The organism is Pseudoalteromonas sp. MMG013, assembly GCF_018100885.1.
Lineage (GTDB): Bacteria > Pseudomonadota > Gammaproteobacteria > Enterobacterales > Alteromonadaceae > Pseudoalteromonas > Pseudoalteromonas aurantia.
In genome coordinates, this window is the sequence record NZ_JAGJEE010000002.1 from 285,485 (window position 1) to 343,155 (window position 57,671).

Consider the following 57,671-nt stretch of genomic DNA (forward strand, 5'->3'; position numbering starts at 1 on the left):
AAGTCAAGATTTGGTATTCAAATACCGGTTAGCAGCTTGGTTGAGTGGGAGCTTAAGCGTGTTAGCGTTGTTACTTGCATGCGCAGGTATTTATGGGGTGGTATCTTATGGAACACAAATGCGTCGTTACGAACTGGGTGTCAGAATGGCTGTTGGTGCTAAACCAAAACGTATTACCATGTTGGTTGTCAAAGATGCGTTCACGCCGTTATTAATCGGTATACTTTTGAGTATTATATTAGGGTTAGGTTTGTATACATTGACGAGTCAATATAGTGATGCGGTGCCGGTACCAGATGCTTTACAAGTTGGGGCGTCATTGATACTGTTGCTTGGATTTTCCTATATGGCTTGTATTATTCCAGTAAAACAAATACTTAAATCTGATCTTATATCAGCATTAAGAAATCAATAAGGATTGACTGCCGCACTAAATACGGTGCGGCATGGACAGAACATGCAGCGGACAATATTAATAATTGATGACAAAGCGGATGTCAGGTTATCAGCAAGGTTTTTGTTGAGTAATTATGGCTATGAGATTCTAGAAGCTGACTCACCCGTGGTGGGTTTGTCAGTATTACAAGCGCAAACCGTAGACTTAGTTCTCTTGGATATGAACTTTGCATTTGATACCACGTCAGGTGAAGAAGGCTTATATTTTTTGCGTAAGCTCGATGAGTTAGTGCAGGCGCCAGCCGTAGTGGCTATGACGGCTTGGGCTAATACAGAGTTGGTTGTAAAAGCATTACATAGTGGAGCATGTGATTTCATTGAAAAGCCATGGGATAATTCAAGACTGACTCAGATAATTGAAAATGCATTAAAACTATCCGCGTTAGGGCAAAAAAATGAAGCGCTTAAACAAACAATTGCAGACAATACGCCTGATATTCATTTAATTTGTCATTCACCAGCGATGCAGCACCTTAAAGCTCAAATCGACCGTGTTGCACAAAGCCAAGCAAATATTTTATTTACTGGGGAAAATGGCACGGGTAAATCAACGTTAGCAAATTATGTACACCAAGTTTCCAATCTTTCGGGAGAGTTTGTCGAGGTGAATATGGCAGCGGTGCCAGAATCATTGTTCGAAAGTGAAATGTTTGGACACACGAAAGGGGCATTCACAGGGGCTGATAAATCACGAATAGGGCGCTTTGAATTGGCCAAAGAAGGTACTTTGTTTTTGGATGAAATTGCGGAAATGCCCGTTTCTCAACAAGCAAAGTTATTAAGGGTATTAGAAAGTGGCCACTTTGAGCCGGTTGGAAGTAGTCAGACTCAATTTGCTAAGCCAAGAATACTCAGTGCGACAAACGCTGATATTGTCATGATGGTTGCACAAAATAGGTTTCGTCAAGATCTCCTTTATCGGGTTAACACAATAACGATAGAGGTACCTAGCCTTGCTCAACGTAAAGAAGATATTCCGGCACTCGCGGAACAATTTTTACTGCGGCATCAACAAGCTCATCATAGAGATGACTTGTGTTTTTCGCCATGTGCGCTCAGGGCGCTGCAGTCATACCAATACCCCGGTAATTTACGAGAATTAAGCCATGTGGTAGAGCGTTTGGTTTTATTGAGTGTGAATACACAAATAGTGAGGGAAGATATCGACACCTTATTGATGAATAATCCGCGAGAGAATATTAGTCAAACAGGGACATTGCCATTGATGACATTGGCTGACGCTGAGCAAGCCTTATTAACGCAAGCCTTAACAAGCACGCAAGGTCAAACGTTAGAAGCCGCAGCTTTATTGGGGATCAGTAAAAGTGCAATCTATCGGCGGCTTGAGAAGTATGATATTGCAGCAAAGGACTTTATACAGTGAAATTCAGCTCTCAAGAGCAGTTGTTTAAAGTTCTATCTGTTATTAATTATTTGATATTAATACTTTTAATCCTTAGTTTTGTTTGGGTTTATACACGTGATGGGTTGTATGTTGTGACCGCGTTTATGGTGTTTACTCCTATTTATGCTGCGTTGTTTTATTCGATTTATAACCAGTTCTTTGCACCTTATCGGGCGATGCAAACCGCTTTAGATGCCATTCGCTTTTCAGATACAAGTGTTAAAACCGTGCCAATTTATCAAAGTGGTGTGGCAGCACAGTTACACCATGAATTGGAACACATCACGACGATTTTTGGACAATGGCAAAGCGAACAAAATCAACATGCATTATTAGTAAATGAATTATTACAGGCACTTGATAGCCCTATTCTGATTGTGAACCAAGACTATCGCTTGATTATGGGGAATGTGGCGTTGACACATTGGTTAGATGCTGACTGGCGTTTGAAAAAGTTAGAAATTATCACAGAGATTGGTTTCAGACGTGTTGATGAAAAGTGGTGCTTTACTAACGGCGCCATCGCGGCTGCACACCAATTACGAGGCAGTGAAATTAGTTTAAATGGTGAAAAACACCACTTGTTGTTAATTAGTAATATCAAAAGTGAGTTAAAGCAGTCGCAAACAGATGCATGGCGACAGTTGGTTAAAGTGCTAAGTCACGAAATAAAAAACTCACTCACACCCATTAAATCAATAGCACAAACACTTGAACAGTTTTCTCATGATGACACTCAAAAGCAGATGCTGTCAGTGATTGTCGAACGGAGTGTGCATCTTCAGCAATTTGTCTCTAATTACAGTAGTCTTGAAAGGCAAGTAGAGCTTCGTAAGTGTAATGTTGCATTACACCCATTATTTTTAAGTGTGCGACAGCTTTATCCTCATTGTGAGATCTCGTTATTAGTGAATGTCGAACAGTGGAATTTGGATCCCATACTGATTGAACAAGTACTGATCAATTTGTTAAAAAACGCGATGGAATCTTGTGAGGCTGGAGATATCGTGCCCCATATTGCACTGCGTGCAGATCAAAATGAGTTTGGCTTGACGATTGATGTTATTGATAATGGTATCGGTTTAGGGTCTGCAGAGCATTTATTTGTACCACTGTACACCACAAAGCAACATGGGCAAGGTATCGGATTAGTGTGGTGCAGAAAAGTAATTGAACAACATGGTGGTACTTTGACATTGACCGCTCGAGAGGGCTCAGGAGCGGTCGCTACGTTGGTGCTACACGCGCATTAGCGAATTTGAAACTGTTGTTGTTCATTATTGGCATCATATTGCCACTCGTATGTCATTGGTGTGGTGTTGTTATCGTAAAACCACACCTCTGCGACGAGCTGAATGTCACTGCGGCTGATTGTGAGTACTGTATTTAGAGGTGCACTACCTAGTGCAGTTCTGAGAACACAGTTATGTCTGTCGGCTTTAACTTGCCCTGTGAGCTTTTGACATATGTTTAAATAAGCGCGTTGATCTTCAAGTTTTAAATCTACATCAATAAGCAAAGAAAATTTAGTTGATAAATCAAAGTCTGTATCAATGACTAAGTCTGCCATTGATGTCACGTCAGGCGTTGGCTCAGGTGTTGGTTCTGGAGCCGGTGTTGGTTCTGGATCTGGCGTTGTCCCCGTGTCTGGCGCTGGGTCTGGGTTTTGAACCACAGGACTTGAATTTTGATTCGGTGTAGACGCCCCATCCTCACCACCGCCACATGCACTTAAAAAACAAAGGCTAAATAGAGTTACAGTTAATTTGTTCATTATTGTGCTCCTGATGTAATTACTTTACTAAGTTGCGGTTCGCTATACCACGTAATGCTGTTTTTACCTGCGGAGGTCGCAAATGCGGCAAATTTAGAATACGCATTGGTTATATCAATATTTTCAATAGGGTGTTGCCACGCAGAGCCAATTTCCATCGCCCAAGGTAACCCTGAAGCAGTTTGAAAATAGGTATTTCCAGCTGGGTTAGACGCGTCGTCACTGCCTGACACATTGTACAGCGACTGGGCAAAAGCTTCCGTTGGTGCTCTGTTTTTTAAATGCACTTCCCAGCCTCTTTTATCTACATTATTCATGAATTCACCGTGAAAGTGATCGTTACTTGCGAAGATAAATGGGTCTAATACATTCGCTGGAGAATCAGCGAGTGCTTTAGGCGCCAGCAAGGGAATTGTGACTGAAAATGTCACTTTGCTGCCATTTTGGCAGTTTGCTTCCGTTCTAAAGTACTGACATCCACTATTTTTCTGAACATAATCCCAAACATCTTCCATTACAATAATGATGGCATCTGAGCGGTTCGCTTCTAGAGGAGAGTTTTCTTGCGCAACACCATCAATGGAGAAACTAATATTGGCCTCATCGACTTCGGAGCGGGCTACTCTGCGCTGTGTTGAGGCATTGATTTGATCATAAAGCCTGACAGCGAAGCCATTGTGGTAAGTCGCCCCAACGCCGACAATTTCACCTTCAATACGATACCCAACTATTGCCCCATTTTCTTTATAGCGTGTGCTTCTAAAGTGCGTCACTAAATCGTTAAAGTCATAGTCTCCAGCAAAAGGCCATTTATCTTCATACGACAGGGTTACCCAGTCACTTTCACTTGGATACGCATCGCTTGCATAGGTGGTAATTTCATAATCTTCAACTTCTCCTCCTGAAACGCCACCGGTTGCACTGATATTTGACGCTTCTGTGCCATCTGTGACGCGAAACCGTGCCCATGTATTGCCTTCTAATGTGGTTTCAGGAACAGCAATCAGCAAACTGTTATCGCCTGCATTGATGGCGACTTTATCTAGAGCAACTTCGTCAGACGAGAAAACCTGATCTTGGTTCCAGTCGACCCACGCGTACAAGTAACTATTTTGGGAGGCGGTTACAATGACTTGTGTCGTTTGCCCGCCAACAAAATCAGTAACAAAAGCAACGCCATCATCAGAGTTATCAATAGGTTCAGCCGCTAAATCAGCTGCAGTATTTATGTTTTCACCATCCACGCTGGCACCCAAGTAAACAAGGTTTTGGCCATCATCATTTGGGTCATATAAGTGACGGGGTCCACTGTCGGCAAGTGTGGTAGCATAGCCATTGGGGGCATCACCAAAGTCGATTGAGTTGTCTGTCACTTTGACTTCAGCAATGGCGCAGCGAGCACCGTCATTTTGTCCAGATTTGGGGCCGCTTGTGAAAACGACAGCGGTGGGTGTATAGCCCACCACAGGACTTACCGATAAGTCGATTTTATGTATTTTACCGCTTTTGTTGTTACTCGCATAAAACTGCCCGTTCACATCAAAGTATGCTGCGCCGAACGCACCACTGTCACCTGAGGTGTCTAACTGGGTTATAAGCGTGGTGGTTGCATTATCGACGTTTATTTCATGTAAGTTGCCGTTTGATTCCATCGCATACAGTAGATTACTATTTGGATGAAATGCAAAATCAAAGATATTAAGGTTCCAGTTTTCACTATCAGTGTAGTGTATAGAATTAATGGTCTGAGTTAAGTCGTCATTAAGTGGAATTTTATATAATCCAAACTTAGGAGTATAAACGAAATAAAAGGCTTCTTGGCTGGCACCTGTGCCCGTGACTTGAATATCACCGACGTAAAAATTGGTATCAGGTAGTCCAGTTACATCAAGTTCGGTCATATTATAATCATCACCAATTTGCACAACGCTTCCTGGTGATTGCTTACTATATCCATACATATATTGATCTTTATAATTGAATCCAACAGCGTTGACGCTTGAAGTATTGGCAGCGCCTTCACGTGTTAGGCTGGCTGCGATGGTGGTGGCTTTTGCTGAAACTAAGTCAATACCATAGAGTTTTGCGACAGAGTCTTGCATTAAAAACGCTTTACTCGGACAGTTTTCGAATGGGCCAGCAAACACACTCCCAGATGAGCATAATATACACAAGGACGCGATAGACGTTAATTTCATAATGAGGAACCAATTTAAAAGGTAGATATATTCTTGAAAGCATGAGCTGTTCCAATATTTAATTCATTGATATTTAAGATTTTAAATTGTTTTTTGGTACTGAACTTTTGCATCTTGCAATTATTTGTTTGCAATTTGCGAGTGAAATTCAATTTTCTGATTGGTCGCAATCCGTTATTATGTGACTTTTTAAGCTGTGATGAGGTATGAAGTGGAATTAACAACCTGGTTAAGTTTGGCGTTTATTTGTGTGGTTGGAGCAATGTCACCAGGGCCGAGTTTAGCCGTCGTTTTACGTCATTCTCTCTATAACAGTGCTGCACATGGTATTGTGGCAAGTGTGAGCCATGGTATAGGTGTTGGACTTTATGCTGGACTATCGTTAGCGGGATTAGCCAGCTTGATCAATCATTTCCCTATAGTATATCAAGCGCTTGTTTATGGTGGTGCAGGGTATTTGGCTTATATGGGGCTGCGTATATTGATGAATAAATCCTCCGGTATAAACGTATCTGAACAAGGGGGAATAAACACGTTCAAGCAAGCAGCACAAGATGGTTTTGCCATTGCGTTTTTAAATCCAAAGTTAGCGATATTTTTTGTCGCACTGTTTTCTCAGTTTATAGATCCACAAGCAATGACATTCCAAGTGGCCTTGATCATGTGTGCAACTGTGTTACTGATTGACACGGTCTGGTATTTTGTTGTTTCGGTGGGGGCAGCTAAAGCCAGAGGTAAATTTGACTTGACGAAAAAGCAGTCGTCCATTGATAAGATCTTAGGGATTGCTTTCTTATTGTTAGCATTGCGAGTGGTCATCGAGCAATTTGTATAGTTGCGAACTTATTCAGGATGCACTTGATTGTAATACTCGAAAATTTCTTGCTTTAAGTGCATTAGCCCATCATGTATGTTCATTATCTCAAGCGCGATAGCGGTGTCGTTAATGACCCGATTACTGGTAACATCAAATTTAGCTATATTTCCTTGAGATAAAATGAGCGTGACTTTGCTGTTATCCAAGTATTCGGCCAACTTAGTCGCGTTATATGGGAAGGTACGTATAACAAGACCAGATAAAGACAAAGAAAGGACTTTAAATGAGAATCCTAATTTTGTTGCCCGTAGTTGTACGCCAGTTAACTTTTCTGTTCGCCAATGCCTGTGATTTGAGTTTGTGTCAAAAATACTTGGTAGTCCGCAGCTAAAAGTGGGATTGTTTTTACCTTTCGTTTCTATATGGGCTGGAAAATACATAATTTGGGAGTTTATTTTTGCGAGTAATTGCAGATCGCTTGCATGGGTGAGTGTTGTCACCCACTGTTGTAGCTGAGCCGTCTCAATATCGGAGAGTTGAATATCTAGTTGCGCCGTACTGTCTTGTTGCAGTACCTGTGTTATAAAATTTGATTCTTCTGATGTAAGCTTCATGGCTAATATTTACCGCTAGATTGTGCACCAGAGTAAATTATGCACAATCTATACCGACAAATATTATAGCGTTAAGTCAGTATTTTTACCTTACTAAATAGCCGACGTTTGAGCGTGAGTTGTAAAAAAGTGAAGCTAATAAGTGCTTGAAAGAAAACAGTTGCAGCAGATAAAAGCCATATTGTTGTGGTTGTTATCGTTGTTTGAGAAGTAAAATATACCAGCAGTATACTGAAACTCCCCACTCTTAAAAAGGTGCTTAAGAGTGCAGGCCAAGTATTGCCAAACGCTTGAAACATCGCCGAACATGAAAACACTAAACCAGCGGGCACAAAATTAAAACCAATATAGCTTAGAAATGTCGCGGCCACAGCTATAACCTCAGGGTCATTGCTAAAAGGTGTAAAAAACATCTCAGGCATTAAAATACACGGAATGGCCAGCAAAAACATCAGTGATGTTGTGGCAAGTGTGGTTGTTTTGTAAGTGGTGTAAACACGCTTCATTTTACCTGCGGCATAATTTTGAGCAGCAATAGCAGGCGCCGCAAATGCAATGGCCATCACAGGTAAAAATAAAGATTGCATAATGCGGATCCCAAGACCAAACCCTGCTTGTTCATCAGTGCCTAATTGACTTAGTGCCCAATAAATAATCGCCATATAGAGGAATGTTAGCATGAACTCACTCCCTGCCGGACCTCCTATTTTAAGTAATGATTTTAATGTCTTAGTGTCATTCTTTATCAAATTAGGGGCCAGTTTGAGTAGCCCTGGAGTACGCTTAATATAAAAAATAGTCATGATAAGGCCACTAATCGTCGCAATAGAGCTTGCAAGGCCTGCCCCGGCTACGTGCATACCGCTAAACAGGCCAATGCCCGTAATGAGTACTGGTGACAGCACCATATTCAGTAGTAGGGCGACCATTTGAATGACCATAAAAGGTTTTACGAGCCCAGCACCACGCATAGAGGCAGAGATAACCGTTAATATAAACTGCAATGTTAACGCTGGAATAAACCAATATAGATAACTCAATCCGGTTACTGCAATATCATTGGTCGCAGCTAAAAGAGAAAAGTAATATGGGCCAAATAAGTAACCTATGGCACTTAGCAGTATGGTTGCGGCTATACCGTAAAAGAGGGCATGACTATATATGGCTGCTGCATTTTTTTGGTCTTTACGCCCAATGGCATGGGCAACCAAGGTTGCGCACCCCACATTGAATACTTGTGTTAAGGCCATGACAAAAAAGAACAGATTACCAGCGGTACTCACGCCAGCCAAGGCAACATCCCCTAAATTGCCGACAAAATATAAGTCAATGATGAAATATAACGTTTGAATAAATAGGCCAATGGCAATTGGCAAAGACATAGTAATAAGGTGTTTGTGAATGGGACCGCGGGTTAAGTCTTGCATTTTATATTCTTAATAATCCATTTTAAGTACCTATTTTATCAATCGAGTTTCTCATGTCTTGATTGTAATTGCTATGAGAGTTGTATTTTGATTTCATCAATGATTATTGTGAGTTGTGCTTTTACTTCGTCAGTGGGCACTAGGCCTATATTGAGTCTGAAACAGTGATCATACCTACTGGTGTTACAAAATAAGGTGCCCGGCTTTATATAGATATGTTGGTGGGCAAGTTTCATGGCGAGTTGCTCAGTATTGAGTGCTGGAATAGCCAGCCACAATACCATTCCGCCACTGGGCATGTATATACTACTATTATTTGGGAGCTGTTCCTGTAAATAATGAAGATATAAATTTTTATGGGCGCACAGATGTTGATTGATGTGTTTTAAATGCTGTTGGTAGTGGCCTTTGTTGATATAGTTAGCCATGGCTAATTGCAATGGTTTATTAACGCCAAGCGTACGAATTGAAAGCTGCTTTAAGAAGGCATCGAAAAACCGACCTGGTGCACACCAACCTAATCGAAGGCCGGCAGACAATGATTTTGAAAAGCTACCACACCAGATCACCCAACCGGTGCGATCATAATGTTTGATTGGCAGTGGTGTTACTTTAGTATGGCTTAGTTCGCGGAAAACATCATCTTCGATAATAGGTGTTTGGTAGGTGTGTGCCAATTCAGCGATTTTTTGTTTTTGTGTATTGGTTAAGCTATGTCCTGTTGGGTTTTGATGATTTGCGCTCAGTAAGCACGCTGACACGCGATATTGACGTAGCGCATTCTCCATTTGTTCGAGATCTAACCCATTATCATTGCTTGGTATTTCTATTACTTGTCGATTCAAAGAGCATAACAAATCAAGCAAACCGCTGTAACACGGAGAACTTACTAAAATAACATCATTGTGGTTCGTTGTGACCGAAATAGCGTGTTGAACTGCATCTAAGCAACCATGTGTGATCAATAGATCGCTCGCTGATAGTGCAAACCCTTGATGTGTAAAATGATTACTTAACGCATGGCGAAGCACGTATTCCCCTTCAGGGCTGGCATAGCCCCAGAGTTGATCATGATGTTTGCAGGCTTGTGTTAATGATAGACTGAGCCGTTTACTGTCAATCAGAGTGCTGTCTAACTCCGCTGTTGCAAGTGTTTGGCTTAAATTCTTCAACTGGCTTTTAGGTCTTACAAATGAAGCGGGCTCGGCTTTAAATTGTGGAAATTGATAGTGCTGTTGCGCAGTAGGAAGGCCCGTAACGAAATACCCTTTTTTAGGAAATGCCGTAATATAGCCCAGTGATTCAACATAGCGATAACATGCTAAGGCCGTTGTCATGCTTATTTGGTGTAAAGCACAAAACGTTCTCAGTGATGGCAGCGGCTCATCAATTGAATATGCATTGTTTTCAATATTATTAATTAGCTGTTGACCAAGCTGCTTATATTTTGCTGTTTTGCTCATCTGTTATCTAAAAAAAGCCATTGTCTGTATCTGTTATCTAATATTGGTGAGCATAAACTAATGGGTATGTTTAGTCATCAATCAGGTTAAAAAATGGCATATAGCTCAGCAACACAAAAGCGCCTTCTAGAGATGCTTGAAGCACAATTCAATCAATTTCATACTGAACTTGATTGTCGAGCGGTGATATCGAGTGATACAACTTTGGAACCCTTATCCCTGCCAACTCATGGCATGGAGATTGAACAACTTTGTATGCATTTCAATGATCAGGTCGCACCTAAATTGTCGGCGAGCAATGGAGGGCGGTATTGGGGGTTTGTAACAGGTGGCGCTAACCCTGCGGCGACATTAGCCGATTGGTTTGTCACGGTATTTAATCAGAATGTATCTAAAGGAGGCGACTCGGTTGCATCGCAATTAGAGCGGCAAACAATCGACTGGCTCCGAGCGTTATTTTATTTGCCTGATAGCTTTACTGGACTATTTACAACAGGGGCGACTGCGGCAAATTTACTGGGTGCGTTAACAGCTAGACAATTTATCGGTGCGCAACAAGGGGTTGATGTTGCACAGCAAGGGATGGCTGGCTTAGATGTGATGATTTATGCCGCATCACCACATGCCAGCATGATAAAAAGCTTAGGGATGGCTGGATTTGGTCAGCAAAACTGGCAGTGTGTAGATACGTTACAAGGCACGGAGGCGATGTGCATTGATTCGTTAGCAACACATTTATCACGTTGTGATAGCCGAGGAAAAATAGTGATTGCCAGCGCAGCGACAGTAACAGGAACTGATTACGACGATTTAATCGCCATCAGTCGACTGTGCGAAGCACATGGCGCTTGGTTACATGTTGATGCGGCATTTGGTATTTTCGAACGATTAATGAATGGCCCAGAGCATAAAACCAATGGCATTGAATTCGCAGACAGTATCACACTCGATTGTCACAAATGGTTAAATGTCCCTTACGATTGTGGGGTTTTTTTAACGCGCCAACCCAATCACTTGGTCGCAACATGTCATGTTGATGCACCTTATTTAGCGAGCTCAGCGCAAAACCAAGATTATATGTCTATGGGCATTGAGAACTCGCGTAGATTCCGAGCTTTACCTGTTTGGGCTACGTTATTGTCTTATGGTAGACAAGGTATAACAGCACATATTCAAAGTAATGTTGATTTGGCGCAGGCACTGGCGAGCTGGCTGGAAAATTCACAGTATTATGTATTACTTAAGCCGTGTGAGTTAAATGTCGTGTTGTTTAAACCAGCAGATATGCATGTACTGCAAGAAGTCGGGCTGTGTTTGGATGCAATTAATCAGTCCGGGAAAGTCTTCATGACACCCGGTGTTTGGCAAGAAGAGCATATTATTCGGGCGGCATTTAGTAACTGGGAAACCACAACAGAGGATTTATTATGTGTCATTGAGCTGTTAGACAGTTTGACAAAATAAATGAAGCGGCAAGTTATTGCCGCTTAAAATCAACATACGGTTTGAATATGTCTCTGTTTAGACATCATACGTACTAGAATAAAGAGAAACCTATTGGAACGGCTTTTGCTTTCAATGGCTTAATATTGAATTAAGCGGATAAAGCGTGCCATGTCATTTATACAAAACATCAATAGTAACAGTCGGCCTTATACACAGTTTTCTGCTGTCAATGAGAAGAGCCTTAATAAGCAGACACAGTTCCATGCTCAATATGAAGATGTGCAAAAGCCAAAGCAGGCTGACTCTGATTTTGCAGTGAATATATCGAGAAGTCATGGGGATGCATCTAAATTTGCAACTTTCTATTATGAAAAGATAAAAGGGCACGCTAACTCTGTCGTTGATGATTCACTTCCCGCTGATAAGTATAGTAAAGGGCTGCACCATGAAACACTTAGTCAGATTATGAAAATGCCCATTGATGTAGAAATAGAGCGCCATGAAATGCAACAGGCACTATTGTTTAATTCTTTAGGTATTGATTTTTTGGCGTATAAAGAATTGGGTGTACGTCGTGAAATGTTGGCGTTGGCCGAAGATGATATCATGGGGGATGATCGATTGTCTGATTATGAAAAAGCATGGTTTGTTGACGCAATAAGAGGCTTTGATGCTCGCTTAGAAGAGGCGCAAAATGCATTACTTGGTGGCGTACCATCAGATGCTTTAGACGCAGATATGAACGACCCGAGTAACCCTTGGTCAATTTTGGCAAAGGCTGCTGCGTAGTCAACAGGACTTTAATCGCGCTTTAAGCTGCTGATGGTGTTTAGATCAAAAATAGTTGTCACCGTGCCGTGTACGCAAGGTAATGACGGACAGATTTAAAATTGATTAAATAACCTCAGCTCTGGATAAGCGAATTTGCCCAATAAAGCTATTTTTCTCACTCTCGGCGTTGCTTTCATTTGTAATAGGGCGCTATTACTGCATAAAAGCGCCTTGATATTGAACGAAATATCATCATTGGATTGTACGCAAGTTTGTTTACAAAATATTTTCTATTCCAAAACCCTTATCCAAACCTGAGGTTAAATAAGATTTACAGCGTTTACTATTGATTATTGGTTGAAATTCATTACTGTATCGATTCATCCGCAGTAAAAGTAGATTGTTTTGAAACTACAGTATAAAACACAGGGCTTTACCATTGATGAGAAAGCATTAAGTGTGATATCAGAAGATGGTACTACGCGTGCGCTCCGCCCTAAAACATGCCAATTACTCATTATTTTACTTAAAAATTCAGGTCAAGTTGTCACTAAGCAGCAGCTTCTTGATGCCGTCTGGGCGAGTAGCGTCGTGGATGAACAGGTTATCTTTCAGTCGATTAAAGAAATTCGTCAATTGTTTCAAGACCATGACGTGATTAAAACATTGCCTAAGCAAGGGTATATTTGGCTACCGAATGTAAAAACCAGTCATGTAATAAGCTCCGTTATCGGCCCTCCCTACATGAGATTTGTGGTGGTACTGCTTATCGTCACGGCATTTAGCTTGAATTACTTTTGGTTCTCGTCAGCACCTAATACGTCATTTAATTCGGATATTGCAGGCTCTGTGGTGATATTACCGACTGTGAACAATATTGAAGGTAATGATCACAGTTGGGTGCGATTAGGTATGATGGACCAAGTGATCCAAAGATTGCCTAACCATGATAAATTTGGGATCTTGCAGACGGATTATGTCTTGGAAGTATTAGCGCGAGCAAACGTGCCGTTACAAAATATAAAGCCTCATCACGTCGGTGATATATTTCAGGTCTCAGGGGCTGAGTTGTTGGTGAGTACTAAATTATCGGGCACACCTCACGATTATCAATTGAGTTATACTTTTTACTATCGAAAAGCGCAAACTAAAGGCGTACTTTTTTCGACTGACCCGCAATTGTTAATTGACAAATTAGTGAAAGAACTAAATTTGGCGTTGGGGGTCAGTGATGATAGTAATCACGGATATTATCATAGTGACTTTAGTGATGAGATGCTGGGTGTGGCAATTGATTTACGGTTGGAAAATAATCACCTTGCGGCAAAAGAGTTGTTAGAAGTCATCGTCCTAAAAGATCCCAATAATTTGACTGCGCAGCGTCTATTCATTGAAACGCTTTTAAATTTACAGCAATTAGCTGAGGCAACTCAGCAACTGGCTATAGCACTGCCATTGGCACAACAACAGCAAGATCATTCAGAACTGACTCGATTATTATATTTTCAAGCGATAAACTTAATTCAAAACAATAGTCCCACTGAAGCATATGGAGTGATCGCACGCGCGTTCAAATTAGCTGAAAGTTATCACGACTGGCTATTTATGGCTTACTTAACTGATTTAAAAGCTTATTTAGCTACACAAGCACAACAGTTTTCAAAAGCAGAGGCATATTACCACCGGGCAATGCACTATCATCGCGTATTAAAATGCCCTGTAGGGGAGTCTTCAACATGGGTTCGTTTAGGTTTACTTGCAAAGCAGCAAAATAACGTAGAGAAGCAGACGTTTGCATTTGAGCAAGCAAAATCCATTGCAACGCAACGAGAATTACATCAGCAGGTCGAATTAATAGAACAAATTGGATTTAAATAAAAGTATAAATATCAGATGTTTCAGTAAATTTTAGAAAGCTTTATTAGAGAAAAGCATAACTTGATGAGATAACAGAGCCCTTATTTAACAGGAGCTAGTTATGTCGTTTTTACATTCTCGAGTGCTGATTGGGGCACTCTTATTTTTTGCTTTTTTGGTGATGCTTGTCACATCTATTTTGTTATTCACTCAGCGCCATGATGCAGCAATTTCGGTTATGCACACAATGATAGGTGTGGTGATGAGCGGTACTATTGTTTGGCACACAATTAAGAATCGACGGATACTTCTTAGTTATTTAAACCCTCTCAAAAAGCATAATGGCGCTTACTCATTGTCATTTTTCTTAGCGATAAGCTTAGTGACATATTTAAGTATGGCACCTTATTTTAGTTTGAGTCCTGCAGCGATGGTGTATCGATTTGGACAATCATTAAAAGCGGCAGACAAAGCTGAGCATGGCAAAGAGGTTATATTTGAAGAGTACAACGCTGCCATCCCAAAAGCACAGGGACAGACGGTCACTGTTGAATTCAAAAAAGGTCCGTATTTTATGTGGCCACAATACGCGCTTTGGATTGAAACACTGGAGGGGGAATTTGTTCAACCTTTATATGTCACGCGTTCAATTGCAACCAATAACTTTACAAACAAAGTGACGAAAGTGGATGCTGAGCAGGTATTTGATAGCCATTTAATGATTGGTGAAAATCCACTCGCATTAACGGCTTTAGAGGGAGGGGAAGATCCACAAACAAAGAACACACGTATGAGGCCCGAGTCTTTACCTGTTTTTTTGCATAAGTTAGGCAAACAGACAAGTAATGGTTATTTTTTGCCAACAGATAATGCATTACAAGTAGATGGATATAGTGGCGCTACGATGATGAATAACTTCATTTACCATACTCAAATGAGGGATAGATTAGCTGGCCAATATCGGGTTAGGCTAGAAATAAATCACTCCTTTGATTACAACAGTTATTATCGTAGTGATAGATTCCCAGATGACAAAGTCTACTCGGGAGATGGTTATTCTGCGCAACCGTCAGTGGTGTATGAAACGGTGATTGATTTTTCACAACCACAGCAGCTACAAAAAATGACCATTGTTGGACGAGGTCATCACTCAGGAAAAGATGGTATTTTATATCGAGACTTAGAGAACTTGACCACGGCACTGGAGCTGGTTGATCGAGTGCTTGTTAGCCATTCCTTGTAAACGTATATTAACATGCTTACTCATTGCAATTGTGTAAGGTACCAGCGACAAATAATGCCTTAACTGCAATGGCATTGAGAACGACTGATGTGAAATAACAACAGACTGAAATTTGTTCCTAGTGGTAAATCATTTATCAGTTGCCTGTATGACCATACATTTAATGTAATTTGCAGGCTCAATTGTTTTTACATGCTAACTGACTAAAGTCGCTGCTTGATGAAGTGTGTAATGTACTGATTAGTAGAGATTGTAAGCACGCAAGTTAATGACACGGGGGAGTTGCACAAAGCTATTTTGCGTGATTCCCATAACTTCTAATGATTTGCTTTTCAGCTTTGAGAATGAGGGCATCTAACTTCCCTGATTGCTTCATTTCTATGATTTTTTGGTCTACTTCAGGTACTAGGTGTGCAAGAGATTGATGAACATAGTGATATAGACTCTGCCGGTCAAGGCTTTGCGGTGATGGTATGACATTGGTAATATTCAGTTGTTCTAACATCACCAGGCCGTCGAGTGTGTTGGTTAATGCAACGTCCGCAAGACCCGCTGACACCAGTCTCATAAGCTGTTTTGTAGAATCCATGTCTGTGACGTGAGGCATTCCTTTCGTGATATTTTGGGTATGTTTTACACCTCTGACTTTAACAATACGGTATTGATTTAGATCTTTAGGTGTTTTTATGTCTATATTGCTATCGATGCGCACAAATGCCATTGTTTCTAAATAATAATAAGGCGTAGGAACCCGGATAGTGGAAGGTGTTTCTTTACCATAGCTATAAATACGCATTATTTCCCCGTCCTTCAAACCGGTTCGTGCTTCATGTTGAGCGCGTTTCCCTGGTAAGGGGGAAATGGTAATTTTTATGCCTAACTCGTTATAAACTTCAGACAAAATAACTCTGCCAATTTCTTGCTCAATGAGATAGTTAATCGAGGCAAAATGGTACTCTTGTGCATGGGGTTTAGACATGATGAGTAATAATACAAATAAATACTTCATGTAGTTTGAGGTGCTGCCGATCGTGTTGTTTTACTTTATCTGTCTAGTTTAGCAGTGTTCAAGCATTGCGTCATTGTCTTAGGGGCTGTTGATCTTTGCTGTTTTACTTTTTACATCAAAAAATATTGCTTTGTTTATAAAGGTTTTCTGATTGGTTTAATTTATGTTTCATTTGGTTTTTTTGGCACTTCTTTTGCTGCTTTTTTATTACTTCTCGTGAAGTAGTTGTTAATTCAGTTGTTGACAGAATATACGGCAAGTTATTGCCATATCGATTCATACTTGTAAGGAATAACAGACATGAAACTTTTAGTTGTTACAGCAATGGTTATTAGTAGTGTGTTTATATCGACTAATATCAGCGCATCAGATCAACCAAAACCGCAGAATTTACCGCAATTACTCGAATACACTAACGGTGCGAAGCTATTAATAGAACAAGGAGCCTTTGATGATGCTTTAGCTCGACTTCAATGGCTAGATGAAAACGCGACGCGCATCAGTTATGACTTTTATGATTTAAAGCGACCGCTGGTTTACAGTTTGTGGTGGGATTTAGTCGCATTGTCAGCTTCGGCAGATATTGCTTATACTCGAAAGAGTGGAAATATGGCAAAGCAATTTATGTTGTCTCCTCAACAGTGCGAAACCTTTGATACGGTGTTGTGGCTCAATCAATCTCAAGAGCATGAACAGCGTACGCTCGGCAATTTGACGACTGTCCATAACAATTATAATGGGAGTTTAGAGCGATGTTGGAATGGCGATGCAGAATACCTTGCTGTGAAATACATAAATCACGCATTATTGGAGCGATATTCTCCTGATATCTTATCGGGTTTTATCCAAAATATTATTGTTCGAGTAACCAACGCTTATGAAGCATGTAACATGGCAGACGAGCAGCAAGTATGTGAAGAGCAAGTTCGAGATCATCTAGTAGAGACTTCAATTTTATATCAAGCGGTTGCAATGGATAGAGATGACCTACCACTGGCTGGACGTATTGGTGGAGAAACGCTCAAACTGTTATTGCAATGGCAAAATAGCCCACTTTAATTGAGAGAGCCTCGAAGTATTATTGTAAGTCTTACTATGAGTGATACCACGATGTTTTATCACTCATATTAGAGGTTTTTGGAGGACAGTGATTATGCTGATGTGTAAGGTTATGGATAACATCAGTAAGACCTGAAGATTTTTACACTACACTTAACATTCTTGTTTAAGGTGAGTGACATAATGTCTGACAGAATACATCAAACACTTGTTGAGCAGTATCAAATTTCGGAGTTGGAAATTCAAACCCGTAAGAATCTATTTGAATTAAGTGATGATGAACTTGAGTTTTTAAACAAGTATCGTTTGGTCATCGATGGGCATCTAGATGAAGTTGTTGCTCATTTTTATACCTTACTTTCAAAAGATGAATATGTCGGTTTGTTAATAGGAGATAGTGAAACGTTTGAGCGGCTCAAGAGTGGGCTGCATAAATACGTGTTGGATTTGTTCTCTGGATTTTACGACGCTGAATATGTTAATAATCGACTGAGAATTGGGCTTGTTCACAAACGCATAGGCTTAGAACCAAAATACTTTTTGTCGGCAGAGCGTTATTTGCGTCAGAGTATAGATGTAACGCTGCAAACGCTTGTGGATGATCCTGTTATTACGGGAAAAATTTCATCGATTTTAGAGAAATTGATAGCGTTTGACATGTCATGGATATTTGACACTTATATTAGCTCTATGCTCAATGAAATGAACTCGTTAAAATTAAAAACTGACTTATATGTTAAATCGTTAGAAGAGCGTATCAGGGGGCTATCTCGACTCGCCAGTAAAGATCCACTGACTGATTTATACAATGTTCGTAGCTTTCGCGACTTTTTACGTCGAGAATTGTTGTTGGCTAAACGCAGTCATGCCTCAATTTCAATTGTGTATTTCGATATTGACGATTTTAAAGAAATTAATGATAAGTGCGGACATAAAGAAGGAGATAACGTTCTGAAGAGCATTGGTAAAATACTGATGTCTATCGCAAGAGAAACTGACATCGCAAGTCGTCAAGGCGGGGATGAGTTTTGCCTTGCTTTAATAGGCTGTGAACTGTCAGAGGCACAAGCCATTAGTAAGCGGCTCGTTGAAAAGTTTGCGGCTGAATTTCCTCATTACGCCTTAAGTATTGGCATTGCTGAACTGCAAGACCAAACCGATTTAGATGTAGATGGCGTTATTCATCGAGCAGACCAAAAAATGTATCAAGCTAAAAAAAGTAAAGGATGTAAAATTTGTAGCTAACCTGAACTCTCAGTAATGAACATGAAACAATATATACGCTCAGAAGGCTATTTGAATTCGCCTAATTGCCTAGCTAACTGTATGCTGGGGGAAAGTACGTAGCAAAAACGTTCGATTGCTCATGATGTAAGCCCCTTAGAATTAACAAAAGTATTAAATGACATTGTGCAGGTACGCACTTAAGGCATATCAATGTGATAGGCGATATAGGTGCGAGAAGTATATTATTTTCTTGCAATCAATAACATACCGATGATAACGAATACAGCACCGATAACTCTATTGGGTGTGATATCGATTTTAGGGTAACCTAGCCAACCATTTTGATCTAATGCCAAAGACGCGATAATTTGCCCACATACAATTGAAATTGCCAATATCATAGCGCCCAATTTGGGCGCTAAGAACACAGACATAGCAATGTTAAATGCGCCGAAAAACCCACCAAGCCATGCCCACCAAGGAATAGAAGAAAACGCATTGGGCTTAAACCATGCACCACCTTGAACAAAGGCAATGACGCCAAGCACTATTGTACCGATCAAAAAAGAAACAAAAGCAGCTTGTATTGGGCTGTGTAGGGCGATTCTTAATTGTGCATTTACGCCCGCTTGAGAGGCAAGTGAGAAGCCAATTAATATGCTGAAAGGCAAAAGTATGTATATTCCAAGGTTCGACACGGGGTTTCTCCAAAGTATTAAACATGAATGATATGGGTTGTTAGAAAAAAAGCCAGTATTTGTTTGAATATGCTACGTATTGTAGAAAAAAGTATGGCGTTATTTGGAATAAATTGAACGTATGCACACCACTTGGCAAATGATTGGTATACAGCCCGGTTAAATGAAGAGATTGAATCACCTTTAATATTTAGAGTCGTTGTGTCTTAATGGGCATATTCGCTTATCCAGAGCTGAGGTTAACTAATTGACGATTAATACAATGATCATCCTACGAAATATGTGTAATGACGATAAACAGCATCTTGTTGAGTACTTGAATGATCCGACAGTGACAAAATACTTATCGTCAAAGATCCCAAGTCCCTATACAGTTGCAGATGCAACTTGGTGGATTGATATTGGCTCAAAAGAGCACGCGATAGTCAGAGCCATTACATACAATGGGGTATTTTGCGGAGTGATTGGTGTTTATGCCCAAGCATTTGAATACGCACACAGTGCAGAAGTGGGTTATTGGGTTGCTAAACCTTATTGGGGAAAGGGGCTTGCTACACAAGCACTGCGCTTATTTACTGATGAGGTGTTCAACAGCACCCAAATCACGCGAATCTTTAATCCGGTATCAGAGCCAAATACAGCGTCGATGCGAGTGCTTGAAAAAGTGGGTTATCAACAAGAAGGTATATTGCGAAGGTCAGTATGTAAAGCGGGCCAATGTTATGATGAGTACGTATTTGCAAAGCTCAAAAATTAAGGGTATTTAATAATAGATGGACACTAGAGAGAGTATTGTGAAATGACAATGAGTGCGGTATTGTGCGCTCATTGTCATTATTTATAATGCTCAAATAGCGGGATAGACGGTTAGCGCCAAGGCATTGCATCTAGTTTAATTTCTTTGCCTACCACTTTTTCAATCAAAGGCACCAAGCGCTCCTGCTCAGGGCTGACAAATGAAAATACATGGCCATGGATGTGTTTACTCTTTAAGTCAGGCGCATCGACAATTCCAAACATTTCTGTTGATGCGACTTCGACAGAAAGCTTTTGTTTCGCAATTTTTTCTTCAATCGCTTCTTGCGTAGGATCTACAATCGGTGTGGTTCGTGCTGTGCGTCCGGCACGATGAATATAATCATTGCTGTTGACTGGCAAGTCATAATTGATCACATAATAAAGCTGATCAATGTCTATACCACGAGAAGCAATATCGGTTGCCACAAGCAATTTACAATCGCCATTTTTAAATTCGGTGAGGCTTTGTTGGCGTTTTTTCTGAGGGATCTCATTATGAATGCCATGGCAACTGAAGCCTTGCTCAGATAGCTGCGCGACTAAATTGTTTACATCGTGTTTTGTGCGGGTAAAAATCAGTGCTTTATCGCAATTGAGCATTTTCAGTAAAGTCATGAGGTTTTCTGATTTGTGATCACGTTGGCACTTATACATGGTGTGCAATATTTTGTTTACAGCTGGCTGAGTTTTGCTCGCGGTGATCTTTTTTGTATGTTGCTGATGTGTTTCGCTGTATTTAGCCAGTGCATTGGAGTCTGTTGCAGAAAAGATCACGAGTTGTCTTTTTGCTGGTAAAGCTTCCATGATGGTTCTGAGTTCTTTAACAATGCCCATGCTGACGAGGCGGTCAGCCTCGTCCATCACAAAGTGTTGTACTTCAGACAGTGAAAATACGCCTTCTTTTAACAAATCGACGAGGCGCTTTGGTGTTGCGACTAGGATGTCGGTACCACGTTTGAAACGTTTTGTTTGCGATGTGATGCGCACGCCACCAAATACACTGATGGTTCTTAATTTAAGGTCAGTATCGAATTCGGCAATAGATGCTTCTACCTGCAGTGCTAGTTCACGTGTTGGTACTAAAAATAGCGCGCGTAAAGGTCGAACTTGTTTATCGCTATTATCAACTTGACTCAGCTCTTGTAAAGTTGGCAACAAATAAGCTGCAGTTTTACCAGTACCAGTTGGTGCAATCGCATAAGTATCAGCCCCTGATAGCACGGCGCCAATAGACTTTTCTTGAATTTCAGTCGGTGTAGTGTAACCAAGGCGTTTTATATTTGCTTGAAGGGTCGGGTTAAGCCCGAGCTTTGCGAAAGTTGTCATGTTGACCTGTCTATAGGATAGTAAAGGCGTATTATAGCGAGTTTTTGCATGAGTGCACAGGGTAGAATGAATACCAAAAGCAGTTATTTTTGTTTAGTGTTTTGAAGCAGGTAGCATACTAATTAGTGGCACAATTTAGATTGAACTATTAATTTAGGAAAGCTTCGGAATGGTTTTGATATTCAGTATTAATTATCGGCTATCGAGAACTGTATTCTAAAGGAGATTATTTGGTATTGGCTGGCGTTGTAAAGAAAATGGCGCACTGTGACTTGCCTAATATCATGCTTACCATCCCATAACACATTGATATTTTAGAGTGTGAAATCTGAATTACGACTATTACATTGCTATGAATGTACGTTTTTTATTCTGTGAACATATTCAGCATTACCTGCATTGCACTCCGCTTTTTATAACTTTATCCATATTGCTTGTATCTATATGAAATACATAGTGATATTCGGTTACTATTCTTGCGTAGTTTTTATAATAGGTAAGGAAATAGATTTATTAGCAACTACCATCCATTACTTCTAAATAAAAAAGGAATATACATGAGAATGTTGAACTTAGCCGTTCTATTATTTTTTTGACTGCGTGCGGAGGTGGTTCAGAATCAAGCTCACATAATGAGGTTAGACTGGATGCTACAGATACCGAAACCACTCAAAATGGTGAAAAAGATGAAGACAACTCAAAGATGATTTTTGGGAAAAGCAAATTCAATGAAGCACGATTAGGGTAATCATGAACTTAAAAAAAATAACATACTCTTTAGTATTACTCAGCAGTTTTGGCACAGTTGCATAAGAACTGATTGAGTTTAAAGCTGGCGATGTTGCTACGGCTGAATCATTTAATAAAAATTTTGAAGTACTGGAAAACGCCGTTACAAAAAATAAAGAGGTACTCGATAAAAACTTTGCAGAACTGGATAATACCGTAGCAAAAAATATAGAGGCCATAAGTAAGCTTGAGAATAACGAATATGAAATTTATATGGAGGATTATGGGCTATTAGGGAGAGTCCTTTCCTTTGGTGGTGGTATACATACGAAAGCGGTAGTGGAAAAGGATGGCTTAATTTTTAATATTAGTGGTGATTTCATAAACCTTAGTGGGGTAGATTACGCTGATGACAATTGCAAAAATGCAATTATTGAAAGAGGGGCATCAATTCTGCGGGGGTTAGGAACTGTATTAGCAGGCATTTCAGACAAAGGTGCACTATACGTTTTAAATAATGGGTCTAAACCAGTAATACTTAACGAAGCTTACGGCTTTAAATATTATGATCATGAAAACGACGCTGTACTGGAAGAGCCAAAATGCGTACCTCTAAACTTAAGTAAGCCTTTTACTGGATTTACCGTCAATCAAGTTGAAACGCCAGATTTTATAAAAATGGAAGTTAATATGGATGTAATCCATCCAATAACGTTCGCTTATTTACGTAACGCTGTTTATATTAAAAAGGCGGATTAGTTTACTGGTTTATAGAAAATATAATGAGGTACCGCAATAGGGCAACATCTGTGTTGTTGGCTGTACCTTAATAAAAATCTAATGTGATAGAATAAATACAGAACACTATACTTTTACATCAATAAGTGATTGCCCAGCTTCAAGACCTAACTCATCAACGAGTTGGGCATAAATAGCATCCTTATTGTCTTGGCTTAGAGTCGCATATTGAGGTTCAGAGTTGCTAGCTTCAGACACTAACTCAGCAAATTGCTCAGTGACTGTACTCAAGTCAATTGATGCGTGCGTATTTTGGTTTGGTAGAGGTGGTGGTCGCTGTCCTTTATCTACATCGGCAAGTTCCCCTACCGTTTTGCATTAAAGCCAGTATCGGTCATTAATTGCCCGAGTTGTTTATTGGCTTTAATACCCGCTTCAGAAAACGTACGCACAATGGCTTGTGCATCTTCTTTGGACAAGCTTTGTGGATCAAATTCAGCAAGCGTGTCAGTGATAGTGGTTTTTTTGGTTTTGGCTTAGTTGATCATTTTTAAAAAAAGAATCATGTGAATGCAAAGATGACATGCCATTAATCATAGTATTGCCCTGCGGGTAAATGCACGATAGGGCTTAACCGTAAATGTGAATTGTGCAAAAAGTGTGTAAATTGATAATGAGCAAGGTTGATGAACGATCACTATAGCACCTAGACCAGCACTCATTGGCGCGTATTGGGATGTAATAACTTAACTTACTTGCAAAACGTGATTGCATCCCTTAGCCTTACACTGTTGAAACTTTTTGGTTTGTGATGTTAATGGCACGATATTTACACAGTTTGGTTATGGTTGCGTTGCTTTTTGCCGTTATGGGCCAAAGCTTTGCGGCTGCTGATCTGCCATGTAAAATGATGATGCAACACATGACAAACGGTGCTCATCTACATGACTCTCATAAAACCAGTGTGTATCAAAGTAGCGCTCATCACAGTCATGTCGAAGATATGCGCTCAGATAAGATGGCGCATAACGACATGTCGCACATGATGGATATGGCAGATGAATCAGACTGTTGTAAAACACAGTGCAGTTGTCCACCCAGTGGCTGTGTGCCTTTTGCTTTAGCGCTTTTTAATAGTAAGCTTTTATTTCATGTTGCAACATATACCCAACCACGTTTTGCCTTAATGGCGTTTATTGATTCCCCAATACAGAGTTTATTTAAGCCCCCCATAGTTGCTTAACCTAGGACAAGTCCGTCCAAAATCTCTTTAATTAAATGATTTTTAAGTCGTTTACGTTACTCGTACATACACCTTAATGTATTGCGATAGTTGATTTTATATACCTTGCCATGGCTTTGCGCAGACTTGAAGTCAGCGATATTCAATGATGAGTCAAGGTACTAATAGGCAAATTATGACCCCTGTTTTAAACGTATTAATGGACGATTTTTATGTGTTATCACCATTTATGGGAGTAAGCGCATGAAAATGTTTAAGTTATTTTATGTATTATTGATGCTCGGCTCATCATCTCAATTGTTAGCAGGCTCTACGCCTGAATTAACGCTTTCTATGGCAATTACACAAGCACAAAATAATGATTTGTGGCGAGTGCAAAATAAACACACGCAAGCAGCAATAAGCGCCCAGCAAATTGCTGCAGGTACGTGGCAAGATCCCAAGGTTGCTATGTCAATCAATAATTTGCCAAGCAATGACTTAGCATTTAACCAAGACAATATGAGTCAGTTGAAAATCTCAATGTCACAAGCAATCCCTCGTGGCGACTCATTGCGGATTAAGCAGCATATTTTGACGCTTGAAGCGCAGCAGCAACCCATTTTACGTGCAGAACGCCAAGCAAAAGTCGCAATGGCAGTGAGCGAATTATGGCTAGATGCCTATGCCGCGAAGATGACCATTGAGTTAATTTCTAAAGACGCACACTTATTTGAGCAACTTGTTGAAATTAGTGAAGCAAATTATGCCTCAGCGCTGGGTAAAACACGTCAACATGATGTGATCCGCGCGCAATTAGAATTGGCTCAATTACAAGATCGTTTGGCCGTTGAACAGCAACGCTTAGTAACTCAAAAAGCCAAGTTATTAAATTGGTTGCCCGAGTTTGATGCCTCATTAAATACGTGGCAATTGCACACCCGTAGTGACGCATTTGAAATTTCTAAAGCGTTACCAACAGATGCTTTATTTTTATCAGCAATGGCATCTATTAAGACGCTCACGCGATTTAGTGACAATACAATCACACGTTTAATGCATCATCCGACTTATTTAGCGCAAAGTAAACAGATTGAATCAGCTAAGCAAACCGTATCCCTGTTTCAGCAAAAATACCAACCGCAATGGGGTGTAAATGCCAGCTACGGTTACCGTGGCTATCACCCCTCAGGGTTGAAACGACATGATTTACTGTCGGTTGGGGTCAGTTTTGATTTACCGTTATTTACTGAAAATAAACAAGATAAAGAGGTGCTGAGTGCGCAATACCGTACCGAAGCATTGAAAACTGCACAACTTTTAACACTAAAAGAGTTAGGCGCTGGGCTTGCAACCGAGCAGCAAGCGTTCAGGCAGCTACAAAAACGGCTGAAATTATACAAAACCACCATACTTGAGCAAAGTCACCAACAGTCTGAGGCCGCTTTGAGTGCTTACAATAATGATGACGGTGATTTTAATACCGCTGTACAAGCAAAAATTACAGAGCTGAATGCACGCATAGCGACCCTTAATATTCACGTTGAAAAACTAAAAACCCTAACACGAATTAATTATTATTTGGCAGGAAATTCTGCCTCAACGGATGATGCGACAGGAGTATCGAATGAACAGTAAAGTAACCTTCATCGTTGGGATTTTTTTAGGTGCTGGATTCACTTATTCGACTGTGAACTGGATTGCGTCAAGCACGTATTTAGATGCGAGCGTAAACAATTCTGAACCACAACCTTTATATTGGGTGGCGCCAATGGATGACAATTATCGCCGTGATAAACCGGGGCTTTCTCCGATGGGGATGGACTTAGTACCTGTGTATGCAAATGAGGGAAATCAAGAAAGTGTAAGCCCTGGCACTGTGATGATTGATCCCTCAGTTATTAATAATTTAGGGGTGCGCACGGCACCAGTACAACGAAAAGCATGGCAGCAACAAATTGAAACAGTTGGGTACGTACAATATGACGAAGACAGCATGGTGCATATACATCCGCGAGTTGAGGGCTGGATTGAAACGCTTTATGTTAAATCGGCTGGCGATAAGGTGTCTCAAGGGCAGCCGCTTTATACGCTTTATTCTCCTCAGTTAGTGAACGCGCAAGAAGAGTATCTTATTGCATTAAAACGCAATAACCAGACCTTGATGAGTGCCGCAGCCGATAGGTTAAGGGCATTACAATTATCAGATGAGTTTATAGAGAGACTTAAAAAACGTCAGAAAATACGTCAGTCAATCACTTTTTACGCATCACAATCGGGCGTTGTTGATGTATTGAAAATCCGTGAAGGGTTTTATGTACAGCCAGGTACGACGTTAATGAGCGTGGCAACGCTAGATCAAGTTTGGGTTGAAGCAGAAGTCTTTGAACGTGACACTGCGTTTATTGAATTAGGGTTACCAGTCACCATGACATTGGACTATTTGCCCAATAAGCAATGGGGAGGAAAAGTTGATTACATTTACCCAAGCTTAAATGCCACGACACGTACTTTGAGAGTGCGTTTGAGGTTTGATAATCCGCAACAACAGCTAAAGCCAAATATGTTTGCACAAGTGAGTATTGCAACCAAGCCTCAGCAAGCCCAGTTACACGTGCCCAAAGAAGCTGTGATACGCACGGGGAAACAAGATAGGGTGGTTTTAGCCTTAGGTGACGGTAAGTTTAAATCGGTAGTGGTTACAGTAGGCAGTGTCAAACATGATTTTATTCAAATTATAGATGGATTAGTTGAGGGGGATGAAGTGGTTACCTCGGCACATTTCTTAATTGATTCTGAGTCGAGTAAAAATTCCGACTTTATGCGTATGCATCATGATGATGTTAATAACACCGTATCGGTGCAGGCTAAAGTGCTATCAATAGATACCAAAAAGCAACAACTGACATTGGATCATGGTGCAATTGAAGCATGGCGCTGGCCACCAATGGTGATGGATTTCACCGTGAGTACAGCGGTAGACATAGTACAGCTTGATGAAGGTAAGCAGTATGTATTCGAAATTGAGAAAAATCATAACAGTGAATATAAAATCACGCACTTTTCACCAGTAACGGAGAACGCACAAGTACAAAGTGCGACGGTTACAGGGCGAGTGAATACCATTGATACCGTAACACGCGTGATCAACATTAGTCGTGGGCCTATCGCAAAGTGGCAACGCGATGCAGCGACAATGGATTTTGTATTGGCGGATGATGTAGACATTACCTTACTTGAACTTGAACAAAATATCACTTTTACCTTTGAGGTGCGAGATGACTTAATTGTGGTTGCGTTTACTCATTTAGATGCCACAGAGCGTGGCGATGAAAAAAATGGTATGAATACCATGGAAGGGATGCAGCATGATTGAGTCAGTGATTTATTGGTCGGTAAAAAACCGACTGTTTGTCCTAATGTTATGTATCATTATGGCCGTGGCTGGGGTGTTTGCGATTAAAAATACGCCAGTTGATGCACTCCCTGATTTATCGGATGTACAAGTTATTGTTAAAACCAGTTATCCGGGTCAATCACCTCAAGTGGTGCAAGATCAAGTTACTTTTCCACTCACCACCGCGATGTTATCTGTGCCTGGCGCTAAAACGGTGCGCGGTTTTTCTTTTTTTGGAGACTCCTATGTATACATCATCTTCGATGATGATACAGACTTATATTGGGCTAGAAGTCGCGTGTTGGAGTATTTAAGTCAAGTAGCGCCCACGCTACCTGCGAATGCTCAGTCACAGTTGGGGCCTGATGCAACAGGGGTTGGTTGGGTGTATATGTATTCACTGGTTGATAAAACTGGGCAGCACGATATTAGCCAATTGCGCAGTCTACAAGATTGGTTTTTAAAATATGAATTACAAGCGGTCTCTGGCGTATCTGAAGTGGCAGCGATTGGTGGCATGGTCAAGCAATATCAGGTTCAGGTCGACCCTGATAAGTTACGTGCATATGGTGTATCGCTGGCACAAGTGCAACTGGCGATTTCACGTGGCAACCAAGAAACAGGCGCATCAGTGGTTGAAATGGCGGAAGCCGAATATATGGTAACTGCAACGGGATATATTAAGAGTGTTGCTGATATTGCGGCGATTCCACTGGGTTTAAATAGCCAAGGCACGGCTCTGCGCATTGGGGATGTTGCACATATTAACCTAGGGCCACAAACTCGCCGCGGTATTGCAGAGCTTAACGGAGAAGGTGAAGTTGTAGGCGGAGTCGTGGTAATGCGTTTTGGTGAAAATGCCCAGCAGACCATTACGGGTGTAAAAGCGAAATTAGCGCAACTGGCTCAGGGCTTACCTGAAGGGGTCGAAATTGTGACCGTTTATGACCGTTCTATATTAATTGAGCAGGCTGTAGAAAACCTCTGGTCTAAGTTACTCGAAGAATTGGCGGTGGTGGCATTAGTATGTGTGGTTTTTTTGTTTCATATACGCTCGTCAATTGTGGCGGTGATCAGTTTACCTATGGGTATTCTTATCTCATTTATGGTGATGTATAGCCAAGGGATAAACGCCAATATTATGTCGTTAGGGGGTATTGCCATCGCCATAGGCGCGATGACCGACGGCGCGATAGTGATGATTGAAAATATGCACAAGCATATGGAAAAAACACCATTAACAGATGAAAACCGCTGGCAAGTTGTGAGCAAAGCGGCCTCAGAAGTCGGCCCTGCATTATTTTTTAGTTTATTGATCATCACTGTAAGCTTCTTACCAGTGTTTATTTTAGAGGCACAAGAAGGGAGAATGTTTGCGCCACTGGCATATACCAAAACCTACGCGATGGCTGCGTCTGCAGGCTTAGCGGTTACTTTGATCCCCGTGCTCATGGGGTACTTTATTCGTGGGAAAGTGATATCAGAGCGGAAAAACCCCGTAAATAGGGTATTAGTTGCGGCGTATATGCCGATTTTGAAAAAAGTATTAACGTGGCCAAAAGTAACGCTCGCTGTTGCAACGGTTATCACTGTTATAGGTTTTTACCCGATAAATAAAATTGGCAGTGAATTTATACCCCCATTGGATGAGGGCGACTTGATGTATATGCCTACCACGTACCCAGGTATTTCAATTGGTAAAGCTCGAGAGTTACTCCAGCAAACGGATAAGCTGATCCGCACAGTACCAGAGGTAGAGCTGGTGTTTGGCAAGGTGGGCAGAGCAGAAACTGCCACTGATCCTGCGCCACTCACGATGATCGAGACCTTTATAAAACTAAAACCTCGAAGTGAATGGCGTGATGGCGTGAGCACAGAGTCACTTAAGCGAGAACTTGACACATTGGTTAAGTTTCCGGGTGTGACGAATGCTTGGGTAATGCCAATAAAAACTCGTATCGACATGTTGGCTACTGGCATAAAAACACCAGTTGGTCTTAAAGTTGCGGGGCCAAGTTTAGATGTGATCCAAGATATCGGACAAGACATAGAACGTATTCTTTCAACTGTGGCCGGTACTGCATCGGTATATTCAGAACGCGTAGCAGGCGGTCGTTATATTAAAGTCGATATAAATCGTCATAAAGCAGCACGATATGGTCTGAACATTGCGGATATTCAACAAGTTGTCACAACCGCGATTGGCGGGATGAACGTGGCACAAACCATCGAAGGGCAAGAGCGTTACCCGATCAATGTGCGTTACCCGCAAGATTACCGTGACTCGCCAGAACAATTGGCACGATTACCTTTAGTGACCGCAGCTGGGCAGCGAATTGCATTAGGTGATGTTGCAAACGTTTATATCGAAAGTGGGCCACCTGGAATAAAAAGTGAAAATGCGCGCATCAATGGTTGGACTTTTATTGATATTGAACACAGTGATATCGGCAGCTATGTTAAGCATGCGCAACAAGTATTAGATCAGCAATTGGCATTGCCTGTTGGGTACTCTGTGACTTGGGCTGGGCAATATGAATACATGGCACGCGCAAAAGCGAAGCTTGCCTATGTTTTGCCTCTGACTTTGGCAATTATTGTGGTGCTGCTGTATTTGAATTTTCGTCGCTTTCGAGAGGTGAACATTATTATGGGCACATTACCATTGGCTATGATTGGTGGACTGTGGTTGTTATATCTAGAAGGATTTAATTTTTCTGTTGCGGTGGGGGTTGGGTTCATTGCCTTGGCTGGGGTCGCTGTAGAAATTGGCGTGATCATGCTGGTTTATCTTAATCAAGCACGCACGGCGGCGTTGGCTACTCATGAAAAATTGACCTCGGTGTTATTAATAGAGGCGATTTTACAAGGGGCCGGCATGCGAGTTAGGCCAGTAATGATGACCGTAGCAACCATTATTATAGGTTTATTACCAATTTTATATGGCAGTGGCACGGGCTCTGAAGTGATGAGTCGCATTGCTGCGCCTATGGTCGGTGGCATGCTCAGTGCTGTGGTGCTTGCATTATTAGTGCTTCCCGCGGTGTACTTTTTACTACACAAACCGAAGACTAATTGATTCTTTTAGGGATTTTGTGGTGAGCTGTTAGGCGATTTTATCGCGCTAAAGTGAGTGTAGTTTACGTTAATCTACGTACATGTGCGACAACGCAGTAATAATGCCAAACAGCTGCAGCTCACAGTGCAAGTCCTAACTGCAGTACTAAATAAAGTGCGCACTTTGTTGTTACTTTTTGATTAGGTTGACTGGGTAGTAAAACAGCGCAGTGCCGCGCTTTAAAGCACGCGAGGTGAATTAAGCCTATACAGCAAAGATCACATTCCTTAGAGAAAATTGAAAATATTTTGCGCATCGAATGAACCTTTAGTGCTTATTAAACGCCTTGTAGAAAAAGGTGATAGAGAAGGTGAAATCAACCGGATGAATTCAACAGAAATAGCACTACAGGTACTTGATGCACAATCAGGTGATAAACAGGCATTCTCGAAGTTGTGTGATGCCTTATATCAACCGAGCTTTCGTTTTGCGCTGAAGCTTGCAAAGCAGCAGGACTTCGCAAAAGATGTAACGCAAGAGGCATGGGTCACTGTGGCAAAAGACATTAAAAGTTTACGCGAGCCCAGTGCCTTTAAAGCCTGGTTATTTAAAGTGGTATACCGACGTTTTATTGATGCGGTGCGTAAAAAAACCGACTTTGAACCATTAACAGATGAACTGTTGGCAAATACGGCACCAGAACAAGAATACGATTTATTGAATTTAATCAATAAGCTGCCAGATATTGACCGCCATACGGTGTATTTGTTTTATTTTGAACAAATGACCATGAGTGACATTGCAATTGTGTTAGGTGTCGCCAGTGGCACAGTAAAATCACGATTACACCGTGCACGTAGCATGTTGGCACAACTGGCCAGTGACGAAGATTAAGAGGGAGAATATTGATGAATATTGATGAAAAAATAAAAGCAAGTTTAGAGGCAGAGCAACAACAGCTCGATCAGGTTATTGATGATAAAGGCTTGTTCACCATGCTGTCAAATGTGTACCAAGGCAGTATGCGCCGATGGGTACTGGTCAGTTCACTCGTTGCATTATTGGTCTCAATTGGGTTTATATATGCGGCGTATAGGTTCACCGTAACTGATGTACTTAGTGAACAGGTGTTTTGGGGGGTCTGGTTTATAGCGGGCTTACTGGTGCAAATAGCCATAAAACTATGGATATTTATGGAGATGAATCGTATATCAACATTGAAAGAAATTAAACGCTCAGAGTTAAATATCATGCGATTAATAGAGCGAGAATAACGCAATTCATTGGTTTAGCTTCTGGTTAAAAATCGGCTTTAAGGCGAGTAATAAAATTGCTCATTCACTTTAAGAAATGGGTGTTCCCCTATATAAAGTGAAAGAAAAATCAATAGTCACTAGGCTATCATTGTGTAGATCGAATGAGGTGCTTTATCAACATCTCTTTTTATCTAAGTTAACTTGATTAGGTTTAATTGGAGGGCGTATAATTATGTGCCTGTCCCATGTGCTCTTCTTCGCTACAGTTAGATGAAAAAAGGCCTAGCCTGCCTATACAAAACCCGACAAAGGCACGGTATATAAACCGCTTGGGTGTATTCAAATTAGGGTATATGGGCTCGAAGCTCATTAGGGGCCCTGAAATAACAGTTAAGCCCGGATATATGTTAGAGCAACGCTTTATTGCAAATGGGTCAAACGTCAAACAGTGGCAGCGACGAAATGAAAAAACGAGGTAGTTTATTCTACCCCGCCAGAGTTATTTTGTTTGACATACTGGGATTGTCCATATACGTCTACGTAAATTGACCTGTAAATTATATGATTACCGTATTAGATAGATAACTTAGTCTCCCTTAAGTACCTAAAGAACCGTGTTATAAAGTATATAATAAAGCCAATTAATATTAACCTTTCTACCCCATTAAGATACTTCCCATCAGAAAGATGAGCTTTATTTTCTCTACTAATAAATTTGCGTTCTTCAGTTTCTATTCTCGGGCTATACGCCACATTACCATAACCATACTCAACCAAAACCTTAACAACTTCATTCTGGCTCAATTTCTTTAAATCTTGACAAGATAAGTCGTCAATCAAAATTATAATATTTTCTGAATCGCCAGCCATCTTTATCGAATGTTCAGAAAATCGACCTCTTTTGCACTTAATTGTTCCTATCTTCCCAGAGTGCCACTCTGATTCCCGAAATTCACCAACACCTCTAATAAAAAACCCATTAATTAGCATTGATAAGCATATAACTATATTAATTAGTAAAATAAAATCGACTTTCTTAATTACCATTTCCATTAACCTTTGATATTTCTATTGGTAATAGCGTAATAGCGTAATAGCGTAATAGCGTAATAGCGGCTGCATCATCATATGAAGCAGGAGCAAGAAGCCCTTTAAACCCACTTGCAATATTTATATAAGAAATTGTTGCGTCCGTTAAAAGCTCAGCGTTAAGTGCACCGAAATTTTTCTGAATGAAACCTAGAGGTGACATATATGTCATGTTAAATTACTTTTTAAAGTTCTGGCATTCAACCATTTTACAAAATTGAATGTCTTTACTTGCAGCATACGAAATCACTGCTTCTAGATTTTCTGTTGTGATATGCCAAGGGCTTGTATAATTGCCAATTGCATGAGTCCCTAAATAGAGTGTTTCACCACCGCGTAGCGAATCTATTGCTTTAAAGATTCGTTCTAAATTAATAATATGTGAATCAATAGAATATCCAGTCATGATGGCTAAATCACTGCGTTGATTTCGGTACTCTAACCCACCCCAAGCAGCGAAGCGACGAACATGTGTAAAGTGCTTTAACAACGCTTCATCGGTTTCTTTGGTGCGTGCACCAAACGGGTAAGCAAATGTAGTCACATTTAGACCAAGCGCTTTCATATCCTCTAACTGACCAAGTATATCGTCTTCTAACCACTTTTCGACACCATGTTCTTTTGAGTAAATTGCAGCATGCCTATGAAGTGCACCATGGTGACCAATTTCGTGCCCTTGAGCTTCAATTTCTAATACACGTTGTTCATCAATCAAAGCTAAGTGACTAACAAAATAGGTAATAGTCGCATTATACTTTTCAAACAACCATAAGTGCTCGTATAGTGAGTTTAGGGCACCACCATCATCAAATGAGAGATTTATTTGCTTTGGCCACACGTTATCACGGTTATAATGAAATGCATTCACTAACCGTTGTAGCTCTGGCACCAGAAAGTTTTTTTCAGGTGCATCTAACATTGCTTCATCAAATGCCCAGAGATCAGGTTTACCCGCATCATCTGCCAAACCTTTAACACCAGACTCAATCAATAGCTCTGGTGTTAAATCAGTTTTTCCTACCACATTATACAAACTAACCACTGAGCACACCCTATCGCGTAATTCACTTTCCTCAAGAAAATTCGTTGTATTTTCTAAATAGATAGTCGCTGCAATAACAGACTCTGTATCAACACAGGCGAGCTGTGCGTTATCAAAATCGTCAAAACTGAGTAACTGGGCATCTGGACTACCTTGTGCGTTGACAATTTTTGACATTGACTCCTCTGGAGTAGGTGGTGCTACCGGCGGTGGTGTTACCGGTGGTGGTGTTACCGGCGGTGGTGTTACCGGTGGTGGTGTTACCGGCGGTGGAGTTACCGACGGTGGTGTTACCGGCGGTGGAAGTGACTCTGGCGTTGTCGATTCAATAATTTCTGCATCAGCCAATACTTTTTGACTATCATTTCCATTGCCGCACCCTGTTAATAAAGTTAAAAAGCAGAGAAAAAACACATGTACTTTCATTGTTCGTGTCCCGAATATATTTAAAATGTCGAGCATTCTAATATAGGAACAAAAATACCTCAATGGGGTACGTGGTGGTATCCCCTCCAAAACCCGAATAAAAACACAAAAGCAACAACTTCCAAACACATCACACTGTAATGTTACGCCTTTCACACAAACAGTTTAGATAAAAGCACGGCTACTAGGGTGTGTTGATCTTTCACATTGGTAGCCAACAAATAACACAAGCCAAAGCGACCATACTTTCATAATTTGCTTTGAGCTTATCGTACCGAGTTGCTATTGCTCGGTACTTCTTTAATTTCTCAAAGGCATTTCCCATTAAGTGCCGATACTTATATAAACACCTGTCAATATCGTCATAACCTAGAGATGACACTTAACCTAGCGATGACATATATAGACACACAGGGAGTGTCGATATATGTCACCTCTAGGTTTCATTTCAGTGTAAAGCGCATATTATCCATTCGACTTTGTGACATTAAGCAGTATCTCAGAGGTATTTCTTAACGGCTGACGATATTTTAAAGTGGGTGTCAGCGTTCGTTTCGCTTTCATTCTTATTTGCTACAGACTGACCATGCAATTAAACCGTCACTACGTATTTTTAGTGACGGTTTAATTAACTTAGCTATCTGACATTTAATGTATTTTTATCACTTTAGGATTATTTTTGCCTTGGGCTCCACTCTAGTTTTGGTAGCTCGACATAAGTTTTCCAATCTTTTCCATCTTTGGAGTGCCAGATATACTCTTCACTCCAACCACTATATATCCACAGCTTGTCAGCGAACTTAGCGCCGGTTAAATAGGCGTTAAACCTAGATATAATTGGGCTTGCTTCTATCGTCCAGTCTACTCCGTTATCAGATGAATAGGCTGCGCTGTATCTAACGTTTGATCCGAGGCCTTGTCCGTTAATCATCCAAAGCTTGCCGTTAAAGTTGAAGACTTTATTAGTATAAGCATATTCATTCCGAATGTTGGGATCAGCATTTCTTAGGCGCCAATTAACCCCATCTTCTGATGACCAAATTTCGTTAGCCCCGACTAGGATTCCGTTACTGTCCCAGACATGGCCACCGTACATCCATAATTGGTCATTGTGGACAAATAATGTAGGCTTACCTCTAGGGTTGTATGCTGCTGAACTATTTTCCATGGTCCAGTTGAGTCCGTCTTCGGTTGAATATATAGTGCTATTTTCAGCAGAGTAAGAGTCTCCATATAACCATAGCTTATTTTGAAAGACGATTGCAGATGCTAATCTCCATACAGGGAACCCTAGATTTGGTTGAATCAATGTCCAATTGATTCCATCATCAGAGCGCCATACATCTGACTTACCTATTGATGCGCCACCTGTTCCTATTCCTCTTCTACCGCCTATTAGATAGAGATGCTCATTAAATTCAATTAATTCAAAGTGTGCACGTCCCTTGAATGGCGCGTTTGCAACCTCGACTTGCCAGTTTATTCCATCTGTAGAAGACCAAATGCCAGTTTGCCAAATGGTATCGTAACCTTTAGAGGATACACCTCCCATCAACCACAACTTACCTTTAAAGGACACCATTTGAGCGCCATACCCAAGTTTAAAAGGGGGTAAGGAAGGTGTTACATGGACGGTATTAGAAACATAGTCTTCGTGGGCAATTTTAATATAGGCACTTTGGTGTGCTAGTGTGTATAGAGAGCGCTTAATTTTTATAAAGTCATCTTGAAGTGGTAGTGCATCTGTTGCGGATATAAGATTCATCTTCGAATTATAACAGGCAGTGTAATTGGCTATATCACAGTTGGCGTCGGTACTTCTGTATAGCTCAAGTTGCTGACTTTGTTTACTCCATGTTAGCTCTGCATTTGTTAAGCTGATGGCAATACTGAGCTCATCCAATATATAGCTGATATCAACATCATAGGAAGCCGTTGATGCATTGTATAAAGCATCTGAAGCTTTTGTTGCGGTTATTGTTGCAACCCCGTCTTTGAGTAATATTAATTTTCCTGTTTCTGAATTGACATCGACCACTGAGGTGTCACTGGATTGATACATTATAGTGCCTGAGCCAGTGCCTCCTGATAAAGGATTGCTCTGTATCGGTGTATCAATAAATAAATCTAAAGAGCTAGATTGGAATGATAGAGGCTCCTGCTCTCTTTTTGTTACATTAACTGTAAACTGAGCCGTTTGAGGTTCATAAAAAGTATCCCCTAATTTAATCAGGGTAATGGTAGCTGAGCCTGCTTTCACAGGTTTCAGTAAACCCGTGTCGGTATTAATGATCACAACTTCAGCATTGGATGTCGAATAGGTAAGCTTTCCTTCTCCGCCGCCCCCTGTAAAGTGATTGGTTTTAGTTTCATCTACATAGATGTATAGTGTGTCTTGTTCAAAAACAAGGTCGTCTTGACTTCTTCTATTGAGCGTCAGTGAATAAGACGCTTCTGTTGAATTATATATTTCATCTGCGGATTTGGTGGCTTTTATGGTTGTTGTTCCTTTACCTACAAAAGTTACTTCTCCGGATGCAAGGTCAATAGTCGCAACGTCTGGATCACTCGAGCTATAGGTTATTGAGCCTGCACCACTTCCACCATTTAACATATTGATAGCAGGAGAGTCATCAACAAATAAATTGACTGTCTCATAGTTAAATTTGAGTGGTATTTGTTCCTGCTTTATTACAGATAATGCGAAGCTAGCAGATGCCGGTTCAAATTTTCGGTCTGCGTGCTTAGAGACTGAAATTTCTACTTGGCCTGTACTGATGAACTGGATTTCCCCACTGGTAGTATTGACCGTTGCAACACCTGTATTACTCGATACAAAAATAAAAGCGCCATCACCGCTTCCACCATTGAGTGGGTTTGTAAAGTTTGAATCGTTCATAAACTTTGTGACATGGCTTTCACCAAAAAATAGTGGCTCTTGCTCACGTTTATTAACTTCAACTGAATAACTGGCAGATGCTGACTGGTACTGAGAATCAACACTTTTGGATACAGTAATGGTTGCACTTCCTGCTCCAACACCTTTTATTTGCCCTGTTTGAGGGTTCACAACTTCTACTATTGATGAGTCTGACGATGAAAACGTTATTGCTCCCGTGCCTGAGCCTCCAGATATCTCATTAATTGATGGAATCTCGTCTACTAAGATTTGGACTGAAGTTTCAGTGAATGAGATGGCTATTTGTGGTACTTGGCTATTACCTTCGCTGCTATTACTGTTGCTAGTATCACTGCCGCCGCCACACGCTGCTAATAGGAATAGCAGAATAAAGTAATAAAATGAATGTAATCTACTCATTATACGTCTCTAAAAAAGGCGCATATAAACACATAACACTTATAAAATCAATGCATATACAGGAATAAGTTAAGGAAGGGCTATCCGCGGACATCCACTTAAAAAGCTGCCTAGAAATAAACTAGACATATATGGACACTCCCGGTGGTATGTCAAACAAAATAACTCTGGCGGGGCAGAATAAACTACCTCGTTTTTTCATTTCGTCGCTGCCACTGTTTGACGTTTGACCCATTTGCAATAAAGCGTTGCTCTGACATATATCCGGGCTTAACTGTTATTTCAGTGCCCCTAATGAGCTTCGAGCCTATACACCCTAATTTGAATACACCCAAGCGGTTTATATACTGTGCCTTTGCTGGGTTTTGTATAGGCAGGCTAGGCCTTTTTTCATCTAACGCTGTATTTAAACATTACCTTGAATCTGGTTGCATGAACGTATGGGGCGGTAATATTCATTTTTAGGGGGGGAGTTACAGACTTATCAACACTCAAAGAAATCACGCGTTCAGGCTTAAATAATATCATGCGATTGATAGAACTAAAGTCATTTAATGCCTTATTTGATTCTCCTTTTAACATGATAAAAAAGCACGACTCACTGGAAACATATGTGTCGTGCTATTATTTACATCAAGTTAAAATACCAACGCTTAGAATACAAAGTCTACGCCGAGGCTGATAGCGCGAGCATCTCCATGATATGCCCAGCCTGTTGCTTTATCTCCTTGGTCAACAAATTTGTCATACTGTATTTTAAATGCGGCGTTCGGCAGGAAGTTATAGCGAACACCATAGCTAAGTACGTAGTGTTCTTCTAAGTCTTCCGTAGGCACCTTTGTTCGCTCTTGATCAGCTTTTGAATAGGATATATAAGGTTGGTAGTCATCCCAATTGTATACTAGTGACAGTAAGTAAGTTGGAAATTCAGTGCCGACCTCATCATCATATTCCACAAAGTTAACATCAAACAATAAGGTAAATTGATCTAACGAAACATTGCCGCCAACACCGATAAAGGTTTGTGAAAAAGGTGTGTATGGGTCGATGCTGCCATCTTGCTGAATCGTTTCTCTATCACGATCGTTTTGAAAATAAACAAACCGTACATCAAAGTTGTCGCCTGAAATATTCCAATTCATGCCGGTAATGTCAGTCCAAAACTCATTGACAGTTCGAGCATTGCCCCCGTAAAGTTTGTTGTAATACAACATTTCTACATTATCGTCTGAATATTCATTACCGTAAAATACCGTTAATGTATTTGAATAGTCACCTATTTCAAAATCATACAGTGCACTAATGCCATTAAACTGGGTAACTTGCCACCAATACAAATTTGACGGTGGGCGCATCCACGGATACGCATAACCCACTTCCGAAAACTCAGAAAAATAGTACATGGGTATATTACGCCGACCTGCCATCAATGTAAGATCGTCAGTCGCTTGGTAGGTCACGTAGTACCAATCAAACTCGGGCTCAAAATCATCGATGCCTTTGGCAACTAGTTGTGCGGTGACAGAAAAGTTGTCGGCTAAGTCCATGACACCTTGAACAGCAAAGATAGACTCAGGTTTAATACTAATATCGTTATCGTATTGACCAACATCGTAAAAATCGGCGGTGAGTATTTCATCTCGTGTTTGACCTGGGTTTAAAGGGTCATCAACGGTGCCGAGTGTTTTACCTGCGATAACGGATCCATAACCACTGATGCGCATTTCAGCAAAAGCACATGATGAAACGAGCATCGCGATACTAGAAGTAACAGTGAGTAATTTTTTCATAATCATACCTCTACTTAAAATGTGGCTACAACTTTAACGGTGTCTGAGATTGCGCTTGCGTCGACATAACCAATTGCATCGGGATTTGATGCGACGGCCGCAATTACATCGCTGGCTGAACCCATTTCTTGTGGGGGAGTACCTTTACCTGTAAATAAAATTTTAGACCAGTAGGCCTTCACTTGACTGCTCGACTTACCAATCACTTTTTTATTGAATTCGTCGGTAACAGGGTCTTTAGAGCTGGTGCTGATTAAAATCGCAGAGCGGCCATTGGAGAAAGACTTGGCTTTACCCAAAAAAATCTTCTTAATGTGCTTTTGATCAAATGAAGAAGCGTTGCTGGGGTGAACAACGATAGCGACTTCGGCGAAGGCGCTAGAGGTATTAAATAAACTGAAAGTGGAGACAGCTAGAATAACTTTCCACGTTACTTTTTTTACAGGCCATAACATATGAAATTCCTTGTGTGATTGCAGTGAGTTATAAATTATTCTTACAAAAGTAAAAATAGCTGCAACTGTACGTTAAGCAAGTATTTATAGAGAAAATATTAGTGATTAGATAGAGAATAGCGTCTTCTAAGGCATTGAATTTCGGTTGTAAGAATTGCGCTGCTGATAGCTGATAGGTTCAGAGCTAGGCGATACAAAAGTAACACGTTTTTTAGGTGGGCAATTTGCTCTTTTATTGCAAGGTTTGATATTTTCATCTTAATATCGCGTATTTATACAACATAACAATATTGGCATAAATTCCATTCGTTACACTTTATGCTGCCAACACTTTTGACGTTGAGTTATGAGCATCTGAGTGTGTAACGAGTCGCTTAGTAGCGCAATAATGTATTTAACAAATGTGTAGTAAAAGCAGTATTAAGCCACATGCATGTGGCTATTTTAATCGGTAATTACCATCAAGTAGTGGGTATAATTTCCCAGTCGGTACACTGTAGGTGGTCGCTAGTCGCGTTGCAAAGTGCAGACCAAATAGTCACAAAATGGGCTTTTTGAATATCACTACCACTGTGCATAATACTATTTGAAATAGCGGTTAACAGAGGGGGACCAGACAGGTAAGGGTGAGAATTCTTATATTTCTTATAGATCCAGTTATCTTGACCTAATTTATCTTTAAGTTGTCGTTTACGTGTAGAGTGTAGGTCGTTTTGTTCATCTATTTTTTGCTGCGCATACCTTGCTTCTGGCTTTTTAGCCGTGGTGGTGGTTGAGATTAAGTTTGGCAGTGGAATATTCGCTTGTGTAACCATTTCGGTGTAACCATCTTGCATTAAACGTAAACGGTCGGACCCAGTTGTTACGGAGGTGGATGCTAAAGTGACCGGCCAAACGCGATCCAGTTGGATTTTCGATAGGGTTGATGTGCTGTGAATGCCTAGGTACTCATCAGGTAAGCCAAGCATATGTCCAAATTCGTGTGTCATAACTATGTATTTGTGAGGCACGGTTCGTTCGACATTGTTCGGCGTTCGAATAACAATGAGTGCCCCCCCATCTTGACCTGAAACGGTATGGTTGCGTGAGCGTGTTTTTAGAAATTTAACGGCGTCTTTTGCCCATTGTTCAGAAGTATCTGATGCAATGGCAAAGTTATCGCCAGTAATACGCGTGTTAATGTAGTTAGCAATCGCAGTGGCACGATTGGACTCTAAATTGTGCGTAAACATGCCGTCATTTTTACCTTTTAGGCCGATGACATACGCTTTAATACCCAGCACATCAGATGTTCGCCTCATTCTAACAATCGCAAGAAAGCGATCTAGGTAAGTTTTCATGCTTGATGCCAATATATGCTGATTTGCTGAAAAAGTAACATAGTCCCCATCACCAGCTGGCAATAAACTGCGTAATCCGGCGCGGATCAGCCCTTCTTTGTAATTAAAAATGTATTCTTGATTTTTGGTAATATCAACTTCGTTGGCGAAATTGTTCACGCCACACACATGTGGGGTTACACCGTGATTTATGCCGCCACTTGATTTATATCGGGCCAGTTTTTTTACTTCAATAACATATTGGCAATAGGCAGGGTTGTTTACTTGGGCAATGACAAAGTCAATATTCATGACAAACTCTTCCCAACCCGGTTTGATACAGCGAATTTTATAGTTATTGGACCATTTATCGATAATGGCACGGCGCGTTGCTCGTTTAAAATCACTTTTTTGAGTCATTGTCCAAGTCAGTTGATCTTGGGTATTATCAATAAATCGATAAAAAACTTTAACTATCACGGTGATTTTTTTCTTGTGCGGCTCTACTCTAAGGTCAAACTTTCCGATGTTGGTAGCAGGTACAAAATTTTTGACAACTAAGTTACCCCTTATGCCATCCCTGATAAATGCATCTTTCATTTAAACTCTTTTTATTGCACTGTAAATTACGCGTAACTATAGCGTAATGTTTTAGGGGGAGCAAAATTTAAGTTTTTATATTTAAAGCATTTTTTAAATTTAATAAGCTGGGGTGAAGCGCTGTAAGCCTTGCTTTAATCATTTTAAAAGATGTATTTGCGAAAATATGAACCGGTGATTGGAAGTATTATAAATACGCTCACATAGTCATTCTTTACGGTGATAAAAAATCTTAAACCCAAAGCATAAAGTTGTTCACTCATGCTTGTTTTATCAAAGATCTATTTGGCTATCAGTACGCAGCTGTGATGGTGTCATACCGAAAAACCGCTTAAACAGCTTACTGAAATAGCTAGGATCTACAAATCCGGTATCAAAACATACGGATGATATAGGCAGCGTTGTCTCGATAAGTAGTTTGCGCGCTTGTTCTAATCTGATCTCAATCAAAAATTGCTTAGGGGTTTTAGCTAGGTGTTTTTTAAATCGTCGCTCTAGTGCACTAACTGACAGGTGAGCGATGTCAGCAAGTTGTTCGACAGTGATCTGATTGTGATAATTGGTGCGAATAAATTCAACCGGTGTTTTTATGGCGTCAATATTGGCGAGCGTGGTTGAAGTTTTCTGTAAATGCCGTGTTATACCATAAGTGCCGATGATCTTATTCTTGTCATCCAAAATGGGTCTTTTTGTGGTGGTAAACCAAGCTAAATCTCCCTTTTTGGTTTGATTCATTTCGAACCGCTCAGTGACGCACTCTCCTTTGAGTACATTGTTATCGTCTTGAATAAATTGGCGAGCAACATGAGACGGCGAAAAATCAAAATCATTCTTGCCAATAATATTTTCTAACCGTGAAACCCCCATGTGCTCTAAAAAAGTATGGTTCGCATATATAAAACGGTGCTTAGAATCTTTTACCCAAAATAAAATGTCTGGAATGAAATCGTACATGAGTGCTATTTGCTTTACTCCCATTTTCTCCATGAAAATTAGTTGGTTATCGTTCTTTTTCATCGCTTTGCAACCTCTGCTTTTGGTCGGGGCTTAAAATGACATGACGCTGAATTAGTTATATAGTTCACTGAATTTATCTTACCCACATAAGTGACAAAATCATAGACTGGTCGTTAAAGAATGAAATGAAAAAATGAGTAACAGCCCGTGAAAAGAATAAAAATGGGGATGGTAGGGGGAGGCAATGGTGCGTTTATTGGTGCAGTACACCGTATGGCTGCCTCATTAGATGGTGGTATAGAGTTAGTGTGTGGTGCTTTTAGCGCCAATGAACAAAGCTCTATGAGCTATGGGCAAAGCTTAAATTTAGATCCTGCTCGATGCTATGGTTCTTACCAACAAATGTTCATTGAAGAAGCGAAACTACCCTCTTCACAAAAAATGGATTTCGTCGTTGTGGTCACGCCGAATCATTTGCATTTTCCTGTTGCTAAAATGGCACTAGAAGCTGGGTTTCATGTGCTCAGTGATAAACCCGCCACTTTTGATTTAACACAAGCATTGCTGTTAGAGGCGTTGGTGGAAAAGTCTGGGCGTTTGTATGGACTGACACATACATACACGGGCTACCCATTAATCAAACAAGCAAAGCACCTTGTGAAGCAAACTGATTTTGGTCGAGTTACAAAAGTGGTTGTGGAATATAGTCAAGGCTGGTTGGCGGTGGATGATGATAACAAGCAAGCTCAGTGGCGACTCGACCCACAGCGCAGTGGCATGAGTTGCTGCATGGGAGATATCGGTGTTCATGCTGCAAACCTTGCTGAGTATGTGAGCGGTTCAAATATTACGGCAATCTGCGCAGATTTAACCGCCAGCAAAACAGGCCGAATACTTGATGATGATGGCAGTGTGTTATTACAGTTTAATAATGGCGCAAAGGGCGTTTTGCTTGCCAGTCAAGTGGCGGTTGGGGATGAAAATAATTTAACGCTGCGCGTATACGGAGAGCATCAGTCTCTGCAGTGGAGCCAACTTGACCCCAATACTTTACTGTTAAAATCAGCAGTTCACCCAACACAAGTGATCCGCACCGGTATGGCCAGTCTTTGCACGCAGGCGAAAATGGCTACGCGTTTACCCAGCGGACATCCTGAGGGATATATTGAAGCCTTTGCCAATATATATCGAAATTTTACGATGCAGATCCGTGCCTTCGAACAGGGGGATGCTACGGCCGTGCATAACTTTGACATACCAGACATCTCAGATGCTGTTAGGGGTATGGCATTCATTGAACATGTTGTTGCAGCGAGCCAATCAACACAGAAATGGCACCCAATATCATTGGTGCCCACACCGAGGTCAATATGAATCAAATAAAAGGCCCTGGCATATTTTTAGCACAGTTTATTCAGGATGAAGCGCCATTTAACTCTTTATCAGAAATCGGCCAATGGGTTGCTGATTTAGGTTATAAATCAGTGCAAATCCCGACGTGGGACAAACGCATTTTTGACCTAGAGCTGGCGTATGAAAGTGACAGTTATTGCGACGAAGTGAAAGGGACTCTGCAAGATTTAGGGCTGCAGATCAGTGAGCTTTCAACGCATTTACAAGGTCAGCTCGTGGCGGTTCACCCAGCGTATGATAAACAGTTAGATGCCTTTGCGCCACTTGAGTTCCAAGGGAATGCACAGGCACGCACACAATGGGCCATTGCACAATTGAAGATGGCAGCAAAAGTCAGTGAAAAATTGGCACTCACTGCACATGCTAGTTTTTCAGGGTCATTGTTGTGGCCAAGTGTTTATCCGTGGCCGCAACGGCCAAGTGGACTCATTGACGAAGGGTTTGCGGAGCTCGCCAAGCGTTGGACTCCTATTCTTAACACATTTTTAGACAGCGGAGTTGATGTGTGTTTTGAACTACACCCGAGTGAAGATTTGCACGACGGAGCGACGTTTGAACGATTTTTGACAGCAACAAATGCGCATCCAGCTGCAAATATTCTTTATGATCCGAGCCACTTTGTTTTGCAGCAGCTTGATTATCTCGCTTTTATTGACCATTACCATGAGCGTATCAAAGCGTTTCACGTTAAAGACGCGGAATTTAGAATGAATGGCAAAAGTGGCGTATATGGCGGTTATCAAGATTGGCAACATCGGCCTGGTCGTTTTCGTTCGTTAGGTGATGGGCAAATAGATTTTAAGCAAGTGTTTAGCAAGCTGACTCAATATGGGTTTGATGGATGGGCGGTGCTTGAATGGGAGTGTTGTATAAAAGATGCGCACGAAGGCGCCAAAGAGGGCGCGCCATTTATTAATAAACACCTTATTAAACCTGCACAGCGTGCGTTTGATGATTTTGCATCGAGCCAAGCTGACAGTCAATTGAATCGCCAAATTTTGGGTCTAATGGAGTAAAACAATGAATCATATTCAGTCAAATAAACTGTTTATTGCTTGCTGTTTAGCGTTAACGGTTACGGCTATGACGTTTGCAATTAGAGCTGCAATATTAACCCAACTTAGTCAAGACTTCGCGCTCACGGACACCGAGCTTGGGTGGGTTAACGCAATGGCTTTTTTGGGGTTTCCTGTTGCGACTGTTATTGGTGGGTTGTTGTACAATACGCTGGGCGCAAAAAAATTGCTGGTAGTCGCTTTTGTCGGACATGTTATTGGCTTAGCATTAACTATCAGCGCTGTCGGGTTTTGGTCGTTAATCATTTCAAGTTTTTGTATTGGTTTTGCAAACGGTGCCGTAGAAGCTGGGTGCAACCCTTTGGTTGTGCAGCTGTATAAAAATAATAAAACAACCATGCTCAATCGCTTCCATGTCTGGTTTCCTGGTGGCATTGTTATAGGCGCATGTGTTGCGATGGGGATGTCGCATTTAGCGCTATCTTGGCAAAGCCAAATCGCGATTATGTTCATCCCTACCGGTATTTATGGTTATTTAATCGTACGTCATACTTTTCCACACACTCAAACAATACAAGCTGCTACGGCTGTAAACGTAAAGAGTTTGCTCTCACCACTCTTCATATTTATGGCTTTTTGTATGTCTTTGACTGCGGTAACAGAGCTTGGCACACAGCAATGGATTGAGCGAATTTTAGGGGCGTCGGGCGCAAGCCCAATGGCGATTATGGCAATGGTAACCGGATTAATGGCGGTCGGTCGTTATTTTGCTGGCCCCTTAGTACATGCGCTTAATGCGACTGGTGTGTTACTTGTCTCGGCGATATTTGCGATGTTGGGCATATTTTTAATGAGTGTTGCATCTGGCGTGGAAGTGTACATTGCAGCCTTTTTCTTTGCGCTTGGCGTAACGTACTTTTGGCCCACAATGTTGGGCTTTGTTGCCGAAAAATTGCCACAAACAGGCGCGATAGGATTGTCTCTGATGGGCGGAATTGGCATGCTATCGGTCAGCATTTGGAGCCCCGTTATAGGAAATTGGATCGACCTATCAAGAGAGTACGCTTTGCAGCGTAACTTATCAGCAGCTCAAGCTGAACTGATCGCTGGGCAAACAACACTCGGGTATTTGATGATATTTCCATGTGTACTGATATTTGCCTTTTCTATTTTATTGGCGTACCAACGTAAAAATAATAATTTTGAGCAAAATGAAGATGTTGCATAGGAGTACAGCAATGAGTGAAACAGTGGATATTGACAATAACAGGCGGCATTTTCTACACAGCTTTACGGTCTTGCTTGGGAGTGCGACGGCGGCACAGCTTATTGATGGCTCTGGGTTGTCGTCAGCCCTAGCTTATCGGGCCAAAGAAGACAGTACGGCGCAAGATGCCATGGTATTTAAGCAATTACACATGCAAATGCTTAAGTGCATATGTGACCTAATTATGCCCAAAACCGAGACTTTATCGGCCAGTGAATTGGATGTTCATGGCTTTGTTGATCATCAACTGAACACAGTGTATTCACAGCATCAGCAAGTACAAGCAATTGGTTTATTAGAAAAAATGACACGTGCAAGTCAGACTCATTTTAAGCATGACTTTCATGTATTGCGCTCCGCTGCGCAGTTAGAAATTCTGGCGTCTATTGAGAATCAGAGTATGGGTTTTACTGAGCAAGATACAACGATATTTAAGCTGCTAAAGAGCTTGATTGTATTTGGTTATTTTACCACTGAGTATGGGGCCACTGAGGTGTTGAAATATCAGGCGATACCTGGTGGATACCGAGGTTCAATTCCCTATAAATCAGTAGATAGCAGTTGGGGGTCTCTAGGGTTTTACTAGATAAACATCATGACAGACTTATATATTAAAAATACCAAAGAAAAATTCGATGTGCTCGTAGTTGGTTCAGGCATAACCGGTGGGTGGGCGGCAAAAGAGTTCTGTGAACGTGGATTCAAAACTTTGATGGTTGAGCGCGGGCGAGTTGTTGAGCACCAAAAAGATTATATTGGAGAGCATAAAGGCCCGTGGTTGTTTGACAATCGTATGAAAGTTGACAACTTACTGACGGCGCAACAACACTACGTACAAAAGCTATGCTACGCCTTTAGTGATTCGACCAAGCACTTTTTTGGTAATGATAGAGATTTACCTTACTCGACAGCAAAAGGCACGGGTTTTAGTTGGATCCGTGCAAATCAATTAGGGGGAAAGTCGTTGCTTTGGCATCGGCAATCTTATCGCTTTAATCAGTGGGATTTCCAAGCGAATAAGGCGGATGGATATGGTATTGATTGGCCGTTACGGTATGCAGATTTAGCACCTTGGTATGACCATGTTGAACAGCATGCGGGCATTGCCGCACACAACGATAATTTAGATGTTTTACCGAATAGTGTATCGCAGCCGGCTTTTGAATGGACCGCACCTGAGAAAATGCTCAGAGATAAATTTAGCTCACTATACCCAGATAGGCCTATGGTGATGGGACGGGCTGCACATTTAACAAAACCTACTCAGCTGCACCTATCTCAAGGCAGGGTAAAATGTCAGGCGCGTAATGAATGCCAAAAAGGTTGCTCATTTGGCGCATATTTTTCGACCCAAAGCTCAACGTTACCCGCAGCAGCTAAAACGGGAAATTTACACATCGCGCCAAATAGTGTGGTGCATAGTTTAATTTATGACGCTCGTCGAAATAGAGTCACGGGTGTGCGAGTGATTGACAATGACACCCTAGAAACACGAGAGTATTTTGCCAAAGTGGTATTTTTGTGCGCGTCTACGTTAGGCTCTACACAAATTATGCTGAATTCAAAATCACACTCTTTTCCCAATGGTATTGCAAATAATTCCGGCGTATTAGGACATTATTTGATGGACCACAATTACAATGCGGGAGCTGTGGGCATCGTTGAGGGGTTTGACGCAGAGTATTATTCTGGTCGGCGTCCAACTAGTCCCTATATTCCAAATTTTCAGTATAAACCAAGCCGCTATGCAAAGGGTTACAAGCGAGGATATGCGCTTGCCGCATGGTCAAGCCGTGAAGATTGGCGAGCAATCGCAAAGCAAGATGGCTTTGGGGTGGATTTTAAGCGTAAATTAACACAAGCAGGAAGGTGGCGGTTTGGTTTGTCTGCGCAAGGAGAAATGCTACCAAGGTATGAGAATCATGTGGCACTTCATGCTACGAAAACAGATAAGTGGGGGATACCGCAACTCGTTATAGATTGCCAATGGTCAGACAATGAAAAGCGCATGATGGATGACGCCGCCGATACAGCGAAAGAGATGTTGACCAAGGCAGGTTTAAAAGACGTGTATAGCTATACACGCTATCATGAGCGTCACCCTGGGATTGCAATTCACGAAGTGGGCACCGCTAGAATGGGCGCAGACCCAAAAGCATCGGTACTGAACGGTTTCAACCAGTGCCACGATATTCCAAATCTTTTTGTCACTGATGGCGCCAGTTTTTGCTCTACTGCCACGGTTAATCCATCACTGACATTTATGGCAATCACGGTGCGAGCAGTTGATTACGCCGTTAATGAACTTAAAAATAACAGGATTTAAGGTAACACGAATGAGTAAAACATTAGCCGTAATGGCATTATCAAGTTGCGCTTTGATGGGGTGTCAAATAACAGACAATAAGCAAACACAGCCAGATGCAACAGCCTCAACACAGCAAGCCGCTAAAGTCAGTGTGCAATTGTGGTCAGTGAAAGATACATTAAAACAAGATTTCAAAGGGACATTACGACAGTTGGCCAATATGGGCTTTGAAGGCGTTGAGTTTGCAGGCGAATTTGGCCCGTATAAACATGATCCTAAAGGGTTAAAAAGCTATTTAGATTCACTTGGGCTGCAAGCTAGTGGCGCACATATTGATTTTAAACAGTTCTCAGATGAGCAATTTGCCGACAGTGTGCACTTTTATCAAACGTTAGGCGTGAAATATTTAATTGATCCATGGGAAAAGCGCGCGTGGGACCATACTCAAGTCGCCAGTGTTGTGGATGATTTGAATCGTTTAGCTGATAAGCTTGAGCCTTATAATATGCAAATTGGGTATCATAACCATCAACATGAATTTGCAGATTATAAAGAGTCAACATTTTGGGATTACATTGCTGAAAATACAAAATCAAATGTGGTGTTGCAACAAGATGTAGGCTGGACTTCCTTTGCAGGTAAAGACCCGGTGTCTTATGTTAAAAAATACCCAAACCGTACCATCACCACGCATTATAAAGTGGTTATTCCAGAACAGAATTCAGCGGATCTATCTCCGATCATCGGCCAAAATAACGGCATAGATTGGTATAATTTAACGCAAGCTTTGTACACTGACGGAGGTGTACAGTGGATTGTGTTAGAGCAAGAGGACTACCCAGAAGGACTTACGCCATTACAATCGGTTAAATTATCGAAGTTAAATTTAGATAAAATTTTACAGTAACTATTTGATTAATTTATTTTTTATTAATCAGTGTGGTTAATGGAACGCGCTTTTCAGATATTTAACGTATCGAAATATATCGATGTGCTGTGATTTAAGCTCGATAGACCGCTTAATCACAGCCTGATTATTTGTACGAGGTATTAAGGCGTTTAAGTCTTATAATGCGCACTGTAGATGCTTAGCTGTGGTTAAGGTAAAAGCATAGTAAAACGCTTAATTCCACCGTGAATAAAGGATTTTATTCACGGTGTGAGGAGTGACTCACCGTTATGTGCCTGGTAGCTCAACAATGCGCCAATAATGATCTAAGAGTTTGACCAACTCATCAAAACCATGTTGTAGATTTTCTTTTACAATATAACCTGCGATGTTTTGATCATAGGCAGCAAACTTATCTTGCTCATCCTTACTGGTGGTTAGCACAAAGACGACGCTACCTTTGAGCTGTTGATCGTTTCGTAGCTCAGCTAAAAGCTCAAGACCACCCATTCGTGGCATGTTAAGGTCGAGCAAGATCAAAAAAGGTTTTGGTACCTCGTCATTTTTTAATAACTCTAGTGCGTACATCCCATCTTTTGCGCGTATGATAGGATTAGCAATACGCATTTTTTTAAAAGCCCGGACAACACTCTTCGCATCTATATCGTCATCTTCGACTAATAAAATCGATGCGTGTTTGTAATTCACTTCACTCATATTTTATTTTTACCTCTATAATATTTTTGGCCACGTAAATGTAAAACAGGTACCACTGACTCCATCTGAAATGACATTAATCTCACCTTTATGATAATCCAGTAGCTTTTTAATAATTGATAACCCCATACCACTGCCTTCGACATCGTCTCTGGGCTTAAGCGTTTTAAAAAGTTCAAAGATCTGCTGATGATACTTAGGGTCAATACCTACACCATTATCAGCAACAGAGAACTGATAGTGGGTAATGTGTTCTTGACCCGACACATCAATCATTAATTTACCCTCGCCTTTATGTTTAATCGCGTTGCCAATGAGGTTGCGGAAAATGGTTTCAAGTGGCGCGATAGGTGTATTAATTTCAGGTAAAGTAATGTCGCAGGTCATTGAGATGTTCTCAGAAGAGGGCTGTAAGTCAAATATATTGAGCACCAAATCATGGACGTTAGCCAATTGAATTTCGCCACCTTTTCGTCCCACACGAGAATAAGCTAATAAATCTTCCAATAAGCTTTCTAAGCGTGCTGTTCTGCTTTTAAGTAAAGACAAATTCTCTTTCGTTTCCTCATTTGCAAAATCAATAATATCTTCTTCAATCCAGGTAGAAAGCTGCATAATGCCTCTCAATGGCGCTTTCAAATCATGGGAAGCGACATATGCAAAATCATTTAACTCTTTATTACTGCGTTTTAGCTCTTCAGTCATCTTTACATGTTCAGTCATGTCTATAATGGTGGCTAACACTTTTAAATCGTTACCAGCTTTAAATTGTGCAATGCCAATTTCAGCTGGAAACTCATCATCTTGTTTAGTTACCGCAAATACCTCTCTTCCTAAGCCCATTTGACGACGCGAGGGGGTCTTACTAAAGCTATTACGGTATTCTGGGTGTTTATGTTGGAAGCGCTGGGGAACAAGAACTTCAATTTTCTTACCTAAGAGTTCTTGTTCTTCATATCCAAACAATGCATTCGCTTGGAGGTTAATATTCTCTATTACACCTTCATGGTTTGTTATTATGATACCGCATGGAGCTGATTCAATAATGTGTCGGAAATATTCCTCCTTGATGGTTAACTTTTCTGTGACCTTGTCTGCGAACGCGAGTACTTTTCTTTGTGAGCGGGTCAATGCAATAAAAATAAATAACAACAATGCGTTAATCACAGTACCGCCACCTAAAATAATAAGCGGTTGGCTTGAGTGGGTGGATGTTCTAAACGACAGCGCCGATTGAATATGAAACGTCCATGGCCTGCCATACATATGGAGTGTGACTGATTTACTAAACAACGGCTTATCGTCATAGTGGTGATTGCTTGCCGTGAGCTCATCATACAAGCTGTCTTTACCATCAAATATACTAAAAACAACCTGTCTATTACTTTGTTTTAGTGTGCCTTTGATTAATTTATGCATGATAAAAGGGGCATAGATGTGGCCAACAAAGTGTCTTTGTTTTTTTGCTACAGTGCTGATATCTGAGCTATCATAAAAAGGAATAAATTGCAGAAAACTAGGTGTTTTCTTGGCATCTTGTACAAGAATAATAGGTGCTGTAATTTGCGATGAGGCGGTATCTCTGGCTTTTTTTGCAGCACTGAAGCGATTATGTTCAAAAGCCATATCTAGCCCAACCGCCTTCATATTATGCTCAACGGGCTCTATGTAAGTAATTGGCCAGTACTCTTGTTCTTGATGTTGTGGATGAATGGCGAAATTAGGTCTGATTTTACGTTGCTGTATGAGAAACGAGTCGAGTTCGCTTTTTGGGATATGGTAAATAATGCCAATGCCATTTATACCCGGGTAAGATTCGGAGATATTAAGTGTGTCAGAAAATGTCTTCCAATCACTGGCTGGAGTTTGCAAAGAATAGGTTTGAACTGCTGCGGCGCCTGCTTTTAATGCAATTTCATAATGAGACATACGTTCTGATATTTGGGTTAAGAGTAATTCTGATTGAACTTTAAATAAAGCTGCTCTTTTGGCCTGAATTTGGTTATCAGATATTTTCCATGCTGTCACGGTGAGCAAGAGTGATGCAAATACAACAAGCCAATGATACCAATGTAAAAACCGAGCTGGAGAGACCTGCTTTTTTGTCATTGTAATTCCCTTTCCCTTTCCCTATGCGTGATTTTGCGGCGAACCAGTCGACTATTCATTATGACAATCGCACTTATGGGCAAATCCTTAGTACTTGAGTGTAGACCAATAGAAAAATACTGGAGAAAATTTTTAATTAATAAGTGTTTACGTTCATCATCCAAATAAGGTGCGTTATAGAAAAGTACGTGCGAAGTGTGTCACCAGAGACTGTGGTACAGGTTTGCCCTATGTTGTGACTGCATTGTGAAAAGCATTTTTATATATGTAAAACAAACTACGACAAGCATTCTGGCGTAATAATGGCAGCGCTCGTAGTTGTTGTTTTTTTGATAACTAATTATATCGAAAATAGCCATTGAGTTAATTTGTTTACACTCATCGGTCGGGCTTTAAGCAAACAGTAGGAAGTGCGGCAATAAAATTTTAAATACAATTGCAAATAAAAATAAATCGCATTAATCTTCCTGCGATTTTGCACCTAATGTGCAGTGAATTTTTAGTTTGGAGTGTATTCATGCGTTACTCGGTTTTATGTTTAGCTGTTGGTTCAGCGATAGCGGCATCTAATGTGTCGGCTCAGTCGTCAGATGTAGAAGTGATTGAAGTTAAGGGCACTTACTTCAACGATTATCAAGTCGATACGGCCAAAGGTGCTTTGCGGACTGACACCTCCTTACTAGAGACTGCACAGTCAGTATTTGTTATCTCAGATACTGTGATAGATGAGCAGCTCGCAACGACGCTTGGGGAAGTACTGAATAATGATGCCAGTTTGACCGCCGGGTCTAAGCAGCGAAATCGTGAAACATTTAACCTCCGTGGTTTTGGGTTAAGTTCATCAAATGGTTATTTGCGTGATGGTCATCAGCATTGGTCACACTATCAGCAACCAATAGAAACTTTAGAACAAGTTGAAATAATCAAAGGCCCATCTAGTATTTTATACGGCCAATCAGGTCCGGGTGGTTTAGTGAATATGGTCACTAAAAAACCCACTGCGCATACACTGGTGAATCTTGGCGTTGATTTTGATCATTTAGGTTCTACACGTGCCACATTAGATTTGGGTGGTGCGTTAACGCATGCTGAAGATGTGCGTTATCGAACCGTTTTAGTGAAACAAGACGTGAATTTTAATCGTGAATATGTCGATGGTGGAGCGCGTACTCGAGACCGCTTTTTAGGTTCAATCGTCCTTGACTATGATATTAACGAGCACAGCTTTGTGCGTGTTCATTATGATAGAACAAATGACGAAGCGGGTTTAGATACCGGTGCGTGGTTAGACAATGACGGTCAGGTGATTGGGAGTGACAAAACAATCAGAGACTTCTCTTGGGCATTTACCGATATAACTGTTGAAAATAAAGGCATTGATTTGACCCACGTCTTAGCTGAAAACTGGCAAATAACGGTTGGCTACAATGAGCAAGATTTTTCTCGTCAGCGTTTTGAGTCAGCTCCTCGTAAGCCGGATGATTATCAGCTGGGCAAAAGTTATGACTCTCGTCCGTACGATCGCTTTGACGATTGGCAGTTTACTACCGCGTTTGTTGATGTGACGGGGGAGTTCGAATTAGGTGGAATTGATCATCAGGTGCTTATTGGTGCTAACTCATTAGACTATTACTACGGGCAGCTTCGAGTTAAAGCAGAGTCCGTCGCGTTTGTTGAAGGGAGTGAGCAACCACTGCGCCCAGATATCAGTTATGCAACAGACGACTCACTATATACTAGTGAATTTGATTACTATGGTATTTATGTTCAAGATTTAATGACAATTAACGAGCACTGGCAAATCTCGCTAGGCGGTCGTTATGACAAACAAAATAAAGAAGGCGCTGATAACGAGTCATTTTTACCTAAGGGTGGCGTGTTATATCACCCAAGTGATAATGGCACGGTATATTTTAGTTATTCAGAGGGGTTTGAGCCTCAACGAAGTGATAGGCTAGATAATAAGGAAGATGAAAATCACAATATGAAGCTAGATGCTGTGACATCGCAGCAGTATGAAGTGGGCACAAAATGGCAGTTGGCTGATGATAGATTGCTGGTGACAGCAGCTGCGTTCGATATCAGTAAAACAGGTATGCTTATTTCAGTACGCTCTGATAGTGCAGAATATCAGACAGTAACGACCCAAGCTGGCGAACAGCGTCATAAAGGTGTTGAGTTTACGGCACAAGGCGCGGTAAACGATCGGTTGTTTGTGATGGGTTCACTGATGAATTTAAGTGCTGAATATGTCCAAGACAAAAAGTATCAAGGAAACACCCCAATTGATGCGCCTCAGTGGTCGGCGTCATTGTGGTCACGCTATGAATTTAGCGACGTCTTTGCGATTAATGCCGGGGCATTTTATCAAGGTGAACGTTTTGCGAATTATGAGAATACCATAACAAAAGCGGCGTACACACGAATAGACGCAGGTGCAACGTATAAACTCGGCCTTAAACATGCCGATGTTAATGTGCGTTTTAATATTGAAAACCTATTTGATAAAAATTACCTTGCAGGCGGTGGTGTAAATAACGTAACTGTTGGTGAAGAGACAACATTTAGATTGGCATTACACGCCGCATTCTAATATTTTTGTGTTAAATGACTAAGGCGCTGGCTTTACCAGCGCCAATTCACATGAAATGCTCTAAAACTTGAACTGGCAGCCACACAAATCACATCGATTTAGCCCTTTTTAATGTTGAATAACACACTGGTTTGTTCGTACTTTGCACTGTTTTAATGTTCCCGATTATGAGCGCTGATGGCTTAAAATTTGAGCTGGCAGGCACACAGATTAGCCATACAAATTACATCGATTTACACTCTTTTTAATACCGAATAGTCCAACAATTTGTTCGTATTTTACACTGTTTTAATATTCCCGGTTATGTATCCTGATTATGAGCGCTGATGACTAACTGGCAGCCATACAAATCACATCGATTTAAGCCCTTTTTAATACCGAATAACACACTGGTTTGTTCGTATTTTACACTGTTTTAATATTCCGATTATGTATACTGGCTATGAGCAATGTAAGTTATTAATAGGGAGAATGAATATGAACAAAGTGAATCTCAGTGAGAAATTTGCGTTATTCCATCAGCAATGGAAACCCAAAGTGATTGCGCAAATGAATGATTACCAATTTAAGGTGGTTAAATTACAAGGGGAGTTTATCTGGCATCAACATGACCATACTGATGAAACATTTATTGTTATCTCAGGGCAATTAAACATTGCGTTTGAGGACGAAACGGTTGTTTTAAATGCAGGAGAAATGTTAGTGGTACCCAAGGGTAAACAGCATAAACCGTTCGCAGAACAAGAGTGCCAAGTAATGATCATTGAGCCTAAAGGTATCTTAAATACGGGTGAAGAGCGCAGTGAGCGAACCGCTGAAAATGACGTGTGGATCTAGCTTTCGTGGATACACCCATTTATAAGCGTAAAAAGCCCTTATAGCGGGCTTTTCGACAAGTAAAGAATCTGGGGAGGTACGGTAAAATATGCTGATAATTGTTTTAAAACACCATTATTGGCAATAAACTGCATATAGTGCTGGTGGGCTTCAATCGATTGCCAGTCTTCGTCAATTAGCATGATATTTTGGGGTTCATCAAAATAAATATCGACACGCAAACACCCAGTAAAGCGACGGACATTATTTAAGTTATCAGCTAAAAACTTGTGTAACATTGTATGTTGTTGGCTTTTAAGTTGGCAGACTAAGTTAACCCGAACCATAAGTGTATCCTTTTATATAAATAGTGATGCCACTTTGCCATTGATGAAACCTTCACAATATGACTTTTTTGACAAAATAGGGGTTTTATTATGAATATTTATATCTGTTTGGTGTAACGCCAAACTTGCGCTTAAACATTTTGATGAAGTGTGACGTGTCGAGGTAACCTGTTGTTGCGGCAATGTCGGTCACAGTTAGGTCAGTATGGATCAGCAAAGATTGGGCGTGTGAAAGCCGCTTATGCGTTAACCACTGTGTGGGTGTCATATCATAGGCTGATTTAAATTGTCGTAGAAACGACGCATGAGACATGTTGCATAGCTGCGCCATATCTGTGACAGACAAAGTCAGAAAGTCACATTTTTCAATCAGCCGTTTGAAGTTATCGCGTGCCCCTAAAAGGTGGTTGTTAGCATTAAGTAAGGTGCTAAGTGAAGGGGTACTTAGCGTCTTTAGAATACATAATAGCTCGTTCGTTTTGGCTGTGAAGAGCTGATCACACAATAATGACTTTTGTTGGTAGGCCGTAAGACTCATGAAAAACGTACTGAGCAGCGATGTATCAGAAACTGAAGAGAAAGAGGCGTTTGCGTGATAGACATTGGATGTGTGTTCATGATGGGGTAAATCAACCAGCATTGAGGGTGAAAAAAACACCAGCCAGGCCGTAAGTTCACCGCTGGCACTAAAATAATCTGAATGTAGCGTTTCTCCGGGAGCTAACACGATGGCATCACCACTACAAAGCGTTACCTGTTTAGCGTGTTTTGAGATCAAGGTTTCTTTGCCCGAGACAACATAAACTAAGCACACTTGATTAGAATAAAACTCAATATCAAATAAGTCATGCTTAAGTGTTTTATGGTAGATGGTACAGTGTATACCACTATAGAAACAAACAGCGCCATCAAGTTGCGTTAATGCTTGAGGCAATACCAATAAACCATGGTTATTCACGCCCCTATTTCGATTATTAGTATTATGTCCATTTTTAGATAACATGATGCGCTACCTCTATCCTTTAACGTATTTAGCAGCGGTGGACCTAAGGAATACCTGCTGGCATTTTGACAACATTATCGCGTATTGATGTTGAATTGCTACTGTGCATTCGCATTGTTTAAATGCTAAACGGAACATTGCATCTTCACACTATAAAGGCCATCAAGCTTTTGTCCAACAGGCGCCCGTATTGATAGTCAATGACAAG

General features: G+C 40.9%; 48 protein-coding genes and 1 pseudogene (1 of these 49 cut by a window edge). 27 read left to right on the forward strand and 22 right to left on the reverse strand.

The window, feature by feature from the left end; translation table 11 throughout:
• The 3 genes in view from J8L98_RS03260 to J8L98_RS25145 are tightly spaced (at most 42 nt apart) and all read left to right on the forward strand, a layout consistent with a single transcriptional unit that may run on beyond the window.
• Positions 1–415 carry the 3' portion of an ABC transporter permease gene (locus J8L98_RS03260; RefSeq protein WP_210995265.1) on the forward strand. 2,000 nt of this gene lie to the left of the window's left edge, so 415 of the gene's 2,415 nt are visible here — the last part of the coding sequence; its start codon lies beyond the left edge, outside the window; its stop codon occupies positions 413–415.
• 42 nt (positions 416–457) lie between these two features.
• The gene (locus tag J8L98_RS03265) at positions 458–1,840 is read left to right on the forward strand and encodes a sigma-54 dependent transcriptional regulator (protein ID WP_210995266.1); all 1,383 of its coding nucleotides are present in this window, start codon (positions 458–460) and stop codon (positions 1,838–1,840) included.
• Positions 1,837–3,114, forward strand: a complete 1,278-nt coding sequence (locus J8L98_RS25145; RefSeq protein ID WP_210995267.1) for an ATP-binding protein — start codon at positions 1,837–1,839, stop codon at positions 3,112–3,114. Before J8L98_RS03265 ends, J8L98_RS25145 begins: the two co-directional genes overlap by 4 nt.
• Here J8L98_RS25145 and J8L98_RS03275 read toward each other — a convergent pair.
• Together J8L98_RS03275 and J8L98_RS03280 are read right to left on the reverse strand one after the other, a co-directional pair.
• A complete protein-coding gene (locus tag J8L98_RS03275; RefSeq protein ID WP_210995268.1) occupies positions 3,111–3,635 on the reverse strand; it encodes a hypothetical protein in 525 nt (174 codons plus the stop codon). The two genes, J8L98_RS25145 and J8L98_RS03275, sit on opposite strands and share 4 nt — an antisense overlap.
• A complete protein-coding gene (locus J8L98_RS03280) occupies positions 3,635–5,833 on the reverse strand; it encodes an LruC domain-containing protein (RefSeq protein WP_210995269.1) in 2,199 nt (732 codons plus the stop codon). The genes J8L98_RS03275 and J8L98_RS03280 overlap by 1 nt, the downstream gene beginning before the upstream one ends.
• Before the next feature lie 211 nt (positions 5,834–6,044).
• Here J8L98_RS03280 and J8L98_RS03285 point away from each other — a divergent pair, with 211 nt between their 5' ends.
• A complete protein-coding gene (locus J8L98_RS03285) occupies positions 6,045–6,668 on the forward strand; it encodes a LysE family translocator (protein WP_210995270.1) in 624 nt (207 codons plus the stop codon).
• An 8-nt stretch (positions 6,669–6,676) separates the two neighbouring features.
• Here J8L98_RS03285 and J8L98_RS03290 read toward each other — a convergent pair whose 3' ends face one another.
• The 3 genes from J8L98_RS03290 to J8L98_RS03300 form a co-directional block, all read right to left on the reverse strand.
• Positions 6,677–7,264 (reverse strand): hypothetical protein, encoded by a 588-nt coding sequence (locus J8L98_RS03290; protein WP_210995271.1) that lies wholly within the window; start codon positions 7,262–7,264, stop codon positions 6,677–6,679.
• Between the two features lie 71 nt (positions 7,265–7,335).
• The gene (locus J8L98_RS03295; protein ID WP_210995272.1) at positions 7,336–8,691 is read right to left on the reverse strand and encodes an MATE family efflux transporter; all 1,356 of its coding nucleotides are present in this window, start codon (positions 8,689–8,691) and stop codon (positions 7,336–7,338) included.
• Between the two features lie 71 nt (positions 8,692–8,762).
• The gene (locus tag J8L98_RS03300; RefSeq protein ID WP_210995273.1) at positions 8,763–10,154 is read right to left on the reverse strand and encodes a PLP-dependent aminotransferase family protein; all 1,392 of its coding nucleotides are present in this window, start codon (positions 10,152–10,154) and stop codon (positions 8,763–8,765) included.
• Between the two features lie 93 nt (positions 10,155–10,247).
• Between J8L98_RS03300 and J8L98_RS03305 the strand changes: the two genes are divergently transcribed.
• The 4 genes from J8L98_RS03305 to J8L98_RS03320 all read left to right on the forward strand — a co-directional run bounded on the left by J8L98_RS03305 (position 10,248) and on the right by J8L98_RS03320 (position 15,471).
• Positions 10,248–11,618 carry a pyridoxal-dependent decarboxylase gene (locus tag J8L98_RS03305; protein ID WP_210995274.1) on the forward strand — a complete coding sequence of 457 codons (1,371 nt, stop codon included), beginning with the start codon at positions 10,248–10,250 and terminating at the stop codon, positions 11,616–11,618.
• A 150-nt stretch (positions 11,619–11,768) separates the two neighbouring features.
• Positions 11,769–12,389: a hypothetical protein gene (locus J8L98_RS03310; RefSeq protein WP_210995275.1), complete on the forward strand. Its 621-nt coding sequence runs from the start codon at positions 11,769–11,771 to the stop codon at positions 12,387–12,389.
• 387 nt (positions 12,390–12,776) lie between these two features.
• A complete protein-coding gene (locus J8L98_RS03315) occupies positions 12,777–14,249 on the forward strand; it encodes a winged helix-turn-helix domain-containing protein (RefSeq protein WP_210995276.1) in 1,473 nt (490 codons plus the stop codon).
• Between the two features lie 100 nt (positions 14,250–14,349).
• Positions 14,350–15,471: a hypothetical protein gene (locus tag J8L98_RS03320; protein ID WP_210995277.1), complete on the forward strand. Its 1,122-nt coding sequence runs from the start codon at positions 14,350–14,352 to the stop codon at positions 15,469–15,471.
• A gap of 292 nt (positions 15,472–15,763) precedes the next feature.
• Here J8L98_RS03320 and J8L98_RS03325 read toward each other — a convergent pair whose 3' ends face one another.
• Positions 15,764–16,480, reverse strand: a complete 717-nt coding sequence (locus J8L98_RS03325) for a transporter substrate-binding domain-containing protein (protein ID WP_210995278.1) — start codon at positions 16,478–16,480, stop codon at positions 15,764–15,766.
• A 300-nt stretch (positions 16,481–16,780) separates the two neighbouring features.
• Here J8L98_RS03325 and J8L98_RS03330 point away from each other — a divergent pair, with 300 nt between their 5' ends.
• Together J8L98_RS03330 and J8L98_RS03335 are read left to right on the forward strand one after the other, a co-directional pair.
• The gene (locus tag J8L98_RS03330) at positions 16,781–17,539 is read left to right on the forward strand and encodes a hypothetical protein (protein ID WP_210995279.1); all 759 of its coding nucleotides are present in this window, start codon (positions 16,781–16,783) and stop codon (positions 17,537–17,539) included.
• Between the two features lie 183 nt (positions 17,540–17,722).
• Positions 17,723–18,784: a GGDEF domain-containing protein gene (locus J8L98_RS03335; RefSeq protein ID WP_210995280.1), complete on the forward strand. Its 1,062-nt coding sequence runs from the start codon at positions 17,723–17,725 to the stop codon at positions 18,782–18,784.
• Between the two features lie 224 nt (positions 18,785–19,008).
• Here J8L98_RS03335 and J8L98_RS03340 read toward each other — a convergent pair whose 3' ends face one another.
• The gene (locus tag J8L98_RS03340) at positions 19,009–19,464 is read right to left on the reverse strand and encodes a DMT family transporter (RefSeq protein WP_210995281.1); all 456 of its coding nucleotides are present in this window, start codon (positions 19,462–19,464) and stop codon (positions 19,009–19,011) included.
• Positions 19,465–19,711: 247 nt separating this feature from the next.
• Here J8L98_RS03340 and J8L98_RS03345 point away from each other — a divergent pair, with 247 nt between their 5' ends.
• A complete protein-coding gene (locus J8L98_RS03345) occupies positions 19,712–20,221 on the forward strand; it encodes a GNAT family protein (RefSeq protein WP_247682409.1) in 510 nt (169 codons plus the stop codon).
• Between the two features lie 110 nt (positions 20,222–20,331).
• Here the strand turns inward: J8L98_RS03345 and J8L98_RS03350 are convergent, their stop codons facing one another.
• Positions 20,332–21,588 (reverse strand): DEAD/DEAH box helicase, encoded by a 1,257-nt coding sequence (locus tag J8L98_RS03350; RefSeq protein WP_210995282.1) that lies wholly within the window; start codon positions 21,586–21,588, stop codon positions 20,332–20,334.
• A gap of 1,002 nt (positions 21,589–22,590) precedes the next feature.
• On the opposite strand from J8L98_RS03350, the gene J8L98_RS03355 reads away from it, so the two are divergent.
• Positions 22,591–23,076: a hypothetical protein gene (locus J8L98_RS03355; RefSeq protein ID WP_210995283.1), complete on the forward strand. Its 486-nt coding sequence runs from the start codon at positions 22,591–22,593 to the stop codon at positions 23,074–23,076.
• Positions 23,077–23,181: 105 nt separating this feature from the next.
• On the opposite strand, the gene J8L98_RS03360 is transcribed toward J8L98_RS03355, so the two are convergent.
• Positions 23,182–23,346 carry a hypothetical protein gene (locus J8L98_RS03360; RefSeq protein ID WP_210995284.1) on the reverse strand — a complete coding sequence of 55 codons (165 nt, stop codon included), beginning with the start codon at positions 23,344–23,346 and terminating at the stop codon, positions 23,182–23,184.
• Positions 23,347–23,872: 526 nt separating this feature from the next.
• Here J8L98_RS03360 and J8L98_RS03365 point away from each other — a divergent pair.
• The 6 genes from J8L98_RS03365 to J8L98_RS03390 all read left to right on the forward strand — a co-directional run bounded on the left by J8L98_RS03365 (position 23,873) and on the right by J8L98_RS03390 (position 32,006).
• Positions 23,873–24,298, forward strand: coding sequence for a hypothetical protein (locus J8L98_RS03365; protein ID WP_210995285.1), 426 nt, complete (start codon positions 23,873–23,875; stop codon positions 24,296–24,298).
• Between the two features lie 243 nt (positions 24,299–24,541).
• On the forward strand, positions 24,542–25,915 hold the full coding sequence (locus J8L98_RS03370) for a TolC family protein (protein ID WP_210995286.1): 1,374 nt from the start codon (positions 24,542–24,544) through the stop codon (positions 25,913–25,915).
• Positions 25,905–27,653 (forward strand): efflux RND transporter periplasmic adaptor subunit, encoded by a 1,749-nt coding sequence (locus J8L98_RS03375; RefSeq protein ID WP_210995287.1) that lies wholly within the window; start codon positions 25,905–25,907, stop codon positions 27,651–27,653. Before J8L98_RS03370 ends, J8L98_RS03375 begins: the two co-directional genes overlap by 11 nt.
• On the forward strand, positions 27,646–30,753 hold the full coding sequence (locus J8L98_RS03380; protein ID WP_210995288.1) for a CusA/CzcA family heavy metal efflux RND transporter: 3,108 nt from the start codon (positions 27,646–27,648) through the stop codon (positions 30,751–30,753). Before J8L98_RS03375 ends, J8L98_RS03380 begins: the two co-directional genes overlap by 8 nt.
• A 309-nt stretch (positions 30,754–31,062) precedes the next feature.
• On the forward strand, positions 31,063–31,626 hold the full coding sequence (locus J8L98_RS03385) for a sigma-70 family RNA polymerase sigma factor (RefSeq protein ID WP_348771884.1): 564 nt from the start codon (positions 31,063–31,065) through the stop codon (positions 31,624–31,626).
• Between the two features lie 14 nt (positions 31,627–31,640).
• A complete protein-coding gene (locus J8L98_RS03390; protein WP_210995289.1) occupies positions 31,641–32,006 on the forward strand; it encodes a DUF6768 family protein in 366 nt (121 codons plus the stop codon).
• Positions 32,007–32,561: 555 nt separating this feature from the next.
• On the opposite strand, the gene J8L98_RS03395 is transcribed toward J8L98_RS03390, so the two are convergent.
• Genes J8L98_RS03395 through J8L98_RS03405 form a run of 3 tightly spaced genes read right to left on the reverse strand, consistent with a single transcriptional unit; the run spans position 32,562 to position 34,296 of the window.
• Positions 32,562–33,035: a hypothetical protein gene (locus tag J8L98_RS03395; protein ID WP_210995290.1), complete on the reverse strand. Its 474-nt coding sequence runs from the start codon at positions 33,033–33,035 to the stop codon at positions 32,562–32,564.
• Entirely contained in the window at positions 33,025–33,249 is a 225-nt protein-coding gene (locus tag J8L98_RS03400; RefSeq protein ID WP_210995291.1) for a hypothetical protein, read from the reverse strand. Before J8L98_RS03400 ends, J8L98_RS03395 begins: the two co-directional genes overlap by 11 nt.
• 6 nt (positions 33,250–33,255) lie before the next feature.
• Positions 33,256–34,296, reverse strand: a complete 1,041-nt coding sequence (locus J8L98_RS03405) for a polysaccharide deacetylase family protein (protein ID WP_210995292.1) — start codon at positions 34,294–34,296, stop codon at positions 33,256–33,258.
• Here J8L98_RS03405 and J8L98_RS03410 point away from each other — a divergent pair.
• Positions 34,280–34,477, forward strand: a complete 198-nt coding sequence (locus J8L98_RS03410) for a hypothetical protein (RefSeq protein WP_210995293.1) — start codon at positions 34,280–34,282, stop codon at positions 34,475–34,477. The two genes, J8L98_RS03405 and J8L98_RS03410, sit on opposite strands and share 17 nt — an antisense overlap.
• 270 nt (positions 34,478–34,747) lie before the next feature.
• Here the strand turns inward: J8L98_RS03410 and J8L98_RS03415 are convergent.
• The 6 genes and pseudogenes from J8L98_RS03415 to J8L98_RS03440 all read right to left on the reverse strand — a co-directional run.
• Positions 34,748–34,909 (reverse strand): annotated as a pseudogene (locus tag J8L98_RS03415) (IS5/IS1182 family transposase); the annotation flags it as partial.
• 309 nt (positions 34,910–35,218) lie between these two features.
• Complete coding sequence (locus tag J8L98_RS03420; protein ID WP_210995294.1) at positions 35,219–37,864, reverse strand: Ig-like domain-containing protein; 2,646 nt, start codon at positions 37,862–37,864, stop codon at positions 35,219–35,221.
• A gap of 653 nt (positions 37,865–38,517) precedes the next feature.
• The gene (locus J8L98_RS03425; RefSeq protein WP_210995295.1) at positions 38,518–39,654 is read right to left on the reverse strand and encodes a hypothetical protein; all 1,137 of its coding nucleotides are present in this window, start codon (positions 39,652–39,654) and stop codon (positions 38,518–38,520) included.
• Between the two features lie 14 nt (positions 39,655–39,668).
• Positions 39,669–40,109 (reverse strand): substrate-binding domain-containing protein, encoded by a 441-nt coding sequence (locus tag J8L98_RS03430; protein WP_225738547.1) that lies wholly within the window; start codon positions 40,107–40,109, stop codon positions 39,669–39,671.
• Positions 40,110–40,570: 461 nt separating this feature from the next.
• Complete coding sequence (locus J8L98_RS03435; RefSeq protein WP_210995296.1) at positions 40,571–42,028, reverse strand: hypothetical protein; 1,458 nt, start codon at positions 42,026–42,028, stop codon at positions 40,571–40,573.
• Positions 42,029–42,301: 273 nt separating this feature from the next.
• The gene (locus tag J8L98_RS03440; protein ID WP_247682410.1) at positions 42,302–43,045 is read right to left on the reverse strand and encodes an AraC family transcriptional regulator; all 744 of its coding nucleotides are present in this window, start codon (positions 43,043–43,045) and stop codon (positions 42,302–42,304) included.
• Positions 43,046–43,207: 162 nt separating this feature from the next.
• Here J8L98_RS03440 and J8L98_RS03445 point away from each other — a divergent pair, with 162 nt between their 5' ends.
• From J8L98_RS03445 to J8L98_RS03470, 6 genes are read left to right on the forward strand one after another with little or no spacing between them, the layout of a single operon-like run.
• On the forward strand, positions 43,208–44,359 hold the full coding sequence (locus J8L98_RS03445; RefSeq protein WP_210995338.1) for a Gfo/Idh/MocA family oxidoreductase: 1,152 nt from the start codon (positions 43,208–43,210) through the stop codon (positions 44,357–44,359).
• Entirely contained in the window at positions 44,356–45,414 is a 1,059-nt protein-coding gene (locus tag J8L98_RS03450) for a sugar phosphate isomerase/epimerase (protein WP_210995297.1), read from the forward strand. The genes J8L98_RS03445 and J8L98_RS03450 overlap by 4 nt, the downstream gene beginning before the upstream one ends.
• 4 nt (positions 45,415–45,418) lie before the next feature.
• Positions 45,419–46,642, forward strand: coding sequence for an MFS transporter (locus tag J8L98_RS03455; protein WP_210995298.1), 1,224 nt, complete (start codon positions 45,419–45,421; stop codon positions 46,640–46,642).
• Positions 46,643–46,652: 10 nt separating this feature from the next.
• Positions 46,653–47,267, forward strand: coding sequence for a gluconate 2-dehydrogenase subunit 3 family protein (locus tag J8L98_RS03460; RefSeq protein WP_210995299.1), 615 nt, complete (start codon positions 46,653–46,655; stop codon positions 47,265–47,267).
• Between the two features lie 9 nt (positions 47,268–47,276).
• Positions 47,277–49,007, forward strand: a complete 1,731-nt coding sequence (locus J8L98_RS03465; RefSeq protein ID WP_210995300.1) for a GMC family oxidoreductase — start codon at positions 47,277–47,279, stop codon at positions 49,005–49,007.
• A 10-nt stretch (positions 49,008–49,017) separates the two neighbouring features.
• Positions 49,018–49,896 carry a sugar phosphate isomerase/epimerase gene (locus J8L98_RS03470; RefSeq protein WP_247682411.1) on the forward strand — a complete coding sequence of 293 codons (879 nt, stop codon included), beginning with the start codon at positions 49,018–49,020 and terminating at the stop codon, positions 49,894–49,896.
• Between the two features lie 270 nt (positions 49,897–50,166).
• On the opposite strand, the gene J8L98_RS03475 is transcribed toward J8L98_RS03470, so the two are convergent.
• Together J8L98_RS03475 and J8L98_RS03480 are read right to left on the reverse strand one after the other, a co-directional pair.
• Complete coding sequence (locus J8L98_RS03475; protein WP_210995301.1) at positions 50,167–50,595, reverse strand: response regulator; 429 nt, start codon at positions 50,593–50,595, stop codon at positions 50,167–50,169.
• Positions 50,596–50,610: 15 nt separating this feature from the next.
• Positions 50,611–52,704 carry a CHASE domain-containing protein gene (locus J8L98_RS03480; protein WP_210995302.1) on the reverse strand — a complete coding sequence of 698 codons (2,094 nt, stop codon included), beginning with the start codon at positions 52,702–52,704 and terminating at the stop codon, positions 50,611–50,613.
• Positions 52,705–53,221: 517 nt separating this feature from the next.
• On the opposite strand from J8L98_RS03480, the gene J8L98_RS03485 reads away from it, so the two are divergent.
• On the forward strand, positions 53,222–55,297 hold the full coding sequence (locus J8L98_RS03485; protein WP_210995303.1) for a TonB-dependent receptor: 2,076 nt from the start codon (positions 53,222–53,224) through the stop codon (positions 55,295–55,297).
• Between the two features lie 429 nt (positions 55,298–55,726).
• The gene (locus J8L98_RS03490) at positions 55,727–56,134 is read left to right on the forward strand and encodes a cupin domain-containing protein (protein ID WP_210995304.1); all 408 of its coding nucleotides are present in this window, start codon (positions 55,727–55,729) and stop codon (positions 56,132–56,134) included.
• A 38-nt stretch (positions 56,135–56,172) separates the two neighbouring features.
• On the opposite strand, the gene J8L98_RS03495 is transcribed toward J8L98_RS03490, so the two are convergent.
• Together J8L98_RS03495 and J8L98_RS03500 are read right to left on the reverse strand one after the other, a co-directional pair.
• Positions 56,173–56,460 carry a hypothetical protein gene (locus J8L98_RS03495; protein ID WP_210995305.1) on the reverse strand — a complete coding sequence of 96 codons (288 nt, stop codon included), beginning with the start codon at positions 56,458–56,460 and terminating at the stop codon, positions 56,173–56,175.
• A gap of 88 nt (positions 56,461–56,548) precedes the next feature.
• A complete protein-coding gene (locus tag J8L98_RS03500) occupies positions 56,549–57,463 on the reverse strand; it encodes a helix-turn-helix transcriptional regulator (RefSeq protein ID WP_210995306.1) in 915 nt (304 codons plus the stop codon).
• Between the last annotated feature and the right edge of the window lie 208 nt (positions 57,464–57,671).

Excerpts from the sequence above, each read along its gene's own strand:
- J8L98_RS03265 (WP_210995266.1), top strand. The coding sequence starts at position 458 with ATGCAGCGGACAATATTAATAATTGATGACAAAGCGGATGTCAGGTTA.
- J8L98_RS03275 (WP_210995268.1), bottom strand. The coding sequence starts at position 3,635 with ATGAACAAATTAACTGTAACTCTATTTAGCCTTTGTTTTTTAAGTGCA.
- J8L98_RS03280 (WP_210995269.1), bottom strand. The coding sequence starts at position 5,833 with ATGAAATTAACGTCTATCGCGTCCTTGTGTATATTATGCTCATCTGGG.
- J8L98_RS03290 (WP_210995271.1), bottom strand. The coding sequence starts at position 7,264 with ATGAAGCTTACATCAGAAGAATCAAATTTTATAACACAGGTACTGCAA.
- J8L98_RS03295 (WP_210995272.1), bottom strand. The coding sequence starts at position 8,691 with ATGCAAGACTTAACCCGCGGTCCCATTCACAAACACCTTATTACTATG.
- J8L98_RS03300 (WP_210995273.1), bottom strand. The coding sequence starts at position 10,154 with ATGAGCAAAACAGCAAAATATAAGCAGCTTGGTCAACAGCTAATTAAT.
- J8L98_RS03305 (WP_210995274.1), top strand. The coding sequence starts at position 10,248 with ATGGCATATAGCTCAGCAACACAAAAGCGCCTTCTAGAGATGCTTGAA.
- J8L98_RS03310 (WP_210995275.1), top strand. The coding sequence starts at position 11,769 with ATGTCATTTATACAAAACATCAATAGTAACAGTCGGCCTTATACACAG.
- J8L98_RS03320 (WP_210995277.1), top strand. The coding sequence starts at position 14,350 with ATGTCGTTTTTACATTCTCGAGTGCTGATTGGGGCACTCTTATTTTTT.
- J8L98_RS03325 (WP_210995278.1), bottom strand. The coding sequence starts at position 16,480 with ATGAAGTATTTATTTGTATTATTACTCATCATGTCTAAACCCCATGCA.
- J8L98_RS03330 (WP_210995279.1), top strand. The coding sequence starts at position 16,781 with ATGAAACTTTTAGTTGTTACAGCAATGGTTATTAGTAGTGTGTTTATA.
- J8L98_RS03335 (WP_210995280.1), top strand. The coding sequence starts at position 17,723 with ATGTCTGACAGAATACATCAAACACTTGTTGAGCAGTATCAAATTTCG.
- J8L98_RS03350 (WP_210995282.1), bottom strand. The coding sequence starts at position 21,588 with ATGACAACTTTCGCAAAGCTCGGGCTTAACCCGACCCTTCAAGCAAAT.
- J8L98_RS03355 (WP_210995283.1), top strand. The coding sequence starts at position 22,591 with ATGGAGGATTATGGGCTATTAGGGAGAGTCCTTTCCTTTGGTGGTGGT.
- J8L98_RS03365 (WP_210995285.1), top strand. The coding sequence starts at position 23,873 with ATGGCACGATATTTACACAGTTTGGTTATGGTTGCGTTGCTTTTTGCC.
- J8L98_RS03370 (WP_210995286.1), top strand. The coding sequence starts at position 24,542 with ATGAAAATGTTTAAGTTATTTTATGTATTATTGATGCTCGGCTCATCA.
- J8L98_RS03375 (WP_210995287.1), top strand. The coding sequence starts at position 25,905 with ATGAACAGTAAAGTAACCTTCATCGTTGGGATTTTTTTAGGTGCTGGA.
- J8L98_RS03380 (WP_210995288.1), top strand. The coding sequence starts at position 27,646 with ATGATTGAGTCAGTGATTTATTGGTCGGTAAAAAACCGACTGTTTGTC.
- J8L98_RS03390 (WP_210995289.1), top strand. The coding sequence starts at position 31,641 with ATGAATATTGATGAAAAAATAAAAGCAAGTTTAGAGGCAGAGCAACAA.
- J8L98_RS03395 (WP_210995290.1), bottom strand. The coding sequence starts at position 33,035 with ATGGTAATTAAGAAAGTCGATTTTATTTTACTAATTAATATAGTTATA.
- J8L98_RS03400 (WP_210995291.1), bottom strand. The coding sequence starts at position 33,249 with ATGACATATATGTCACCTCTAGGTTTCATTCAGAAAAATTTCGGTGCA.
- J8L98_RS03405 (WP_210995292.1), bottom strand. The coding sequence starts at position 34,296 with ATGTCAAAAATTGTCAACGCACAAGGTAGTCCAGATGCCCAGTTACTC.
- J8L98_RS03420 (WP_210995294.1), bottom strand. The coding sequence starts at position 37,864 with ATGAGTAGATTACATTCATTTTATTACTTTATTCTGCTATTCCTATTA.
- J8L98_RS03425 (WP_210995295.1), bottom strand. The coding sequence starts at position 39,654 with ATGAAAAAATTACTCACTGTTACTTCTAGTATCGCGATGCTCGTTTCA.
- J8L98_RS03430 (WP_225738547.1), bottom strand. The coding sequence starts at position 40,109 with ATGTTATGGCCTGTAAAAAAAGTAACGTGGAAAGTTATTCTAGCTGTC.
- J8L98_RS03435 (WP_210995296.1), bottom strand. The coding sequence starts at position 42,028 with ATGAAAGATGCATTTATCAGGGATGGCATAAGGGGTAACTTAGTTGTC.
- J8L98_RS03440 (WP_247682410.1), bottom strand. The coding sequence starts at position 43,045 with ATGAAAAAGAACGATAACCAACTAATTTTCATGGAGAAAATGGGAGTA.
- J8L98_RS03445 (WP_210995338.1), top strand. The coding sequence starts at position 43,208 with ATGGGGATGGTAGGGGGAGGCAATGGTGCGTTTATTGGTGCAGTACAC.
- J8L98_RS03450 (WP_210995297.1), top strand. The coding sequence starts at position 44,356 with ATGAATCAAATAAAAGGCCCTGGCATATTTTTAGCACAGTTTATTCAG.
- J8L98_RS03455 (WP_210995298.1), top strand. The coding sequence starts at position 45,419 with ATGAATCATATTCAGTCAAATAAACTGTTTATTGCTTGCTGTTTAGCG.
- J8L98_RS03460 (WP_210995299.1), top strand. The coding sequence starts at position 46,653 with ATGAGTGAAACAGTGGATATTGACAATAACAGGCGGCATTTTCTACAC.
- J8L98_RS03465 (WP_210995300.1), top strand. The coding sequence starts at position 47,277 with ATGACAGACTTATATATTAAAAATACCAAAGAAAAATTCGATGTGCTC.
- J8L98_RS03470 (WP_247682411.1), top strand. The coding sequence starts at position 49,018 with ATGAGTAAAACATTAGCCGTAATGGCATTATCAAGTTGCGCTTTGATG.
- J8L98_RS03475 (WP_210995301.1), bottom strand. The coding sequence starts at position 50,595 with ATGAGTGAAGTGAATTACAAACACGCATCGATTTTATTAGTCGAAGAT.
- J8L98_RS03480 (WP_210995302.1), bottom strand. The coding sequence starts at position 52,704 with ATGACAAAAAAGCAGGTCTCTCCAGCTCGGTTTTTACATTGGTATCAT.
- J8L98_RS03485 (WP_210995303.1), top strand. The coding sequence starts at position 53,222 with ATGCGTTACTCGGTTTTATGTTTAGCTGTTGGTTCAGCGATAGCGGCA.
- J8L98_RS03490 (WP_210995304.1), top strand. The coding sequence starts at position 55,727 with ATGTATACTGGCTATGAGCAATGTAAGTTATTAATAGGGAGAATGAAT.
- J8L98_RS03495 (WP_210995305.1), bottom strand. The coding sequence starts at position 56,460 with ATGGTTCGGGTTAACTTAGTCTGCCAACTTAAAAGCCAACAACATACA.
- J8L98_RS03500 (WP_210995306.1), bottom strand. The coding sequence starts at position 57,463 with ATGTTATCTAAAAATGGACATAATACTAATAATCGAAATAGGGGCGTG.